The sequence below is a fragment of the Paenirhizobium naphthalenivorans genome (assembly GCF_007992095.1).
Classification (GTDB): domain Bacteria; phylum Pseudomonadota; class Alphaproteobacteria; order Rhizobiales; family Rhizobiaceae; genus Allorhizobium; species Allorhizobium naphthalenivorans.
Genome location: NZ_BJZP01000009.1, coordinates 1 through 56,203, shown reverse-complemented (window position 1 = coordinate 56,203; position 56,203 = coordinate 1). Strand labels below are relative to the sequence as shown.

Genomic DNA, 56,203 nt, shown 5'->3' with positions numbered 1-56,203 from the left:
CGGAGCCGCCGCCGGATATGAGCGCCACGACAAGATCGTCCTCGCTCAGGCCTTCTACCGCGTTCAACAAGGCCTCGGAGGCGTGTAATCCCGCCTCGTCCGGCACCGGATGGGCTGACTGCATGACCGTGATGTGCTCGCAATGTTCGACCGGTCCGTGGCGTGCGACCACCAGACCGTCCAGCGGGCCTTCCCATAGTGCCTCGAAGGCGGCAGCCATCTGGCTGGCCGCCTTGCCGGCACCAATGACGACGGTCCGGCCCTTCGGCTTCTCCGGCAGATTTGCCTTGATCGCCGCGTAGGGGTCGGCGGCGAGCACGGCCGCGTCGAAAAGCGATGCCAGGAAAGCGCGGGGGCAGGTCAGGGTCACGAATTCAGTCCGTTATCTCGATGTCATAAACCAGAATGCCGCCCAGACCGCCGATCGCATTGGCGACGATACTGGCACCGGCCTTCTGATGTCCACCTCACCAAGATAGGCGTCTCGCGCCGCAGGTCCATCGAAATCGACGACGAAGCGCTCGCCATAGCCTTCACCCGTACCGGCCTCCTGGCCGACATTGTCGCCGACACAGACGGCGGGAAAACCGCGATGCCGGAATGCGTACCTGTCGGCCACTGGCCCGCGCGCGGGAGCTTCCTCGCCCTGAACGGCGAGCGGTGACCGAGGCGCCTGTACCTGAACCGATCGGAACCGATTGTCGTATCCACAAGATGAGGCAAAAGTTGAGGAGGTTTGCAATGGACGAGAACGCCATGGGGGAGCGAAGGAGCGAAGCCCGGCCGCCGCGCATCTCCTGGATCACCGGCGCGAGCTCCGGGATCGGCCGAGCGCTCGCGCTTCGCCTGGCCCGCGACGGATGGACAGTGGCGGCCAGCGCCCGCGGCAACGATGAACTGGCAGCGCTCGAGGCAGCGTCTTGTGGACGTGTCATCTCTTTCCCTCTCGACGTGACCGACAAGTCTGCCATCGACGCAACGGTCGAGGCAATCGAACGGCGTCTCGGGGACATCGACCTCGCCGTCTTCGCCGCTGGCACCTATTTCCGCGACTATGCCGTGGATTTCGACAGTGAGCGTTTCCACACCATGGTCGAACTTAATCTGGTCGGCACCGCCCGGTGCCTGGAACGGGTCATGCCGGCCATGATAGCACGCAAGGGCGGCCAGATCGCCGTTGTCGCCTCCATCTCCGGCTATATCGGCCTGCCGGGTGCGGCAAGCTATGGGGCGACCAAAGCGGCGCTCAACGTGATGTGCGAAGCGCTCTATCCGGAACTGCTGAGCCACGGCATCAAGCTCTCGATCGTCAACCCCGGCTTCGTCGACACGCCACTGACGCGCAAGAACGATTTTCCGATGCCATTCCTGATCTCCGCCGAAGTGGCTGCCGACATAATCGCCCAAGGACTTGCGCGCGGACGTTTCGAGATCGTCTTTCCCTGGCAGATGGCGCTGGCGATGAAACTCTTGCATACGCTTCCGGCGGGCCTGCGGTTCAGGCTGACGCGCCGGATGCTGCGGGAGCCAGCCTGAAGACTCAGACCGGCTTGTCGAGGCGGAATTGGGCGACATTGATGCGACCGGTGCGGAAACCGACTGCGCAATAGTGCAGATAAAAACGCCAGAGCCGATAAAAATGCCGGTCAAATCCGAGCGCCTCGATGTCTGGCCAATTGGCGACGAAAGCTTGATCCCAGGCAATCAAGGTACGATCGTAGTCGCGCCCGAAGTCCAGCATGTGACTGACATCGAGGCCAGCCTTTCGGGCTCCATCGCTGAAGGCTTCGAGCGAAGGCAGCATACCGCCGGGGAAGATATAGGTCTGGATGAAGTCGGCATTGCGCCGATAACTTTCGAAGCGGTTCTCGTGGATGGTGATCGACTGTACCACAGCTCTGCCGCCCGGCTTGAGACGATCGCGCACCGTCTGGAAATAGACCGGCCAGTTCTCTTCGCCGACCGCCTCGAACATTTCAATGGAAACGATCTTGTCGAACTGGCCCTGGCAATGACGGTAGTCCTCGAGGCGGATATCGGCGTGATCGGCAAGGCCGGCGCGCTCCAGGCGCTCGCGGGCAAAGCGGGCCTGCTCAATGGAAAGCGTCAGGCCCGTGACCCGGCAGCCCGTCGTGCGGATTGCATGCTCTGCAAAACCGCCCCAGCCGCAGCCAATCTCGAGCACGTGGTCATTCGGGCCGATCCCGAGCTCGCGGATGATACGCGTGTATTTGGCCTCCTGCGCTTCAGTCAGGCTCTGCGTATGGTCATCGAACAGGGCGGATGAATAGGTCATCGTCCGATCGAGCCAGAGCTTGTAGAAGGTATTGCCAAGGTCATAGTGGAACGAGATATTTCGCCGGCTGCCTTTTACCGAATTGCGGCGCAGGCGATGGCGCAGGCGGGCGATACCGCCGATCAGGGCGGACGGCGCCATCAGCCGGGAAAAGGCCTTCTCGTTGGCCACCGCAAGCTCGAGAGCCACGCCGATGTCTGGGCTATCGATGTCGCCGTCGATATAGGCTCGGGCAAAGCCGAGCGTGCCGCCGGTGATGAGGCGCAGCAGCGCTCTCGGGCGGCGTACATTCAAAACAGCTGCCGGCCCGGACGCAGTGCCGACCGCCACATGCTCGCAGCCATCTTCAAAGCGCAGCGTAAGGCGACCTCTGATGATCCGGTCGGATGAGCGGCACAGCATCCTTTGCCATACCGGACGGGCACCGGCGAAGGTCGGATTTCCCTGTTCGGCGCGGCTCATGACTTGTCGATTCCCCCATTCAAAACAATCGTACTGGCTAACGGCGCTGCTGCGGGTGCGTGCCGATGGAACGGTATGCGCTTGAGCCATAAGCGCAGCGCCTCCCAATGAATTCCTGCCAGAACCTTCAGCGTCATCAATGGATAGGACAGCAGCATGGCCGACAGCGCACGGTCGCCAAGTGCCTGGCGTTCGCCGGTGAAGGATGCAAAGAGCAGAACACCCTCGCCGTCCGTCTCCCTGATGTTGACGGCGACCGTCGGGCCTGGCGGCTGAATGCGAAAATGATAGGTGCATTCCATCGGCATGAAGGGCGAGACATACATCTCCTTGGAGCAGGCATGCCTAACCGCACTCTCCTCGTTGTAGACCGGGATGACATAGGTGTGCCGCTCTTTGAAGGTGTTGCTCACTTCATAGAGAATGGCGGCGAGCCGGCCGTTAGGCTTGTGGCAGAAATAGACGGTCAGCGGATTGAAGACGAAACCGAAGATACACGGATAGCACAGCATGCGGATCTTCATCTCGGCCTCAAGAACACCTGCGCTTTCGAGATGAGCTTCACACCAGGCCCTGAGACCTCCGGCGCTGCCGTCTCCATGATCCTTATCGCGCAGGGAAAAGACCGCGCGGCGATTATGGCCGAACAGTCTGAGACTGCGGTTCAGTTCAGGCAATTCGTCGAGGTCAAGCAGCAAGGAAAACACACGGTAACGGAACCTATGCCTCATCGGTTTGTGCCGGATGTGCAGCACATGCCCGGTAAAGATGGCGGAAGAGAAACTCATTCGGCGGCCTCACGCTGACGCAAGTGATCGATGCGGCCAGATTCGTTTTCGATGTTCCAAGGGCGGTGCAGACCGCCGAGTGCTTCGGCCACCGCAAGCCCTGCCTGAAGCCCGTCCTCGTGAAAGCCATTGCCGAAATAGGCACCACAGAACCAGGTATGATGGCGGCCCTGAAGCTGCAAAAGACGCCGCTGCGCGGCATTGGCCTTCAAATCGAACAGCGGATGCCTGTAATCGAATGACCGGATCACATGCTTCGGGTCTATCTCGCGGCCGGGATTGAGAGTGACAAACAGCGGGGTTTCCGGATCGAGCGACTGCAGCCGGTTCATCCAGTAAGTGACGCACAAGGCCTTGCTGCCATCCTCGCCTTGATCGGCCATATAGTTCCAGCTTGACCAGACCTGTCGGCGCTTGGGCATCAGGCGCGGGTCGGAATGCAGCACGGCGACATTGGGCGTGTACTGGAAGGCGCCGAGCGTTTCGCGTTCGAGATCATCGGCATCGGCAAGCAGGCCCAGCGCATCGTCGGCATGCGTCGCGATGACAACGTCGTGGAACCGGTCGACATGGCCCCGCCCGTCCGTCAACTCGATACCCGAAGCGTCTCGCCGGATCCGCCGCACAGGTCGTCCCAGGCGCAGTTCGCCGGAGAAATCGTCAAGCAGCCGCTTCACGTATTCGCGGCTGCCGCCAGCCACCGTGCGCCAGCGTGGGCGGTTATCGAGCGACAAGAGGCCGTGATTGGCGAAAAACCGAATGAAGGCGTGAAGTGGATAAAGCCGCATCTCCCTCGCCGTCGTAGACCAGATTGCAGCCCCCATCGGCAGGAGGTGGTCCTCGATGAAGGAGGCGCTGTAGCGGCTCGACGCCAGGTATTCGCCGAGGCTGGCGTCCGCCAGCTCGGGACGGTCGAGAAGTCCGGGCGCCTCCTTGTAGAAACGCATGACATCCGAAACCATCGACCAGAAGCGCGGACGCAGCAGGTTCGACTTCTGGCCGAGCAACCCCTTGAGACCCGAACCGGAATATTCGAACGCCCCGCTGTCGAGCGAAGCGGAAAAGGACATGTTCGAGGCGAGCGTCGGAACCTTGAGATTATCGAATAACGCGACCAGATTGGGATAGTTGCGATCATTATAGACGATGAAGCCGGTATCGACCACAACCTCGCGGTCTCGAACGTTTGCAGTCACCGTATTGGCATGACCGCCCGGCCTTCTTTCGCCTTCGAAGAGCACGACATCGGCATTTCTCCCGAGTAGCCAGGCGGCAGAAAGGCCGGAAATCCCCGAGCCAACAACCGCGATCCTGCGCCTTTGCGAAACCGCCGCCTTGCTGAAACCGTTATCCATCGAATGGCCTTTCTTGCTGTCCTGTTACGTATCAATACGCAACAGGTCGGCGACCGGATCGATGGCGCGTGAAAAATCCCGGGATGGTGATCCGGCACGCAGGGGCGTCCGTAATCGAGATTATGACAGCAGCATTTTTCACATCGGCGGAAGCGTGCGGGAATGCTATGAGGGAGATGGGGCGGCAGACGAAAGCCGTGCCGCTCAATCATGGGAAACGATTGGCTTTGGCGCGCGAAACCGACGACGAGATCTCACAGCAAAGCCTTTCGCACATGCTGACAGCTGTCGGGCAGAAAAAGGATATCGTCGCTTTCGAGGCTCTGTTCCGCCACTATGGGCCGCGCGTTAGAGCCTACATGGCCAAGCTTGCCCGCGACGGTCAGGCCGCAGACGAACTGATGCAGGAAACCATGCTCGCCGTGTGGAACAAGGCGCATCAATTCGACCCGGCGCGCGGCAATGTCTCGAGCTGGATCTTCACCATCGCGCGGAACCTGCGGATCGACGCCTATCGCAAGGAGAAGCGGCCTGTCTTCGACCCAACCGACCCCGCCTTCGTACCCGACGACGTGCCACCGGCAGATATTGAGTATGAAGGACGCCAGCAGGCCGACCGGCTGCATCGCGCCCTGGAGACCCTTCCAAGCGAGCAGCTGGAATTGCTGAAGCTCGCCTTCTTCAACGAGGCTTCACACAGTACGATCGCTGCGGAACTCGGCCTACCCATGGGAACAGTCAAATCACGCATCCGGCTCGCCTTCGCCAAACTCCGCGCCGCGCTGGAGGACCGCCGATGACCATTCAGCACCACATCAGCGACGAACTGCTTCTGGCCTATGCGACCGGTACACTCGCCGAAGGCTGGAGCATTGCCATAGCCACGCATCTGGCGCTCTGCCCATCCTGCCGACGCCGCCTCGACTTCATGGAGCATGCCGGCGGCGAAATGCTGGAAATGGTCTGCAACGAGGAGGCCGACGACACCAGCTGGGAAGTGATGAAGGCGCGGCTTGGGCAGGCCAGGGCGCCGGTGGCGCCCTTGGCTTCGCCGGAGATCGCCGCCAAGCCGCTGGCAGCCGCCGGAGGCGTGACCATTCCGGAACCGCTGCGATCCTATCTCGGCGGGGACCTTGCCAGTCTGAAATGGAAAGCGCTGGGACGCGGTGCCTACCACATTCGCATACCGACTGACGATCGCGAAACCAGCGTGCGGCTCCTCAAGATCCCTGCCGGCAAGCCGGTGCCAGAGCACTCGCATGGCGGACGCGAACTGACGCTGGTGCTGAAGGGAAGCTTCCACGATGGGGAGGCTCTGTTCAGGCGCGGCGATCTGGAAGAGGCCGACGAGAGCCTGCAGCATCAGCCGGTAGCGACATCGGAGGAGGATTGCATCTGTCTGGCCGTCACCGATGCTCCATTGAAATTCCGTAGCCTTCTTTTGCGGCTCGTGCAGCCGGTGCTCGGCATCTGATCATTGGCAGGCACGCCAGCAACGACCCGGGATCGACCATGATGTATGTCATCGCTTATGCTGCCACCGCCCTCGTCTTTTTCGGGCTGGATTATCTCTGGCTGTCGCGGATCGCCATCGGCTTCTACCGGCGCCACATCGGCGAGCTTTTGCTGGCGGCGCCCAACTTCGCCGCAGCCGGATTGTTTTACCTCTTCTATGTCGCCGGCATCGTCTATTTCGCCGTCATACCGGCCGTCGCCGGCGGCAACTGGCTGACGGCAGTCGCCGGCGGTGCGCTGCTTGGCCTGATCGCCTATGGCACCTATGACATGACCAATCTCGCGACGCTCAGGGGCTGGTCTATCCCGGTTACCGTGATTGACATGGCATGGGGCAGCTTCCTGACCGGGATTGCCGCAACCGCCGGCTATCTCGCCGTCATGCGCCTTGCCACCTGACACCTCTGGCAAGCACCATGGTCCGAACTCACCGCAACGAGATGATGAAACCTGAAGCTCCGATCTGTTGATCACCATTGCGGTGGCCGTCGCCTAAGTCTGGCTCAAGGGTCACCTTGCCCACCAAGGTGGTTTGCGCCTCGCGACACGCACGGCAATAGCCTTATGGCCGTGCCGGTACCACTTTTCAGCCCCGTTGGGTGAGACAGCGTGACACACAATCGCGCCACCCGGCGATTGCTTCCTGACGCTCTTTATCGGCCATCTCTGGCTCAAAGCGCCGATCACGTTTCCAATGTTCGGCGAAGCCTTTTTGATCAGGCCATATGCCGGCGCGGGAGCCGGCGAGCCAGGCCGCCCCCAGGACCGTTGTCTCAAGGATCTGCGGACGATCGACCGGGCTGGCAAGAATGTCGGCAAGACGCTGCATCGTCCAGTTCGAGGCGACCATGCCGCCATCGACGCGCAGAACGGTTTTCTCACTCGCCCCGTCCCAGTCCTTCTTCATAGCCTCAAGCAAATCATAGGTCTGGTAGGCGACACTTTCGAGTACTGCGCGGGCAAACTCGGCCGGCCCGGTGTTGCGGGTCATGCCGAACATGGCGCCACGGGCCTCGGCATCCCAATAGGGGGCACCAAGCCCGGTGAAGGCTGGAACCAGATAGACACGCTGGTGCGGATCGGCCTTGGCAGCCAGTCCGTCTGTCTCGGCCGAACTGCCGATGAAACCAAGGCTATCGCGCAGCCACTGCACGGCGGCACCGGCGACGAAAATCGAGCCTTCCAGCGCATAGGTGGTTTCGCCGTTCAGGCGATAGGCGATCGTTGTCAGCAACCGGTTGGAGGAAGAGACGCGATCCGTGCCGGTGTTCAGCAACGCGAAACAGCCGGTGCCATAAGTGGACTTCATCATACCCGGCTCAAAGCAGGCGTTGCCGATGACGGCCGCCTGCTGGTCCCCGGCCACACCGAGGATCGGGATCTCGGCGCCGAAGGCCTCCTGGTCGGTCACACCAAAATCATCGGCACAGTCCTTGACCTCGGGCAGCATGGCGCGAGGGATGGACAGAATGTCGAGAAGCGCGTCGTCGAACCGGTTTTCGCCGATGTCGTAGATCAGCGTGCGCGACGCATTGGTGGCATCCGTGGCATGGACGCGGCCGGCAGTCATCTTGAAGATAAGCCAGCTATCAACCGTACCGAAGCACACTTCGCCCTTCTCGGCGCGGGCACGCAATCCTGGGACCGAATTGAGCATCCAGGCCAGCTTCGTGCCGGAAAAATAGGGATCAAGCAGCAGGCCGGTCTTTTCGGTGAAGAGCGGCTCCAGGCCCTTCGCCTTAAGCTCCTCGCAGAAGCGCGCAGTGCGGCGGTCCTGCCAGACGATGGCGCGATGGAGCGGCTCGCCGGTCTTGCGGTCCCAGACAACGGCGGTTTCGCGCTGATTGGTGATGCCGATTGCAGTGACGTCGCGCAGGGTAATTCCTGCCTTGGCAACGGCCATGCGTGTCGTCGAAAGCACGCTATGCCAGATCTCCTCGGCCTCATGCTCGACCCAGCCCGAATCGGGAAAGAACTGGGTGAATTCCTGCTGGGCGACCCCGACGATACGCATGTCCTGGTCGAAGACCATGGACCGGGTCGACGTGGTTCCCTGGTCAATTGCCAGAATATATCCGCTCATCGGGATGTGCCTCCTTGGATGAAGACCGGGGCGCATGGTTCGCGCCCCGGTCTTTTGTCATGCGAACGAGGCGAGACTACTTCTGCCAGCTCTTGACCAGTTCATCATAGTTGACGGTCATCGGCTTTTCTTTCTCGTTCTCGATCTTCAGCTGCGGCGCAAGGTTGCCCTTGGCGACGGCATCGGCATTCCAGTACGCCAGATCATGCTCTTCGGCGAGCTTCGGGCCGATGTCGCCCTGGATACCGGAGCGCTCAATGCGGGCCATGACCTTTTCCTGCTCCGCGCACAGCGAGTCCATCGCTTCCTGCGCGGTCTTGGCACCCGAGGATGCGTCGCCGATCGCCTGCCACCACAGCTGGGCGAGCTTCGGATAGTCCGGCACGTTGGTACCGGTCGGCGACCACTGAACACGCGCCGGCGAACGATAGAACTCGATCAGACCACCGAGCTTCGGAGCACGCTCGGTGAAGCTCTTGTCCTGGATCGTCGATTCGCGGGTGAGCGTAAGGCCGACATGGCTCTTCTTCACATCGACCGTCTTCGAGGTGACGAACTGAGCATAGAGCCATGCGGCCTTGGCGCGGTCGTCCGGGGTGGATTTCATCAGCGTCCAGGAACCCACGTCCTGGTAGCCTAGCTTCATGCCGTCCTTCCAGTAGACACCGTGCGGGCTCGGAGCGAAGCGCCACTTCGGTGTGCCGTCGGCATTGACCACCGGCAGACCATCCTTGACCATGTCGGCGGTGAACGCCGTGTACATGAACATCTGTTGGGCGATTTCACCCTGAGCCGGAACCGGACCGGATTCCGAGAAGGTCATGCCTTCCGCGGCAGCCGGCGCATAGGCCTTGATCCAGTCGAGATATTTCTGGATGGCGTAGACGGAAGCCGGACCATTGGTATCGCCGCCGCGGGCAACGCAGGAGCCGACCGGGCGCGAATTCTCATCGACCTTGATGCCCCATTCGTCGACCGGCAGACCGTTCGGCAGACCCTTGTCACCATTGCCGGCCATGGAAAGCCAGGCGTCGGTGAAGCGCCAGCCGAGCGACGGGTCCTTCTTGCCGTAGTCCATGTGTCCATAGACCTTTTTGCCGTCGATCTCGCGGCCTGTGAAGAACTCGGCGATGTCCTCGTAGGCCGACCAGTTGACCGGAACACCCAGATCGTAACCGTACTTGGCTTTGAAGTCGGCCTTGTTCTTTTCGTCGCTGAACCAATCGTAACGGAACCAGTAGAGGTTGGCGAACTGCTGGTCGGGCAGCTGGTAGAGGTCACCATCCGGCGCAGTAGTGAATTTCAGACCGATGAAGTCGTCGAGGTCAAGCATCGGATTGGTGACGTCCTTGCCCTCGTTCGCCATCCATTTGGTCAGGCTGCGGGCTTGCTGGTAGCGCCAATGGGTGCCGATCAGGTCCGAGTCGTTGACATAGGCGTCGTAGATGTTTTCGCCGGTCTGCATCTGCGTTTGCAGCTTTTCAACCACGTCACCTTCGCCGATCAGATCATGCGTCACCTTGATGCCTGTGATCGCCGTGAAGGCGGCAGCCAGCGTCTTGGATTCATATTCATGCGTGGTCAGGGTCTCGGATGCGACCTTGATATCCATGCCGGCGAAAGGCTTGGCGGCATCGATGAACCACTGCATTTCTTTTTCCTGATCTGCGCGCGAGAGCGTCGACATATCGCCGATCTCGGCATCCAGGAATTGCTTTGCCTCATCCATGCCGGCGAATGCCGAACCGGTATAGGCCAGCAGCATCGCTGCCGTCGTTGTGAGTAAGTGCTTTCGCATTAGTTTCCTCCCAAGGGTTTGCGATTGCAGTTTTCAGTCTTGGATGACGATCAAACCCCGCCATCCGTCTTGGCTTGCCTCTCAGACGAAACGGAATACGCCGATCGCGTAGACCACCGAAAGGGCGAGAGCCCACCACAGGCTGGGGCCTCCCAGCCCCAGCCATGCGAGATGAATGAATGCCGAACCGAGCAGCGACACGAACAGCCGATCGCCGCGTGTCGTCTCAAAGTGCAATATGCCGACACGCGGATTGCCGCCGGGTGAGAAATATTCCCAGACCGCCATGCCCGCGATCAGGGCGAAGATCGCGACAAAGAACAGAGCCGTCGGCAGGGTCCAGGCCATCCATGAGAAATCCATAACAAGCCTCCCCTTGTTCAAACGCGACCGAGCGCGAAGCCCTTGGCAATGTAGTTTCGGACGAAATAGATGACGATCGCGCCTGGAATGATGGTGAGAACGCCGGCCGCCGCCAGAACACCCCAGTCCATGCCCGATGCGGAGACCGTGCGGGTCATGATCGCGGCAATCGGCTTGGCATCGGTTGTCGTCAGCGTCCGCGCGATCAGCAGTTCCACCCAGGAGAACATGAAGCAGAAGAAGGCGGCGACGCCGATGCCGGATGCGATCAGCGGCACGAAAATTCTCACGAAAAATCTCGGGAATGAATAGCCGTCGATATAGGCCGTCTCATCAATCTCCTTCGGCACGCCCGACATAAAACCTTCCAGGATCCAGACCGCCAGCGGCACATTGAACAGGCAGTGCGCCAGGGCAACGGCGATATGGGTATCGATCAGTCCGAAGGCGGAATAGAGCTGGAAGAACGGCAAGGCGAACACCGCCGGCGGGGCCATGCGGTTGGTCAGGAGCCAGAAGAACAAATGCTTATCGCCGAGAAAACGGTAACGCGAGAAAGCGTAAGCCGCTGGCAGAGCGGCGGTGACCGAAATCACGGTGTTCATGACCACATAGATGATCGAGTTGATGTAGCCTTTGTACCAGGACGGATCGGTGAAGATCACCGCATAGTTCCGCAATGTCGGATTATGCGGGTAGAGCGAGAAGCTGCCGGTGATCTCCGTATTGGTCTTGAAGCTCATGTTGAGCAGCCAGTAGATCGGCAGCAACAGGAAGAGGATGTAGATGGTCGGGACGAGCCAGGAAAGGCTGTGTCCTTCGGCCTGTTTTGCTTGTGTGTTTGTGTTCATGGCTCACCCTCCCTCTTAAACCTGCACGTCGCTGCTGGTCATGATCGTGTAGAAGATCCACGACAGCAGAAGCACGATGAGGAAGTAGACAAGCGACATGGCAGCCGCCGGCCCGAGATCAAACTGCCCGATCGCCATCTTGACAAGATCGATCGACAGGAAGGTCGTCGAGTTGCCCGGCCCGCCGCCGGTCACCACGAAGGGCTCGGTGTAGATCATGAAGCTGTCCATGAAACGCAGCAGCACGGCGATCAGCAGCACGCGCTTCATCTTCGGCAACTGGATGTAACGGAACACCGACCAGCGCGAAGCGCCATCGATCTTGGCCGCCTGGAAATAGGCATCCGGAATGGAGACGAGACCAGCATAACACAGCAACACGACAAGGCTGGTCCAGTGCCAGATATCCATGACGATCAGAGTGATCCAGGCATCCGAAACATTGCCGACATAGTTGTAGTCGATACCGAGCGAATAGAGGACATTGCCGAGCAGGCCGATATCGACGCGGCCAAAGACCTGCCAGATGGTCCCGACCACGTTCCATGGGATCAGCAGCGGTAGCGCCATCAACACCAGGCAGACTGGAACTCCGAGCCCCTTTTTCGGCATGTTGAGAGCAATCACAATGCCGAGCGGTATCTCGACCACCAGAATGATCACCGAGAAGATGAGATTGCGCCCGAGAGCCTCCCAGAAGCGGTCGGAATGCAGAAGCTGGACGAACCAATCGGTGCCGGCCCAGAAGAACTGATTGTTGCCGAAGGTGTCCTGTACTGAATAGTTGACCACCGTCATCAACGGAATGACTGCCGAGAAGGCCACCAGCAACAGCACCGGCAGTACCATGAACCAGGCCTTGTTGTTCCAGGTCTTCTCCATAATCAGCCCCCCATCCCTACACGCCAGCTATCGGCATAGATCCCCATAGCATCCGTATCGAACGTCACCCGCGCCTCTGCCGGGATTTCGCTGTCTTCCGGGACAACGATCGCCAGTGGCTCGCCGCAAAACACGGCGCGTACGATCTTCTGCCGACCGATATCCTCGACCTTGCTGATCGAAACCGGCATCCCTTCCCGTCCGAGACGGATGAATTCCGGACGGATGCCCAGTTCGGTCTTGACTGCACCGGCAACCTTCGGGGGCCCGGAAAGCGCAATTGTCTGGTCGCCGACAACGGCGCTCGTCCCGTCAATCCGGACCGGCATCAGGTTCATGCCGGGCGAGCCGATGAAATAGCCGACAAACGTATGGCTGGGTCGCTCGAACAGTTCCGCCGGAGTGCCGATCTGCACAATCTCTCCGTCATACATGACAACGACTTTGTCGGCGAAGGTTAGCGCTTCGGTTTGGTCGTGCGTGACATAGACCATAGTGAAGCCGGAATGCCGATGCAGCCGCTTCAGCTGCGAGCGCAGCACCCATTTCATGTGCGGATCAATGACCGTCAGCGGCTCGTCGAACAGAATGGCGTTGACGTCGGCGCGCACCAACCCGCGACCGAGCGAGATTTTCTGCTTCTGGTCTGCAGTCAGCCCCTGTGCCTTCTGCCTCGCCATATCGGCAAGGTCGATCATCGCCAGGATTTCGTTGACCCGAGCGGTAACCTCCGCTTCCGGCACACGCCGGTTGCGGAGCGGAAACGCCAGATTATCGAATACAGACATCGTGTCGTAGACGACCGGAAACTGGAACACCTGGGCAATGTTGCGCTGCTGGGTCGATAGCCGGGTCACATCGACGCCGTCGAATTCGATCCGCCCGTCGGACGGCTGCAACAGCCCTGAAATGATGTTGAGCAGTGTGGTCTTGCCGCAGCCGGACGGGCCGAGCAGCGCATAGGCGCCACCATCTTCCCATTCATGATGCACTTCCTTCAGCGCATAATCGCCGGCTGCCTTGGCCTTGGCGCTATAGGCGTGGCGGATATGGTCGAGATTGATGCGTGCCATGGTCCCGTCTCCCTCAATCCGCTGCGTGGCCGGCACCGGCCAGCGAACGCCCGGTCTGCTGGTCGAAAGCCATCAGATGCCGAGTATCGAGATAAACCTCGATGGTCTGGTCCGGGTCGATATCGTGAATGCCGTGCGCCAGCATCACCCAGCGGGCACCGGCATAATCCAGATGAATAAAGCTCTCCGAGCCAGCGATTTCCGACACCAGGGTTCGCGCGCTGAGCGCCGCCGATGCCCCCCCCAGTGCTGACAGGAAAAGGTGATGCGGTTGGAAGGCGATCGTCATCGGCCCCTCGGGAATGCCCGAGAGATGCACCGGCAGGGGAATAACTGCCTGGCCGTTCAGCGTCAGGGCATCTCCGGACCTGACCAACTCGATGGTATTGAGCGGTGGATCAGCAAAGGTTTTTGCGGTCAGCAGATCGACCGGATTGCGGTAGCTCTTGATGGTCTCGCCGAACTGGGTCACTCGGCCCTGGCTGAGCGTCGCAGTATTGCCGCCCAGCAGCAGCGCCTCGGAGGGTTCGGTCGTCGCATAGACGAAAATCGCACCGGATTCGGCAAAGATCTTTGGCAGTTCCTCGCGGAGTTCCTCGCGCAGCTTGTAATCGAGGTTGGCCAGCGGTTCGTCGAGCAGCACCAGATTGGCATTCTTGACAATGGCGCGGGCGAGCGCCGTACGCTGCTGCTGACCACCCGACAGATTAAGCGGGGTGCGATCAAGATAGGGAGTCAGGCGCAGGAGTTCGGCGGCCTTGCGGACTTCCCTGTCAATCGTCCCCTTGTCCTTGCCGGCAATGCGCATCGGCGAGGCGATATTCTCGTAAACGGTCAGCGCCGGATAATTGATGAACTGCTGATAGACCATCGCGACGTTGCGCTTCTGCACCGGCACGCCGGTCACATCCTCGCCGTCGAAATGGATGCTGCCTTCCGTCGGCTTGTCGAGCCCGGCCATCAGTCGCATCAGGGAGGTCTTGCCGGACAGCGTCGGCCCGAGCAATACGTTCAGCGTCCCCCGCTTGAACGCGAGATCGGTCGGGTGGATATGATAACCCCCGCCTGACATCTTCGACACATTGCGCAATTCAAGCATGTATTCCTTAGGCCTCCTCCGAACCTTCAGCGATCTTCCGGCAGTCGCTCATCCTCAATGAACGATGGCAACCGCCATGTATTTCTCAAGTTCCGCGGCCTCCCCAGCCGTCAGGAACAACCCCTGTTTCGTGCGGCGCCACAGCACGTCTTCTGCGCTACGAGCCCATTCCCGGTCGACCAGCCAGCGGACTTCGCATTCGTAAAGCGAACCGCCGAAATGTCGCCCCATGTCCTCGGCCCGCGATGCGCCGGCAAGGATTTCCTTTGCATTCGTGCCATAGCAGCGGACCAGTCGCTCGGCGTGGCTGCGCTCGAGGAAGAGATAGGCTTTCAACAGCTTGTCGACTTCCGCCAGATAGGCGGTCACTTCGAAATCGCCGCCGGGCAGCCTGCTCTTCGCCGTCCACGGGCTCCCCCGGACGCCGATCACCTCGCCGATCTTCTCAAGCGCATGTTCGGCCAAGCGGCGATAGGTCGTGAGCTTTCCGCCGAACACATTGAGAAGCGGGGCTTCTTCCGGCGCACGGTCAAGCTTCAGCACATAGTCACGGGTTGCTTCCTGGGCCTTTGATGCTCCATCATCATAGAGCGGGCGCACGGCCGAGTAGCTCCAGACGATGTCGTCCTTCTTCACCGACTCTGCGAAATATTCGCTGGCCGCGTTGCAGAGATACGCGATTTCCGCTTCGCTTATTTTCACATTTTTCGGATCGTCAGTATAATCACGGTCCGTCGTGCCTATCAAAGTGAAGTCATTTTCATACGGGATTGCGAAAATGATGCGATTGTCCGGATTCTGAAAGAAATAGGCACGCGGATCGGTAAATTTCTTCTTGACGATGATATGGCTGCCCTGAACGAGGCGGACGTTATGGACATTGTTGCGGCCGAAGGCGCCGGCAAGCACCTGGTCGACCCAGGGGCCGGCGGCATTGACCAGCATGCGCGCGCGGAAGCTCTGCGTCCGGCCCGTCGCCTGATCCCGCACCGTGACGGCCCACAACCCGTTCTCGCGGCGGGCCGAGGTGACCTTGGTGCGGCTCAGGATCGTCGCACCGCGATCAGCCGCATCGCGGGCATTGAGGACCACCATGCGAGCATCGTCGACCCAACCGTCGGAATACTCGAAGGCCTTGGAAAATATCGGTTTTAGCGGCTTTCCTGCCGGATCACGGCGAAGGTCGAGTGTCCTTGTCGCCGGCAGCAGCTTACGGCCACCGAGGTGGTCATAAAGAAAGAGGCCGAGGCGGATCAGCCAGGCCGGGCGGATACCGCCCCTCTGGAAAGGCAGGACGAACCGCAGCGGCCAGATCACGTGGGGCGCCATGGCCCACAGCACTTCGCGCTCCATCAGCGCCTCGCGCACCAGGCGGAATTCGTAGTACTCGAGATAGCGCAGACCACCATGAATGAGCTTGGTGGCGCCGGAGGAAGTGCCCGAGGCAAAATCGTTCATCTCGGCGAGCGCGACCGAGTAACCACGACCGACAGCGTCACGAGCGATGCCGCAGCCGTTGATTCCGCCACCGATGACAAAAATGTCGAAAACTGTCTCGACCTGCATTCGCCCCCCCTTTTCGCATTGCACAACAGCAGGCAATTACGAAAGATGGGGCATCTAAATCGAAAGAAAAACGAATGTCAAACGAAGATCAAAGAAAAGTTCTCAACTTCCTGTCACCCGAAGCGAGACGCCCTCGGTCTCGATAAGTTGCACATCACTCTCGGCGCAGATCCGGCGGATTGATTCGACGGGACAATGGTCGGTAATGAAGGTATGAACCTGGGAAATGTGGCCTATGCGAACCGGGGCGGTGCGCTCGAACTTGGAAGCATCCGACACCAGAATGACATGGCGGGCATTGGCAATGATCGCCTGGGCGACCTTGACCTCGCGATAGTCGAAATCAAGAAGGGCGCCGTCCTCGTCAATAGCGGATACCCCGATCACAGCGAAATCGACCTTGAACTGCCGGATGAAATCCACTGCAGCCTCGCCGACGATGCCGCCATCTGAGCCACGCACCACGCCGCCAGCAATGACCACCTCGATCGAGGGAAAGACGCGCAAGCGATTGGCGACATTGATATTGTTGGTGATGACCATCAGTTCGCGGTGGTCGACCAATGCCTCTCCGACTGCTTCTGTCGTCGTGCCGATATTGATGAAGAGCGAGGAGTTGTCAGGAATGAGCGCAGCCGCGGCGCGACCGATCGCCTGCTTCTCAGGCGCAGCCATCGAACGGCGCGCCTCGTACTTGACGTTTTCGTTGCCGCTTGGAAAGAGCGCCCCGCCATGAATGCGGGTGAGTGCCTTTCCGTCGCACAGATCGTTGAGATCCTTGCGGATGGTCTGCGGCGTCACGGCAAAGCGTGCGGCCAGCTCATCCACCGTGACCCGCCCCTCGGCCTTCGCAAGAGTCATGATTTCCGCCTGGCGGCTGGTGAACAGCATCGACACTCCCCTTTTCGTTTTGATTGATCCTAAGGGAAAATGAAAATCGGGCAATACCACTCACCCGCGCTCAGGTGACAAACATCATTTGATCTCCATCCCGCGCGGACACGGCGCCAGCACAACTGACGCTGTATCCGTGGGCCAAGCCTTGCTTAAGCGGATCAGCGACAACCCTGGTAAACCTCCCAGCGCTCGATGTCGCTCACCTGACGCTGCTCACTCGGCGTCAGCTTGCCATAGGGCGGGAAGCAACCACGGCCAAAAACATTGCGGGCGCGCTGTGTCTTGAAACAGTATCCCTTGGCCGCATAAATCGCGTTGCGCTGGTACCAGAGCTGTTCGCAGGTCATGCCACTCTGCGCCATCGCCGGCGCAACGGCCGCCATGCCGAAAATCATCGGAACAACGGCAATTGCGGTTGCTACCAGTGTCTTGATGTATCTCATGAGGTATCCCCCTCTCCTGTGTGGAATGGGGATAAGCTATCACAAGCACGCGAAGCACAATTGACCCATGTCAAGACTATTCTGGAGGCACGCGATCGGTGCGACCTTCATGAGAGCTGGATTTCATCCTGCGGCACGAGCGCACCGGGACGGCAAATGACCTGCGCCGCAACCCGATGGCCCTGAACCGCAGCCGTCTCCGGCGCGTGACCATTGAGACGCGCCGCGAGATAACCGCCGTTGAAGGAATCGCCCGCTCCGGTGCTGTCGACCGGCTTCACGCTGGCAAAGCTCAAGGTCAAGATAGAACCGTCTGCCGTTGAGATCGCGACTGGACCACCGCCATTTTTCACCACGACTTCGCCGGCACCCGAGCGCAGCCATCGGGCCGCGCATTGCTCAATGCTGGCATCGCCGAAGACACTTGCCTCATCATCGAAGCTCGGCAGCGCGATCGATGCCACCTTCGCCGCGCGCGACAGGCCATCGCGCATCACGTCGGCATCTTCCCAGAGTCTGGGCCGGATATTCGGGTCGAAGACCGTCGTCTTGCCGGCAGCCCTGGCTTCGCCCACCAACCGGAGGAGCGCACCGCGGCGGGACGGCTCGAGAATCGCGAGCGTGATGCCTGAGAAATAGACGACGTCTGCCTGTGATATCGCAGCCGCGAGCGCTTCCTCGTCGTCGGCCAGGCGACGTGCCGCGGACTGGCCACGCCAGTAAGAAAAGCTGCGCTCGCCATCATGCAGTTCGATCGAGTAAAGGCCGACCGTGCGCTCCGGATCACGCGTGATGAAGCGCGTGGCAATCTCGTTGGCCTTCAAGAACTCCAGCATGCTTTCGGAAAACGGATCAGCACCAAGCCGCGTGAAATAGGCGACTTCCCATTCCGGCGGGAGGCAAGCCCGGACATACCAGGCCGTGTTCAACGTGTCTCCGGCATACCCCATGCGCCACAAGCCGGCATCGGCCTGCGACAGCTCCACCATTGCCTCACCGATCGAAAGAAACAGCTTGTCATTCATTCATTCGCCTCCTCCAGCACTGCGCTTGCATGTCAATTCCGAACATGCTCCCGAGAGCCTGACCGACTTCGCCTCGCCATTGGGACGATGTGAAAGCGATGCCGGAAATGACACGGGGAGCGCATGGGCGCCTCCGAAATCACTTCGGCCTCGCGTGCTCGCGCGGCAGCTATTTCAGGCGCGTGCGGATCGCGCAAGGCGTAACCGTCGCCGTGACCGGGCTACATGGGAGTATTGCAGTCGGACGCTTCGTCGGTGCGCCAGGCGAAACATTCTTCAAACCTATGCTTGTTATTTAGTCTATCTATTTGATTAATGAATACTCCCGAGAGATCCTACCCGTCTGTGGTCGCCGTCTCGCTGACACTGGCGGTCGCCGAAAACCAAAAAAGGGGAACGTTCGTGTTAAAAGCTATTTTGTCCTATGCCCTGGCTGCCGGCCTTTCGATCGCCGCGGTCGCGCTACCGTCCATGGCCGCCGCCGACGACCTGGAGAGCATCAAGACCGCCGGCGAGTTCAAGTTTGCCAATAGCGGCGCCTATCCGCCCTTCAGTTTCGTCAACGACCAGAACGAAGTGATCGGCTTCGACGTTGACATCGGCAACGAGATCGCCAAGCGTCTCGGCGTCAAGGGCTTGAACATCTCCACCGCGTGGGACGGCATCATTGCCGGTCTGCTCTCCAACAAGTACGACTCTGTCATCGGCAGCATGACTATCACCCCTGAACGGGAAAAGGCCGTCGACTTCGTCGGTCCTTACTATCGCTCGGGTCGAGGCATCTTCGTCGCCGAGGGTTCTGCCGTGCAATCCCTCGACGACCTGAAAGGCAAGACCATCGGCGTCACCCTCGGAGAAACCCACGAGAAGTGGGCGCGCGAGCGCGGCGGCTGGGAAATCCGTACCTACAAGGGTCTGCCGGAACTCTTCCTGGAACTGCAGGCCGGGCGTGTCGACGCTATCGCCGTCGATAGCATTCCAGTCATGGTCGCCATCAAGGACAACGGTGCGAAGGTCCGCAAACTTGAGACTTCCGAGATCGATGGTGGCGCCGTCAACATCGGTATCGCCATTCGCAAGAACAATCCCGAGCTCAAGGCAGCTATGCAGAAGGCGCTCGACGATATGATGGCGGACGGCACCTATGAGGCCATCTCGATGAAGTGGATCGGTGCGGATATCCGCTGATCGCCATCGACTGGGGCGGGACCATAGGGCCCCGCCCGCCAACCTGCTTTGTCGCCCCATGGCCGCCGCGTTCGCTCCGGTTGGAGATAGCGTGTGGCTGGGCTTGACGCTCGCTCGACACAGGGTTTCGGGATGGACTTCGCTCTTATTCTCCGCATCTTTCCGGTCTTCATCGAGGCCGCTTTGACCACGGTCGAGATCTCGGTGATCTCGATTACGATCGGTCTTGGCGTTGCTTCGATCATCACCGCGGCGCGCTTATCACATATCGCCGTAGTCCGCTTTCTTGGCGCGGCTTATGTCAGCATCTTTCGCGGTACGCCGGCTTTGATCCAGATATTCCTGCTCTATTTCGGCGGGCCGCAGGTCGGCATCCAGCTTGAGCCGTTCGCGGCCGGCGCGATCGCGCTTGGTCTCAATATAGGCGCCTATATGGCCGAATCGATCCGAGGCGGCATTCTCGCCGTCGACCGCGGCCAGATGGAGGCCGCTCGCTCGCTCGGTTTCGGCTCCGGCCAGGCTATGCGCTGGATCGTGCTGCCGCAGGCAGCCAAGCTGATGATCCGCCCGCTTGGAGTCAATGCTGTGGCGCTGGTCAAGGGGACGGCGCTTGTTGCAACCATTTCGGTGGTCGAACTCACCTACACAGCGCAGCGGTTCATCGGCTCGACCTACAAACCGTTCGAGATTTTCTCGGTCACTGCGGTTCTCTACATGATTCTGGTCTACGGGCTGACGCTGCTGACTGGCGCGCTCGATCGACGCTATGCGGAAGAGGCTTGAACAATGCAAGGTCTCGATTTCAGCGTTGTTCCGCCCTACTGGACGCTCATCCTCGAAGGACTGTGGTGGACAGTCGTGCTCTCCACGGTCTCGGCGGCGCTCAGCATCATTGCCGGGGTTGTCTTCGCGCTGCTGGTGCTCTACGGCGCGGCAATCGTGCGCTATCCGCTACGACTGTTCATGTGGATGTTCATGGGAACGCCGCTGCTGCTGCAGCTTTTCCTCATCTATTTCGGCCTCGTTCAGATCGGCATCGACATTCCGGCCATCTGGTCCGGCATTATCGGACTTTCCCTGCATTTCGCAGTCTACAATGCCGATATTTTCCGTTCCGGCATCGTCGCGCTCGACAAGGGCCAGACAGAAGCCGCCCGCTCACTCGGTTTCAGTCGCTGGCAGACGCTCTTCTACATCGTTGTGCCGCAGGCGGTACGCAGCACCTTGCCGGCTATCGGCAACATGATGATCGCACTTCTCAAGGAGTCGTCGATCGTCTCGATGATCGGCATCGCCGAACTCGTGCACACCGCACAGCTCGCCATCAGCGAAACCTACCGGCCATTCGAATTCTACCTCACGGCCGCCGCCTGTTACTACAGTCTCAACCTGATCCTCGAGGCCGTCCTGCGCCGGATCGAACGGAAAGTGGAGCTTTCGCGATGAACGATATGCGTCCGATGATCGAGGTGCGTGGCGCCCGCAAATCCTACGGTCCCCTGGAGGTCCTCAAAGGCATTGATCTCAGCGTGGCGCGTGGCCAGATCATCGCGGTGATCGGCCCCAGCGGCTCGGGCAAGAGCACACTTCTCCGCTCCATCAACCACCTCGAAACGCTCGATGGCGGCGAGGTCTGGCTCGACGGCGTGCAGGCCAACCAGAAGCTCGAACGTCGCGCCTTCGAGCGCCACATCAACCAGGTGCGCCAGCAAATGGGCATGGTGTTCCAGCACTTCAACCTTTTTCCGCACCTGAGCGTCGCCGACAACATCACCATCGCCCCTGTCAAGCTCAAGGGCATGGCCAGGGACAAGGCGCGGGAACTGGCGCTGAAAATGCTCGACAAGGTCGGCCTTGCTGACAAGATCGACGCCTATCCCGCACGTCTCTCCGGCGGCCAGAAGCAGCGTGTCGCGATCGCCCGGGCGCTCGCCATGCAGCCAAAGGTCATGCTGTTCGACGAAGCCACTTCCGCGCTCGATCCGGAACTGGTCGATGAGGTCAACCTGGTGATGAAACAACTCGCCAGCGAACACATGACGATGGTTATCGTCACCCACGAGATGCGCTTTGCCGCCGAAGTCGCCGACAAGGTGCTGTTCATGGCCGATGGTGCGGTGGTTGAGGAGGGGACGCCTGACGAGTTGTTCAGCAATCCGAAACAAGAGCGGACCCGAACATTCCTCCGCAAGTTCCTCAACGCCTGATTACAGGAGGGTAGAACAAGCATGGCAAAAGCTGAGTTTCCCGATTTCGGCCTGACCGAAGCCCAGCGCCGCGAAGCGGTGCTCGGACACTACTACGAACATCCCGGCATGGACGGAGAGCGCGGCGAAATCTGGTGCTATTCCGACCGTTTCTCCTATGTGCCCGGCGACGAGGTGACGCTGTTCATCAGCTCGACGGCCGCATCCTGTGACATCGACGTCCTTCGCGATGGCGCAACCGAGCAGCACATGCTGACCATTTCCGCCATTGCGACTGCCTGGCAGGAGACCCCGGACCAATGTTCGGTCGAGGGCTGCGGCTGGCGGCAGAGCCATTCCTTCCGCATTCCGACGGACTGGACGTCCGGTGCCTATCGGCTGACGCTGACAGCCGAAGGCCGCGACGGAAAGCCTATCCAAGCTCATCACCTTTTCATTCTTTGCCCGGCCGCTGGCGCCAAGCCGGGGCGCATCCTGCAAGTCGCCGCCACCGGCACGTGGACCTCCTACAACACCTGGGGCGGCTCCAACCACTACCAGGGGATCACCGGGCCGAACCGCGACCAGTATGCGACGCGAGTCAGCACCCAGCGACCGTGGTGCCGCGGCTTCGTCGTGCTGCCTCAGGGAGCGCCGCGCGTGCCGCTCGAGGTCGAGACGCCGCCGGCGGTCGCACCACGCTATCCGCATATGGAATGGGCCTATTCGACCGGCCATTCCAAGAAATACGCCTCTTCAGGCTGGGCAAGCTATGACAGCCATTTCTTCCGCTGGGCCGAGCGAGCCGGCTATGCGATCGATCTTGCCAGCCAGCACGAGCTGCATTTCCGCCCGGAAATTCTCGACGATTACGACTGTGCCGTCTTCGTCGGCCATGACGAATACTGGACCTGGGAAATGCGCGATGCGGTCGACCGTTTTGTCGAGCGCGGCGGCTTCGCCGCTCGCTTTGCCGGCAACTTCATGTGGCAGACGCGGCTCGAAGACGAGGGGCGCACCCAGGTCTGCTACAAGTATCGGGCGCGCGCCGAGGATCCGGCCTATGCAGGCGGTGACATCACGCGCGCCACGAATTCCTGGGAGGCTCCCGAAATCGGGCGCCCCGGCGCACTGAGCTTCGGCCTCAATGCCACCCGCGGTCTCTACGCCGGCTGGGGCGGTTGCGCTCCGCGCGGCGCCCGCGGTTTCCCGGTCTACCGTCCCGGCCATTGGGCCTTTGCCGGGACCGGCATCTATTACGGCGATCTCCTCGGCGCGGAGAGCCATGTCTTCGGCTATGAAGTCGACGGGCTCGACTATGTAATCCGCAACGGCCTGCCCGAACCAGGTGGCGAGGACATCGTGCCGGAGGGCCTAGAGATCCTTGCGCTCGGCATGACTTCGCTGGTCGAGGAGAGCGCCGACATCGCCGTCGAGGACCAGTTCCTGACCGACGAGGACGGCCGTTTCGTCGCCGAGACCCTCTACGGTTCGCGCAGCGACGAGAACCTTGAGAAGGTCAAGCGCGGCTGCGGCATGATCGTCAATTTCCCCAAGGGCGAAGGCCAAGTCTTCCATATCGGTTCCACCGAATGGATCGCCGGGCTCCTGCGCCAGGACGCGATGGTCGAGCGCGTCACCCGCAATGTGCTCGACCGCGCCCTTGATCCCTCCAGCCGATAATCAGGTCATCATGAAATCGAAAAAAGTCATCATCACCTGCGCCGTCACCGGTTCGGTTCACACGCCCTCCATGTCGCCGCACCTGCCTTACCGGCCGGAGGACATTGCGACGCAATCGATCGAAGCCGCCGAGGCCGGCGCCTCTATTCTGCATCTGCATGCGCGCGATCCGGAAGACGGGCGCCCGACGGCCGATCCGGCCGTCTTCATGCGCTTCCTGCCCGTGATCAAGCAGGCCTGTGATGCTGTCATCAACATTTCCACCGGAGGATCATCGGTGATGTCGGTCGACGAACGGCTGGCGGCAGCCGTTTCGGCCGAGCCGGAGATGTGCTCGCTCAACATGGGCTCGATGAATTTCGGCCTCTATCCGGCACTTGACCGGCCCCGCGAATGGCAGCACGCTTGGGAGCCGGCACTGCTCGAAGCGACACGCGGCACGATGTTCAAGAATACATTCGCCGACATCGAAGCGATCCTGAAGCGACTGGGCGAAGGCTGTGGCACCCGCTTCGAGTTCGAATGCTATGACGTCGGCCATCTCTATACGCTGGCCCACTTCCGTGATCGCGGGCTCGTTTCCGGGCCGCTTTTCATTCAGTTCGTCTTCGGCGTCCTGGGCGGAATCGGCGCCGATCCGGAAAATCTCGTCCACATGAAACGGACCGCCGACAAGCTGTTCGGTGAGGATTACCGGTTTTCCGTGCTGGCGGCAGGCCGCCACCAGATGCCGATGATCACCATGGCGGCGACCATGGGCGGCAGCGTCCGCGTCGGACTGGAGGACAGCCTCTACGACGGCCGTGAACTGGCAACATCCAATGCCGCCCAGGTCAGGCGAATTCGCGCCATCCTCGCAGGCCTGTCGCTGGACGTGGCGACACCGGAGGAGGCCCGGACGATGCTGGGCCTCAAGGGCGGCGACCGGGTTGCCTTCTAGGGCGGCAACAGGCGGCGCGACACATCGGGCGACAAACCCACTGGAGCAGAGATGAAGACCTTTTACGCAGCAGAACAGAAACGCCACGACCCGAAATTCTTCCTGTCGAGCGGTGGTCGTTTTCCCAATCCAGAACAGCCGGAACGCGTCGAGCGCCTGCTGGAGGGCGCCAGAGCCGCAGGGCTCGACGTCGCCCGCCCGGCCGACCATGGCCTGGGACCAATCTCGGCTATCCACACGCCCGAATATCTCGACTTCCTCAAGCGCATCTACCAGCGCTGGCAGCATATCGAAGGCGCCTCTGAAGAAGTCATCCCGAACATTCATCCGATCGCCCGCGCGGGTTCCTATCCGGCCTCGGCCGTTGGCCAAGCCGGCTATCATATGGCCGACACCTCCTGCCCGATCTCGGCAGAAACCTGGGAGAGCGCCTGCTGGAGCGCCTGGAGCGCTGTATCGGCGGCCGATGCGGTGATGGCAGGCGACGCCTGGGCCTATGCGCTCTGCCGTCCGCCGGGGCATCATGCCTTCCGCGACGTGGCCGGTGGTTTCTGCTTCTTCAACAATTCGGCGATTGCCGCGCAACGCCTGCGCCGCTCAGCTGAACGGGTGGCGATCATCGATGTCGACCTGCACCATGGCAATGGCACCCAGGGCGTCTTCTACGAACGGAACGACGTTCTGACCGTATCGATCCACGCCGATCCGGTCCGCTTCTATCCGTTCTTCTGGGGCCATGCCGACGAACGCGGTGAAGGACTAGGCCTCGGCTACAATTACAATCTGCCGCTACCACGCAGATCAGATGATGCGGCCTATCTCGAAGCCTTGTCCGCCGCCCTGCGTCGGGTCGAAGCCTTCAGCCCCGACGCGATCGTCATTGCACTCGGACTCGACGCTTTCGAGAAAGACCCGTTCGGCGGGCTTTCGGTCACGACACCGGGCTTCGCGCTAATCGGCAAGGCGATTGCCAAGCTTGGACGCCCGGCGGTCATCGTCCAGGAGGGCGGCTATCTTTGCGACGAACTCGGCGACAACCTCACGTCCTTTCTCACCGGCTACGGTGCGAAAGCCGTCTGAGGCGCTAAACCGAACCGCTCGCCGGGCCGGGATAGGTGCGCTCGGCGAGCGGCTGCGAGCCGATCGCTTGGCGCAGTTCGGCGAGAAGAATGCTCTCCGCCCGTCCCCGGCGGGCGGTCGGATCGTAGACGAGATGCACGTCGATGACCGGGGCGTTCTGATAGGGCGGCAATCGCCAGAGCCGTCCGGCGCGGACATCGTCCTCGACCACATGGATCGGCAACGGACCGAAGCCGAAGCCGGCGATGATCAAGCGCTTGACCTCCTCCAGATGGGAAGAGGTGCCGAGGACAACACCCGCGAATTCTTCTTGCTGTCGCAGGAGCGCGACAGGCCAGAGAGCTCCAGTCATCTGATCAGTCTTGAACGAGACATAGGGCTCATCGCGCAGCGCCGAAAGCGGAATGTCGGGCCTACCGAACAGCGGATGGCGCGGGCCGCAGAAGTATCCGAAAGCTTCGCGGTAGAGCACTTCATATTCGAGCTTCTGGTGGCGCTCCTCCATCAGGCAGAGACCAAAACCGGCGTCCCGGTTCGCCACGGCGGTGGCTACATCACGACTTGGCGCCACCATCATCGCTAAAGTCACCTGCGGAAAGGCGCGGTGGAAGGAGGCAAGAACCTCGTCGAAGAAAGGACAGACGACATGGCTGGCAAGCGCAATATCGATATGCCCCGTCAGATCGCCTGGCAGTTCCTCCATCTGCTGCGGCAAGCCGGAGACAATGTCGAACAGCGCGACGCACTCGCTAAACAGCCGCTGGCCTGCCGGCGTGACGGAAAAATGCGAGGCATTGCGCTCGATAAGCCGGCAATCCATGTGGATCTCGAGCCGCCGCAGGGCATTGCTGATGGTCGGCTGCTTCAGCGAGAGTTTGTCTCCGGCCGCCGTCAGTCCCTTCTCCTGGACGATCACCATGAAGGTGCGCAGAAGATTCCAGTCCAATTCCCAAACGAAACGCCGTCTCGGACCAACCATCGCCGCATCATTCCCTACAAAAATGCTTGTGGCTACAACTATTGCATAAATTGATTTATCATCCAAGCCGGGCCCGGCACAGCTACCAGACAGAGGGAGAAAAGGCGATGACAATCCTGACCTACCAAGGGGTCGTCTACCCCGCGCAATGCGACGCGATGGGGCACATGAACGTGCAATTTTACATCGCCGCCTTCGACCAGTCGCTGTGGCATCTTATGGCAGCGGCCGGTTATTCGGCAGCCTGGATCAGCGAACGCCGACAGGGCTGGGCCGATCGCCGCTACGAGATCGATTTCCGCCAAGAGCTGCCGGTCGGCAGCCTGTTCGAGATCAGCAGCTCGATCGTCAAGGTCGGACGCACTTCACTCTCGACCCACCATCGCCTGACCAACAAGGCAGGTGGCGCGCTGTGCGCCGAACTGCTCGCCGTCTCGGTCTATTTCGACCTCGCGGCGCGCCAGTCCCTATCGCTTCCCCGGGAGATCATCGACGGCGCGACCAAGCTGGCGGAGTGACGCCGATGCCTGCGACATTTCATGATCGCATTAGGAGGTCCAGCCGCGCGCAGCTGGGTGATGCTATTCGATCCCGCCGCCGGTCGGCTCTTCACCGCCGCCCTTAGCTTCAGGCGTCACGTCGAGAACCGCCGCATGCATCTTGATCGTGGCCTTTCCGGGCGCGCAATCGGTCATGCAAGGCTCCGACTTGTCGACATAATAGGGCTCCTGAAGCCGATCGTCATCGATGAAGTTCGGCTCGTTCGGCAGTCTGATCGAGGCGAAGTTCTCCTTCGACAGCTCAAAATTCTCGTCCGAGATTTCATCATTCAGGTAGAGCAGATAGGCAGTGAGCGCATAGACGTCGTCGTTGGACAACGAGCGGGCATCGCCGAACGGCATGGCGCGACGAACATAGTCGTAGACAGTCGAAAGATAGGGCCAAAAGGAGCCGATGGTTTTTTCCGGCCGATCGGCCTGCAGCGTCCCCTGGCCGCCGGCCAGAACCGGGCGACGTCCGACGGCTTCGCCGAAGTCACCGTGGCAAACGGCGCACTTCTCATCATAGATCGCCATTCCTTGAGCCACCGTGCCATGGCCCTCCGGCAAGCCGAGACCATCGGGACGAACATCAATGTCCCAGGCAGCGATCTCCTCCGGCGTCGCCTCGCGGCCGAGCATGAAATGCGTCCCAGTGCTTTCGGTCGGTTGTTTTTCGCCCGTTTGAGACTGTCCGCCCGCAGGCTGAGCCTGCGTTATCTCGGCTGATTTGGCTCCCGCCGGTGCCGCGCCCTCTTCGTCTTTCGAGGCCTTTTGAGCCGGCTCGGCGACGGTGGAGAAGCTCTCCAGATAGGCGATCACATTGTCGACGTCGTCCCTCTTCTTCAGACCTGCGAAGGTCATCTTGGTGCCCTTGACGACATCCCTGGGCTTGGCCAGGTAAGCGTGCAGGGTGGTGTCATCCCATACGAGCCCGCCCTCGCCGGCCTTCGCCATCGCCGGAGAGTAGTTGTACCCCTCGGCCGTACCGGCCTTGCGACCGATGACATCGTTCAGCACCGGCCCGACCTTGTGCTTGGCATTCTGACCTACCGCATGACAGGCGGCACATTTGGCAAAGACCTTCTTGCCCGCGTCGACATCGCCCGCGTCGGCGAGATGGGCCGAGGCAAGCAGCAGTCCGGCGGTCAGAAGCAGCGGATCACGAAATTTCGACATTCTCGATGCCTCCGTCCTTGTTGACGTACCACGTCTGGATGCCATTGTTGTGGTAGATGGAGTTGGAGCCGCGCACGCTGCGCAACTGATCCTTGGTCGGTTGAATAAAGCCCTGCTCATCGATCGCCCGCGACTGCAGGAAGAGTTCGGAACCGTCCCAGTCGAATTCGTAGTAGAAGCGATGCAGCGCCTTGGGCAGGCTCGGGCCGTCAAGGCGGGCCGTGTGCCAGTTCCTCCCGCCGTCGAGCGTTACGTCGACCCGCTTGATGGTGCCTTGGCCGGACCAGGCAAGGCCGCTCAGGACCAGCGGTCCCTTGCCATGTTTGATCGGCGCCTGGGGGCTTGGATTGGTGATCACAGACTTCACGTCCATCGCCCAGGTGAACCGGCGCGATTTTCCATCCGGCAGAAGGTCGGTGTATTTCGAGGTTTCCTCGCGCTGCTGCCAGGGCTTATCGCCGACCTCGAGCCTTCGTAGCCATTTGACCCACATATTGCCCTCCCATCCGGGGACGACGAGACGCAGTGGATAGCCTTGCTCAGCACGCAAAGCCTCGCCATTCATGCCGAAGGCCACCAGGCAGTCATCAAGCGCCTTTTCCATCGGGATCGAACGCGTCATCGCGGAGGCGTCGGCACCCTCTGCCAGCAGCCATCTGCCCTCGGTCTTGACGCCCGCTTCCGCAAGGATGGTCCTCAGCGGCACGCCGGTGTACATCACGCAATGCAACATACCGTGGGTGAACTGGCAGCCATTGAGCTGGGCGCCACGCCATTCCATGCCGGAGTTGGCGGCGCATTCCAGGAAGTAAACCTTGTTTTCGCGCGGGAAGCGCTTGAGGTCATCCATGGTGAACACGAGCGGCTTGTCGACCAGGCCGTTGATCATCAGGCGATGAGCCGTCGGCTCGATCACCGCGACACCACCGTGATGACGCTCGAAACACAGCCCGTTCGGTGTGATGATACCGTCGAGTGCGTGCAGCGGCGTGAAGTTGATCGACGAAATGGCATCCGAGGTCAGCCATGGCACGTTCTTGCGCACCACGTGCGCCTCGAACTGAGATGGCGTGCCATAAGGGTTCGCATCGACACCATCGCCTAAGTAGCGGTTCCAGTCCTGGACTTCGGTGATCAGCGGATCGCCGGCTGCCATCGCTTTCCCGGCGGTCGCGGCACCGGCGAGCGCGACGCCCCCCATAAGCCCGCCCTTGAGGAAGCTGCGGCGCCCGACCTGTTTCGGGTTTTCAGGATTTTCCATCGGCTCCTCCTTTATCTTCTTCACATTCAAACATCACATTATTTCTATATTTTATGTCGCAGTCTTGCGCGGCTCCACGGCCCCTATTCCCGACCGTCAAACGACCTTTACGGAACGGTTTTCCTGCAGGTTCACCACCGGGTTGTTTTTGAGATAATCCTCGACGACATCCCAGATCGGCGGACCTTCGGTCGCCTCGTTGATCGACGCCCATCCGGCAACCACATAGTCTTTCGACGGATCGACCGCCTCGCCGGTCTTCAGCATCGTCATCTGCGAGATGCGGCTGCCCATGTCACCGTTTGGATTGATCGTGTAGCCCATGCCGCCGACGCGAACCATGTCCCCGCCTTGTTGATAATACGGATCCTTGTTGAACAGGTTGTCGGCAACATCCTCTAGGATGTCCTTCAGCATCTTACCGCTCATGTTTGAGCGGTAAGCGCTCGGATAGGTCATCGAGCAGGCATTGTGCACATCCTCGACCGTGATTTTCTGACCCGGCAGGACCGAGGTGCCCCAGCGGAAGCCGGGCGACAACGCGATGTCGGCTTCGCGGACCTCAAGCAGGGCGTCGCAGATGAGATCGTCGAACGTGCCGTTGAAATTGCCGCGTCGATAGAGGAGGCTCTCCGCCGTCGCCAGTTCACGGCTGAGCTCTGCCATATGCGGCGCGCGAATACCCTCGATGAGTTTCGTCATGTCGGCATCCGGCGTGATAACGTCGGAGAAGACGGGGATCAGGCGGTGACGATAGGATTTCAATTTGCCATCCTGCACGTCGAGATCGAGCCGCGTGAGAAATTTCCCGTGCGAGCCGGAGGCGATCACCAGTGTCTGGCCGACAATCACCGGCTCGGGCAACGCGTCGTGCGTATGACCGGCGAGGACGATGTCGATGCCCGGAACACGCGCGGCCAGGGCGCGATCGACGTCGAAGCCGTTGTGCGACAGCAGCACGACGATATCGGCTCCCTCGGCCCGTGCCGCCGCGACATTCTTCGCCACTTCCTCCTCGCGGATGCCGAACGACCATTCGGGGAACATCCAGCGCGGATTGGCGATTGGCGTATAGGGAAAGGCCTGCCCAAGAACAGCGATCTTCGCGCCACCCTTCTCGAACATCTTGTAGGCCTCGAAAGCTGGCTCGTTCCATTCGGAATCGAAGATATTTCCGCCGAGAAAGGCGAAGGGCAGTCCCTCGATGATCTCCTGAACGCGCTCAGTCCCGTAGGTAAACTCCCAGTGCCCCGTCATGGCGTCCGGCTGGAGCATGTTCATGGCGTCGACCATGTCCTGCCCCTTTGTCTGCAGGGAGGTATAGCTGCCCTGCCAAGTGTCCCCTCCATCGAGCAGCAAAACACTGTCACCGCGCTCGGCACGGACGCGTTTGACGATCGTCGCGATGCGGTCGAGCCCTCCCATTTTACCGTAACTCTTGGCGAGCGCGACATAATCCTCGGAGGTCATCGCATAGGCTTCCGGCGTGCCCGGTTCGATGTTGTAGAGCTTGAGGAAATCGGCACCGCTCACATGCGGCGGAAGGCCGGCGACGGCACCGACACCGAGATTGATCGAGGGTTCGCGGAAATAGACCGGCACCAGCTGGGCGTGCAGGTCTGTGACATGCAGGATGGTGACATTGCCGGTCGACTGAAAGTCCAGAAGGCCATCCTCGGTCAAGGCTTGCTGCGCGGCCGCCTGCGACCAGCGGCCGGCAAGCCCGGAACCTGCGATCGCAGACAGCGCGGCACCTGCCATGAGCAATTCACGTCTCGAGAACATTCACTTCTCCCTTTAACACGAGTGCCGCCGCCGGCAGATCTCGCGCTATCTTCATCAATGGTTTGTGCAAAGGCGGCGCGTTCGCCGCCAGGTTTCTTACTGGCGGACGGCCGGTGTTTCGACCGACAGGCCAAGACCGCGCCAAGTGACATAGACTTCGAGAGCCATCAGTTCGTCCGAAAACGCCTTTGGCATTTCCGCGCGCGTGTCACGAATGCAGCCGCGGAAGCGATTGTGCAGCGAGACCATGCCGCCGGTGTTGAACCGATAGGTCGGGAAACCGTTGACCTGCCCTTGGCTCAGGTGATCGGCGCGGATGAACTTGCCCATGCTGTTCTCATGACAGTTTGCACATGACAGATTCAGCTGACCGGTGCGGGTGTAGTAGAGCGTCTTGCCCTTCTCCCACCAACTCTGCATCTCGCCCGCCCCAAGGTCGATCGCGACAGGGGTTCCGAGCGACTGATGCTTGATATAGGTCGTCAGCGATTTCTGCTCCTCGGCATCGAACTTGTAGGCTTCCGCGCCCATTTTCTCGGTCCGGCACTTGTCGATTTGCAGTTCGACGTTGATCGGCTTCTTGGCCGTCGCATCCCACTTGGGATAGTTGGCGCCGATGTCCTTCATCGAAACCGACGCGTCTCCGTGGCAGGAGGCGCAGGACTTGCCCGCCGTTCCATCGATTGTGTTCCAGATTTCCTCACCGCGCTCGACCGTCAGCATGCCGGGGTTGGCGAAGGAATCCGCCTCGGTCGCCCGCGTTTCCGCCTCGCGGAACAGCCAGCCCGAATAGACTTCGTCGAACGGATGACCTTCCGGTGCCTTGGTCCGCGTTATCATTTCCTTGCCATCAATGACCAGCTTGTCATCCACGGGATCCGCGAATGCGGCGCCCACGGAACCGCTCAGCCCCAAAAGGCCAGCTGCAAGCGCTAACGAAAGTCTTTTCATTGTTACCCCTCCCAAGATAACGGCGAACGCTCCTCATCGTCCGCGACGGATCGACTGCGTGTCTTCGCGCATGACGCGAAGACAGATGGCTGGCCGCGCCCCAAAAAGGACGCTGACTGATGGCGAAAGCGCCGTCAGTTCACGGTTATCGGCTGCTCGTCTGTGTAGATGGATCCATCATCATCGGTCCAAGTGAACTTGAAGGTGCCCGTCTCGCCTACGATCGCGCTGAACTCGAAATACGGGTTGGCGGAGACCGCAGGATCAATGTCACAGGAAAACACAGGCTTGCCGTTGAACTCGCAGACGAACTTGTTGATGATCTTGCGCGGGATCGGCTTGCCGTCCTTGTCCTTGCGCTGACCGGATTCCATTTCGTGGCTGATCAACGTCTTGATCAGCACGACTTCCCCTGCCTTAGCGGTCTTGGGAACCTTGATCCGCGGTTTGGGTGCTGCTGCCATTTCTCAATCTCCCTGGTAAAAGCCGATCAACCGCCGCAGCCGCCAATGGTGACTTTCACTTCCTTCTTATCCATGTAGACCGAACCGTCCGCCATTTTGGCGACAGCAATAACATTTTGCGTCTTGGCCAGACGAATGCGCGTAGTCGCCGACGCCGAGCCGCTGAGCGCGGTAAAATGGAACGTCACCACCTCCGGATTGGGATTTCCCTCCGCCACGATCATGACCGCTTCGACCATATCACCGTCCTTCATGGCGCTATCGACATCGATCGAGATCGGCACGGTGTTACCGTTCTCGGCAATCTCCGGTGCGGTGAGCGTGATCTTGCCGGCCTCCGGCGTCTTACCGCCAGCGAAGTCGGCGATCCGCTTGTCCGTCGCAGCAACATCCGCAAAGGCCAAGCGCCCGCCGGTCGTGGAGGCGGCCGCCGCACCCGCCGTCAGGGCCAGGACCTGTCGCCTTGTCAAATTCATGTTTCTCTCCTCCATCACCAAACCTATTTGGCGTCCTTCAGAGTGACCAGATAGGCCACCACATCTTCAACCTGCTGGGCGGTCAGGATCGTCTTGCCGACGAGGTCTTTCCGCACATTGATCCCGACTTCGAGGGTGTAGAAACCAGGCATAACCGAATCCGGGTTCAGCGAATGCTTGGCGTTGACCACGATGCCGCGAAGCTGCTCGGCAGACCATCGATCAGCAACGCCGTCGAGGGACGGCGCCACGTCGCCATGGAACTGCTCCTTGGCCAATGGTGTCACCACATGGCAGGCAAGACAGTTTCCGAGGCTGCGGTTGGCAAGTACCTTTGCACCCTCCTCCGGATTGCCCGGGGTGCCCGTCAGCGAGGTGGTGATGGTAGCGCCGTCGTATTTCACGTCTGCCGGCGCGATCTCGGCGGCAACAGCCATCGGAAAAGGCGCAAGAGCCGTGGCAGCGGCAAGGCAAGCTGCGACTAACTTCATTCTTCGAGTCCTCCCAAACTCCCGAACCGGCTAGCGATCCGCTCCTCAAATCAAACGATAGTCCTGTCTTTGATCTACATCAATAGAAAAATCTATATTATTGCATGTGTATCTATCACACTGTTTTTAAACGTTATTCCTGAAGTTTTCCGGCAGCTCGGAGCGCGTTGACGATCCTTGCGTGATAAACTTGGAAGTGTTCATCGCCCTCATAGCCCTTGTCCCGCACCCAGCGAAACATGTTGAGAAACGTCAGTTTTCCAAAGGCGCCGGGCATCGTCGCCACCGCCGCCTTGCCTACCGGGATCGCCTTGTCGAGCCGTTCCGGAAGGAAGACGATCGTCGGGGTGAAGATATAGCCCCATTTACGCGCCGCGGATTTCTCGGTCAGCGCCTCGCCATCGGTGTCGGTGACCTCCTCGTCGCCAAACATGTTGTACTGAACCACCATGTAGTTGGCCTTGATGTAATCGCGGACTTCGGGATCGGAGAGGATTTTCTCATGCATCTCCCGACAATAGATGCAGCCGCGCTGCTCGAAGATGATCGCCAGACGCTTGCCCTCAGCAGTGGCGGCAGCGACGTCTTCCGCGACATCGCGGAATGTCACAGAAAACCAATCCTCCTTGTGCAAACCGTCGTCACCAATCTCGGCAGCACGAGCCGAAACCAGCAAAAGCGCAAACAGGATGCATGATAAACCCAACGACTTCAGCATGATTTCCTCCTAACCAATCGCCTGGAACACCGGGAAAGTCTCGATCAGCCAGAAGGATATTCGCGACATCTGGCCAGTGATGAACAGCAGCCCCGTGGCAATCAGAAACAGACCGAGCGCGATCTCGACCTTGCGCAGGTGGCGGCGGAAGCGCATCGCCCAATCCAGGAAACGGCTCGCGAACACCGCGGCAAGGATAAAGGGGATGCCGATCCCGAGCGAATAAACCGCAAGCAGCAGCGCGCCCTGGCCCGCCGTTCCCTCACTGCCGGCAATGAACAGGATCGCCGCGAGGATCGGTCCGACGCAGGGCGTCCAGCCGAACGCGAAGGCCAGCCCGAGCACATAGGCACCAGCCAGCCCCGCAGGCTTCTTGTCCACCTGCACTCGGGCCTCGCGATAGAGGAAGGCGATCCGGAATACACCGAGAAAATGCAGTCCCATGGCGATGATGACGACGCCGGCGATGACCGAGAGAATATCGAAATATTCGGCGATCGTCTTGCCGATCAGGCTCGCCGTGGCGCCAAGGGCGACAAAGACGGTGGAGAATCCGAGCACGAAAAAAAAAGCCGACAAGACGATCTGCCGGCGCTCGGCAGGACCAGGCGATGCCTCCTTCAGCCGCTCGAAACTCACACCGGCAAGCCAAGCCAGATAGGGCGGCACGATCGGCAATACGCACGGGGAAATGAAGGAGAGCAATCCCGCAATGAAGGCGCCCCCCAGACCGACATCAAGCATCCGACCCCTCCCAAGATCAACGCACGCATCAATTATAGCTTCACATGTATGCAAATTTATCTATATATTGCAAACGGCAAATTGAGGGTTGTCATTTGCGCATCGTTTTTCACTTGCTCTTCTTCCTCGGACTCGCATCGCCCTTGCTCGCGGCTCCGGCGACGGAGATGATCGTCCTGGAACAGCCGGGATGTCCCTGGTGCAAACAGTTCAACGAAGAGATCGCGCCCGCCTGGCCAAATACGCCGGAGGGACATGTCGCACCGCTTCGGCGCGTCGATATCACCGAGCCATGGCCGGAAGATCTTGCCGCCGTACAACGAGAACGGTTCACGCCGAGCTTTATTCTGATGCATGGCGGCAAGGAAATCGGTAGATTGCGAGGCTATGTTGGCGACCAGTTCTTCTGGTTCAGGATTGCGGAACTGATCGCCGAGCTGCCGCAACAACCGATAGCGGCAAGTGAAGAGCATGACGAAAGAGGAATTCCGGAATGAACCTCCCCAAGGTTAGCGCATTACGATCAGCGGAAACACGGGACGGGCTTTTCGCCCAGGCGCGCAAGGCCAGTGAGTTGCTCAAGGCCCTGTCGCATGAAGATCGCCTGCTGATCCTTTGCCTGCTCACGGAGGGCGAGAAGTCCGTTTCGGAACTTGAGGAAATCATGGACATGCCGCAAGCCGCCGTGTCGCAGCAGCTGGCTCGCCTGCGTTTCGACCGGCTGGTCCATACGCGGCGCGAAGGCCGAACGGTCTTTTATTCGATTGCCGGTCAGGAAGTCTCGTCCGTGATCGAGAACCTGTACGACCTCTTCTGCGCCGAGGTACGGCGCGACGAATAGCGCAGCCGTCGCCGGCGGGGGAGCGCCAGGCGACGCAACACGCGGGCCATATGGCCACGGGAGGAGAGAAATGGATTTCGCCGCATCGCCGTGGCTCTTGCCGCTCGCCGGTCTGCTGGCCGGCATTGTGATGGGTTACGTCGCCCGGAGCCAGCGATTCTGTACGATGTCATCGCTCGAACGGCTCTGGTACGCGGGTGACGGGACAGGTGTCAGGACGTGGATGCTGGCCGCGGCAACCGCCCTCATCTTCACCCAGACCTTGCATGCCTTCGGCTGGGCCACTCCCAACGAGAGCTTCTATGTCCGCTCCGGCTTCGCCTGGAGCGGGGCTATTCTCGGCGGCGTGATGTTCGGCTTCGGCATGGCGCTCGTCGGAACCTGCGGCTTCGGCGCTCTGGTGCGACTCGGCGGCGGGAGCCTGCGCTCGCTGATCGTACTCATGGTGTTGGCGCTGAGTGCGCTGTCTGCGCAGAAGGGACTGATTGCCCAAGCGCGCGTACCCTTCGTCGACGCGGTGGCGATCGACATGAGCTTTGCCGGCGGCCAATCGCTCGGTCTCATCCTGTCTTATCTCGCAGGCGTCGACTTGCAGTTCTTCGTGGCCGCGCTCGTCGCCGGCGGACTGCTTTGGTGGATCTTCGCCGACGCCCGCTACCGCGGGCAATACCGGGCCATCGCCGCAGGAACCGTCATCGGCGGCGTCATCGCCTTCGGCTGGTTCATCACCGCCTGGGCAGCGGAAACCTCTTTTGAGGTCGTTCAGATCGAAGCGGGTTCATTCGTCGTGCCGGTCGCCGACACCCTGCTGCATCTCGTCACCTTCACCGGTTCCGTGCCCGACTACGGTGTCGGGCTGGTCATCGGCGTGGTGATCGGCTCCAGCCTCAATGCCCTGTTCCGGCGCCAGGTGCGATGGGAAGCCTGCGACGATGCCCGCGAATTGAGCCGACACCTGCTCGGCGGCTTCTTGATGGGCGTCGGTGGCGTGCTCTCCATGGGCTGCACGATCGGCCAAGGGGTGACGGCGGTCTCGGCCATGGCGATTTCCGCTCCGCTCGTGCTCGCCTCGATCTTCATTGGTGCCCGAATGGGGCTTTCCTATCTGATCGAGGGCTCCCCGCTGGCCGTCTTTTCGGTCCCGCGTTCCTGATACGCCAGACCATCACGAGGCAAGTTCGCGCCGACCACGCAGAACGGAGCGCGGTTAGGCCGGGATAAAAGCGTAGGCACTCCCCCTGCGCTCGGCATGACCAATACCCGTATGATTGAAATGGTAGCCGATGATCGTGACCTTGTCGCCGGCCAGCCTGTCAAGGAGCGCGGCCCGCGTCTTCGCGCCCATCTCCTGGTCATGATCGCTTCCCGTTCGCCATTCCGGGTGGGCAAAGGATATCGCCGTGTTGCTCAGCGCGTCGCCGATGATCAATGTCGGTTCGCTGCCGCCATGCACGAGGAAGGAAAGATGACCGGGTGTGTGACCGGCCGTATCGACCGCCTCGACCCCGGAGAGCACCTCCTGCCCGGGCTTGATGAAGTTCACTTTGTCCTCAATGAACTTGAACCGACTCTGTGCTCCAACGACAAAGCTCTGGCGCTCCGGCGGAACCTTTGTCAGCGTCTCCGCAGAGGACCAGAAATCCCATTCCGTCTGGCTGATGTGATAGGCGGCGGACGGAAAAACCAGTTCATCGAAATCGTCCGTCACACCCCAGAGGTGGTCTGGATGCGCATGGGTGAACACCACATCCGTGACCGAAGCCGGATCGATCCCGGCCTCCGCCAGATTCTCACCCAACCGGCCCGCAGTCTTCATGAAGTTCGACCCCGAACCCACATCGAACAAGACGACCCGGTCCCCCCGCTTGAACGCGGTGACATTGCAATCCGGTGTGAGCACATTGGCCGGCAGGCCGTTCGCGACCAAGAAGGGTTCAAGCTCCTCCTTCGGTACATCCGGATAGAGGAAAGCCATCGGCAGACTGAGATGTCCGTCGCTGATGGTCATGATCTCGCCATCCCCTGCGGCAATGCGGCCCAGTGACAAGGCAGAGCGAGGCAATGCGGTGACGGCAAGCAGACCCAGCCCGCCGCACAAGAGGCTGCGGCGGCCAGTGCGGTCCAACGCGTTGTTTGCTTTATCTTGATGGTGCGTCATGTTGTTCCTCCCGTAACGCAAAATATATATCTTTTTTTGCATATTTCTACAACTCGCGATAAGCTGTAGCGTCGCTTTTGATTTTTGGGAGGAAATCGCATGCGCTTGCTGAGAATTGGAATTCTTGCCACATCGGCCGTGTTGCTTTCAATGCCGCTGAGCGCAGCCGAAGTCGGCGTCACGAGCTTCCAGACCGATGCCCCCTTTGCCGAGGTCGTTGCCGATCTGGAGGATGCGGTGGTTAATCGAGGTTATGTCATCGATTACCACGGTCATATCGGTGACATGCTGGCCCGCACAGCCGCAGATGTCCCGGGTTCCAAGCCGCTCTACAAGGCGGCCGAGATCCTGCAATTCTGCTCTGCCACGATGTCGAGACAGGCGATGGAGGCCGACATCGGAAACATCGCCTATTGTCCCTATGTTCTGTTTGTCTATGAGCCGGCCAAGGAACCGGGCAAGGTTACGCTCGGCTTTCGCCGCTTGCCCGCTGGTGACGGGCGAGATGAGATCAACACACTTCTGGAGAAAATCACCCGCGAAGCCGCCGGACTTTAGCGAGAGGCTACGCTTTGCCCCGCCAAGCAGAGCTTGAAGGCCGTCGATAGCGAGCACCGCGTTTCCGGCAGCTCAGTAAGCTCAACATTTCTTCAATCAAACAATGTTAAAAGAGCGGCTCCGCAACTTTACTTTGAGGCTGAGAATGCTCGCCAAGACTCTTGTATTGACGTTCCACGGATTGAACAAGCCGATAGTTTCCATCGAGGAAGGGGCTGAGCATTACTTTGTATCCGAGGAGATCTTCCGGCGCACGATTTCCAGCCTGGATGCGCTGGAGGCCCGCTCGGGCTGCCGCATTTTGGTGACCTTCGACGACGGCAACCTGTCCGACTATGAAATCGGCATGCCCGTTCTTCTTGATGCCGGCCGGAAAGGTCATTTCTTCGTGCTGGCTGGGCGTATCGGACAACAGGGTTATCTGAGCGGCGCGCAGATGCGCGAGATGGTTGCCGCCGGAATGGCAATCGGCAGCCACGGCTGGGATCATGTGGACTGGCGCAAGCTGGATGCCGAGGGCCGCCAACGGGAGTATTTCGATGCGCGCCGTCGCATCGAGGACGAGACTGGTGTTGCCGTGCGAGAGGCTGCGATCCCGTTCGGAGCCTTTGATCACCAAGTGCTGCATGACCTAAAAGGGGCAGACTATGAACACGTCAACACCAGCACATCCGGCCTTTGCCATGACAGCAGTTGGTTCCGTCCGCGCTGGTCGGCCACCCGGCACTTCGTTCCGGAGCAGGATTTGCCTCCACGCCTTGACTGGCGGTGCATTCTGAAAGGCACCGCTTACGCACAGCTTCGCCGACTGCGTTATCGGATTTAGTCCGGCCGGGAATACAGCTGGGCGAGCGGGAGATTGAACACAGCCCGTAGCTTTCCAAGGTTCAGCGCGAACTTCTGCTGCATACGGAAGGACCGCCCACGGTCAAGCGGACGATAGATCGTTGCAAGCACTGCCGCGATGACGCACTTGGCCGCGGCATTCGCGCCAAACAGAAGAGACCAAAGCGGACCGGATTTCTTGGCCTTGCGGGAAATGCCGTAGGATTGGCCGGAACGGAGGGCGCGCTGAAGAATATATCGCGGGTTTAGACGTGTGTCCGGTACGACTTCATGAACGATGGCATCGTCAGTCGCCACGATGACCGCCCCAAGGTGCGCCGCCTCGGCAAAAAACGCGGTATCCTCGCCACCGGACTGACCAAGAGCAGGGTCGAACCTCAGGCCGTGCTTACGGAAAAACGGCATATGGACCAGAGTGTTTCCGCCCCGACCGGTCTGGAGACGCTTCCCCCTATGCCCCCAGTCGGCATAAAGCGCGTTGGCTCTCACCAGCCAGTCAGGTGTGTGGCTAGGATAAGCTGGGAACACCGGCCCGATGACCACATCGGCCTGATATTCCCTCTGGCAGTCGAAAAGGCGCTCAAGCCAGTCAGGTTCAACCCATTCGTCATCATCGATGAAAACAAGCCAGTCGCTCTTAACTCCATCCAAAAGTGCGTTGCGGGCAGCCGAGATATTTCCCGCAGCCACGGGGATACAGACGACCTCAAGACCTGGCAACTCCAGGCCTGCGACCAGCTGGGTGGCAGCACCATCACGAGAATCATCGGCGACTAATACCGACAGGCACCGCCCCTCCCCAGGAACAACGGCAGCGAGAGAGCGAACAGTCTCGGCCAAGCTCGGGCGACCAAGGCTTGCGATTGCAACTACCACGCTTTCCAAACCGTCTGTCTCCTTACCGCTTCCGCCCCGTGCGGGGACATGTACAGCCACCGTAGCGCTGCGCAGTTGAACAAGCATTAATGGAAAAACGCTAGTGTTCCTCTCGGTAAAACCGCAGGGCAATGACGCCTTGCGTTGCGTACAAGGCCTAGCCCCAAGATCATGACCAGCACTCAATTGCCCCAACACGACCGACCACACGATACCAGCCCGCTAGAGGAGCCCCTCGCCCGACCGGTCATGTTCGATGGCTTGGCAGGCATGTACCATGCCGCACCGGGTTCCACAGCGGTCCTGCTCATCTCGCCTTGGGGATACGAAGAATTATGCGCCCGCCAGAGCTATCGACTGATAGGAGAGCATCTGGCATCGCTAGGCTATCCCTGCCTCAGGTTTGATCTTCCCGGCACCTGCCATTCTGCTGGCTCGAGTGGCGAAATCCAGGATGAATGGGCCTGGCGCAAAGCCACCGAAACGGCACTCGACTATCTCACTTCACTTTGCGCACCCCGCGAAGTCATCGTCATCGGGCAGGGGCTCGGCGGCCTGATCGCGGCAGACCTGACCCAAAGGCGTTCCGTCAGCGGACTTGTCCTGTTTGGTTCCGCCACGCAGGGGCGCATATATCTGCGCGAAGTCACGGCCTGGACGGCTATGACCCAACCGACTTTCCTAGTGCGCTCGTCGGATGGCCCGCAAGGCGGATTGATGGCAGGCGGCTTTATGCTGGCCGCCGCGACCGTCAACGAGATAAAAGGCCTCAAACTCTTGGACGGACCGTTGCCCAAGGCTCACCGAGTGCTGCTGGTGGAACGTCCCGAAAACCCGGGAGATGTGAAGCTGGCCGAGCATCTGGCCAGTTCGGGCGCGGCGCTCGACAGAATCCCCTTCCAAGGCTATGTGGACTATATTTCCAGCCCGACCCTGTCCCAGCCTCCGCTCGATACGATCGATGAGTTGGCCGCGTGGCTCACGGAGCATTTCCCTCCAAACCCGTCCACGATGCCATCTGCCAAGCCAGCCCCGGCGCCGGCCATTCTTGAGACTGCGAACTGGCGGGAAGAATTGTTCCGGTTTGGCCCTGGAAACATGTTCTTCGGCGGCTGTACGAGCCCGGTGGGCAGGACCTCAAAGACTGCGCTTCTCGTCCTGAATGCCGGCAACGATCATTCCAGCGGATGGGGCCGCTGTACGGTTGACCTGGCACGGGAAGTAGCGCCGAAAGGTCTGTCGGTTCTCCGCATGGATCTTGCGGGCATCGGCGAAACGCCTTTGTGGCCAGGACAGCAAGAGCCCGTACTTTATTCGACCCGCGCGCTTAACGATGTCCGCTGTGCCATCGACTGGCTGAAATCGGAGATGAAAATCGAGCACATCATCGTTATGGGGCGCTGCAGCGGCGCGTATCTGGCTTTCTCGTTCGCCGCCTTGGACGAGCGTGTCGACGGGACTGTTCTCATCAATCCACGCAAGCTGGTCTGGGATCCGCGAGAAGATGTCGACCAGGCCATACGCGAGCCGATCCAGTCGCTCGAAACCTATGGCAGCAAACTGACCGATCCAAACCAGTTCAAGCGGCTGCTCTCCGGCGATCTGCCGATTTCGCGTGTCCTTGGCAGGCTAACAAAGGCGTTGGCCTCCACTGCGGACAGGAAGCTGGCTCGGGTCCCGGTTCTGCGAAATCTATCGAATCACTACCGTCTGAGCCGTATTGTGCGATCGAGGCTGGAGACGCTGTCCAGACGACATGCGCCAATTGCCTTCATCTATAGCGAAGGTGATCGTGGTCTGTCCGACTTCCATAGCTTCGTCGGAGATGCCGCCGCGCGTTCATCCTATCCCAATGCCAGCTTCTCGCTGCTGAAGGACGCGGATCACAATCTGAGTCCGCTCCCCGCCCGGGCTGAAGTAACCAGAAAACTGCTGGAGTTCGCCGCCAGGATCGACAGCACGATCGCGTGAGATCCACAAGAGACGAAGAGGGCGCGAGCCCAAAGCCAATCAGTCGTGTGGGGTCGACAAGGTGGAGAGAGAGACAGCGCCGCCGTCGGTCGAAGCCACGATGATGTGATCCGAAACCGCAAGCAGAGCTGCACTATAGAGATCGCGCATCAAGGGGCCGTTGATGATGGTCAGATCGTGATCTCGGATGATCTCTTTGAGTTCCAGGCTTGCCTGTTCACTCAAGTGAAACTGCCCGTCGCGATTTTGGCCGGCACTGAGCGTCACAAAAGAAATTCCGAGTCCCAGATCGTTACGCACGCGCTTCGCTATGGAAAGCTGACGGATGAAGGGCCTCGGATCCAAACCGCGCGTGAGATCCCTGTTCAGCGCTTCCGCATCCACCAGCAGCACTTTCATGCCGCGGCAGGCTCCCGCGAGGGCAAGGGTCAACGCGGTCATCGATTGCTCCAACCCCGCGTCGGGTGAGGTAATCAGCACAGAACGGAGACCGTCATGCTTCAACATTTTGTCGAGGCTCAGATGGATATTCTCGGCCGCCTGACCGAACGTAGCAGTAGCTCCAGACGCCTTGTGGTCATAGAAAAGCTGCAACGCGTGATGGATGGCATGGGCATCCTCGCTCAAATGGGCAGAATCACCTTGAACGGACTCGATCAAGGGAAATTGCGGCAAATAGCCGAGGACCGGCTCCGATGAGAACTTATCTTGGACAGTCGTTCGGACAGGAGACTCATAAGGTCCCGATGACATTGAACCGACCGGAACGGGACGGGACACCTGTTCGTATGCAGGGGCAAGTTCCGGCAGAGGTTCCGCCAGCATCGCGCTTTCGCGCAAGAGCCGCGCCTTGAGCAGCCGGAATGCCGTACCTCCCACAGCCAGGCAGGAGCCGATCAATAGCCCGAGAATGCCGGCCAAAACGACGATGAGCTTCTTGTTGGGCCAGGTCGGGCTCTCCGGCACAACAGCCGGGGAGATAATACGCGCGTTCGGCACGACAACCTGTTCAAGCTCGAGGATTTCCTTGGCTCGACCCAGTGCATTCTCGTAAAGTGCACGAGTGGCCTGAGCCTCTGTTTGCAGTTCCCTCAGGCGGATGCGCGCAGCATCATCCGCGTTGTTCAGCGTGCGTGTGCTGTTCAGCTGCTTTTCCAGATTGGCCACCCGCCCGCGAGCGACCTCAAGGTCCAGCTCCGTCGACTGGGCGATGCGGGTAACTTCATCGCGGATCATCTGCCTGACCTGAGCAACCTGCGACTGAGCTCGCTGCAGAGAGGGATGGGAGGGGAGGAGATCTGCGCGAAGATCCGCTTCCAAGCGCGACGCTTCGGTATATTGCTCGTAGAGATGCTGAATGTTCGGCGAATCGATGGTGGCTACGATTGCATCAGCATTCGCACCTTGCGCCAAGAGACGCTGGATTTCCGAGTTCTTGGCCTCGGAAGCGGCCAGAGCAGCCCGGGCCTCAATGAGGCTGCTGTTTACGCCCGACAGCTCCTGCTCCGTTACCAGCCCCGCCTCGCCGACGACCTGCAGATTGTTCTGCGCGCGAAATTCCTGGACCTTGTCTTCGGCAAGTCGCAGCCGCTCCCTCAGGCCGATAAGCCGATCATCAATCTCGTTCGCGACCTGCCTCGAGGCTTTCTCAAGCTGCTGTTTCTGGTCATTCAGATAGCTATCGGCAACCGCCCGGGAAAGCTGCGCCGCCTTGGCCGGATCACGCGATTGGACCGCTATGGTCAGCACGAAGGTTTGGCCGTCCCGCTTTGCGGTCGTGGCTTTGGCCAGCGCGATAACGGACTTGCTCTCGGCCAGCTCGGCCGCCGCAGCACCTTTGTCAGCGCCTGGGCGTAACATCTGCATGAGGCTATGTAGAAAGCCGGAGGCTTCTACCGTGCCGAATTCTCGATCTTTCACCAGATTCTGCGATACGACGACCGGCCGAAGCACGGAATCGGACGTCAACAAGGTAACCTGGCTGTCAATGAACTGACTGTTATCCTGCGAAGACCCGCGGCTCTGGTTTTTCGTGTCGAACGGCTGCTGGACAGTTGGATCGATCAGGATCGCGCTCGTGGCCTTATAAACCGGCTTTAGGAAGAGCGCGACCAAAACACTGAGCAGGACAACGGCAACGGCGGTCAGGACAATGAACTTGGCCCGCGCGCGAAGCACGGCGAGAATCTCCAGTAGATCCAGGAGATTTTGATTGCCCGTGCGACCTGTGGCGGCGGGATAGTCCACGGTATTGACCTCATGAGCGCCGTTTCTTACGGCCCTATGTAAACCCGCCATGGTTAGCAAAACATTAATTGCCAGCTCCAGACGTGTTGCCCACCCGTTGACCGGACCGAACGCTGCGGCTCGACGGCAGCTGCGGCAATAGCGCGGCGCAGATAAACAGCATCCAGACTTGGGAAAAACTGCGATACCAGCTACTTTCGAGGAGATTATGGCAAACGGCGAACAAGACCAGCATCAGGCATATCCGGGCCATGGCCCGATCAGTCTGAACGAGACGCGCTGCTGCGTGGAGGGCAGCCAAGATCAGTATCATCAACAGGGCAAAACCGATCACTCCTGTTTCAATGAGAACGTCGAGATAGCCGTTGTGCGACTGCAGCAAGGTCGAAACGAAACTTGGTGCTTCCCTGAACACGATCGAATCTGCTCCGATGCCCCAGAAGGACGAATAGCCCTGCCCGATCAACCAGGACCGGCCGATAACGTCCAGAACGAAGTTCCAGATCACCGTCCGGTTGGTGAACGTCGTGTCGTGAAACAGAACCATGGAGAGGTCATCCAAGCCAAACCCGGTCACAGCGGAGAGAAAGGCAATGAGTATGAGGCCCGTCGACGCCAGCAGGAGCAGAAGCGCGAAGGCATTGATCCGCAGATGATAGGCGAGCGAGACAAAAGCAAAGACCAGAACGGGCACCATCACCGCAAGCCCGAGCGACGTTTTCGACTGGCTTAGCACCAGAACAACAAAGGCGGCACAGGCCGTTCCCAGAAGGACCAGTCGGGATAAGCCTCTTTTCATCGGAATGCTTCCGAGCAGGATCAGTAAGGCGAAGGCCATGACACCACCCAGGCCGTTCTTCTGGGTGTAAATGCCTTCATATCCAATTTCGCTCGGCGGGATCAGGACCACGGCTACGCAATTCACCGCGACAGTCACGATAACCAACGCGATAAGCCGGTTGAGCGTCGCCTCCCTGCTATCGCCCAGTCCGATAGACAGAATGAAGCACAGGATCAGGATGACCTGCAGCACAAGTCTTCGCAGTGCCACGCCCGGAGCGGGTGACCAGAATATGCTCAGCGTAGCCAGCGCCAGATAGGCGAATATGACCACCACCACCGGATCAGCAAGGATACCTGGTAAGCGATCAAGGCGCTTGAGCGACGCAAGAAACGTTATGCCAAAAGTTGCCAACCAAAAGATCTGGTTGAAGGTATTGGGCTGCGAGGCGGCGATATTGATATCAGTTTCCATGCCGCCAGACGCCCGCATCCAGAAAGGCGCGATGAGCATGGCATAGGCGAATATGACGGTCGGGATCCAGCTGAGCACGAGACCTGCAAAATCGCGCCTCTTGAGGATAGAGGTTTCCTCGAATGCCGCCCGGTGTGTCATAGGGCACCCGCTCCTTCAGGCGAATCTGCGCTTTCTGTCGTCATCCACGCGCAGCCTTATCACAAGTCAGCGCGTGGATGTACAGTTCAAGGCAGCACCGTCACTGGTCGGGCACGGGGATGTCCAGCCCCAAGGCCTTGGCAACATCCATATCGAATGCACCATTGCCGTCGCCGGTCATCAGTCCAAAATTGACGTGGTCATCCCAGACTGCCCAACCAAAGCCGTCTTTCTCCGTAGTCAGGCGCACATCCCGGTACCAGGCTACCCGGCTGCCATCATCCGGAATGTAAGCAGGACGGCGCACGGCTCCGAATTCGCCAATCACGATCCGGTCGGCGGAAATGTCATGCTCTTTCGCCCAATCCGCTATCTCCGCGAACCGTTTCTCGATCATGGTGAGGTCCGGCTTCGTGCTCCTGTAGTAGGAACTGATGTAGTCGCGTGCCATGGCGAGAGCCTCCTCGGGCGGGGGTGTGCTTGTCTTCGCCTGCTGACGCAAATGTTCCTCGGTGAGGCGTTCGGCCAGTTCCACAGAGCCATTGGTCCAAGGATAGCTGAGACCCGCGAGATACCGTGTGGGTGGGGACGTCCAGGGCTGCGACTGGTGGGTAAAGAAATGGGGCTCGTAGAAATGAACGTCGAACAGTGTGCGGCTATCGTAACCATCGGCATCCAGGGTCGCCAATCCGTTGATGGATGACCAGCAGCCACCAGTCAAAACGATCGGCAGGTCGGGCGCGATGGTTCGGACGGCCGAATAGAGACGCTTTTGTGAAATGGTCCAATCCTCACCGTTTTCGCGAACGCATTTCGGCTGGGGCTCGTTCATCAGCTCCAGCGCAACCTGCGTCGTAGGGAGATCCTTGATGCGCCGGGCGACATCGAACAGCAGGCTCTGGTAGGCCGCGAAGGCCGGCCCGGAGGGATCCCTGAGAATATCCTCCGGCCGCCAGACGGATGCGTAGGTGGCCGGGTGGATATCAACCATTACGGTCAGGTCGCCTTTCAGCAGGCGAAGAACCAGCGCACGCAGATCGTCCAGCAACAACCGGCGATCGGGCTCCGACGCCGCAAGAAAAGGCCCTGCGTCGACCGGCAGACGAACAAAGTCGAAACCAAGCGCCCGAAGGCGGCGGATTTCACTGTCGGACATTCGTGCCATCCCTCCTTGAAAGGGCGGCCAAAGATAGGCACCGGGTTTGGCCGGGTCGCGGGATGCAAAGCTCTGCAGGCGCGCCAGGTTGATGCCACGCTTGAAGTGCGGGATCGGAAGCGGGGTTGCCGCATGAGCGGACATCACGTCGTCATGCCAAAGCGCGGGGCGAAGAAGGAGCAGAGCGAGGACGAGAATTGCCACGCCTGAGATTACAAAAGCGATCCATCGAACACTTTGCTTCATTTCGCCGCCCTCTGCAGTTTCACGTCGGGAAAGAAACGCTCGATATCCTTGCGATAACCGGCGACAATCGCTTCCGGGTCGAATTGGGCGTGCAGCGCTTCACCGGATTGGGCGATCGCTTGCCTGAAAGATGCATTATTGGTGAGGAGCTCGGAAAGCGCCGCCGAGATTTCGGCAACGTCTTTGGCCCGGACACCAACGCCAGCCTGGATGCCGTCGAGATAGCCGTCGATGCCCGTTCCTCGGGTGTAGAGAATGGGGATACCTGCGAACAGAGCTTCCAGATACACCATGCCGAAAGTCTCCTGGTGACTGGGCAATGCCAGCGCCAGATAATGCGGAAGATGGGCGAACAACGTCTTGCCATCCATGGCGCCGAGGAGCCGCACAGACTGAGAAAGCCCCAATTCGTCGATCTGCCTGGATACCGCCGCCATGTGCCCCGCGTCACCTGGTCCGATAATATCAAGCCCGACATCCGGGTTCGATTTGTGGAAATCCGCGAACCCTTCGAGCAGGTCAGAAAGGCCCTTGCGCTTGCGCAGGTCCAGATGCAGCACCGTAACGAAACGCCGTTCAGCGGCGGCGGACGGAAGGGTCGCCACGGTATTGCCGACGATATTGGGCAACAACCGTTCCTTCTCCGGCTGATCTGGCAGATATTGGTGATACTGGGCGCGAAACCAAGCGGACACATGATAGATCATGTCAGCCCGCTCCGCGATACGGCGCATGAGGGAGCGATAACTCGGTTTGTACAGAAGGACGTTACGTTCAGACTCCCCGCGCACCGACACAAAGAACCGGATCTTCGGACCAAAATGCTCGACCAGCCATAGGCCAGCTATTCCTTCGAAGGCGAACTTATGCGCGTGCACCAGATCGGGCCGCCAGCCTCTAGCCTCCAAGGTTCGGGCGATCTTGCGTGCGACACCCCGCATGGTGAATGCAAGCCCAATACCCATGGGAAGGCCGAGGTAGCGACAGGCATAAAGATGGACGCCATCCACCTCGCCGCAATCACGGAAATAGGTTTTCCAGGGTAAAACCGTGCGGTTCAGCGACATCACCACCTGCTCACCAACGCCGGCACCTTTTACGAGACGTTCGATTGCTGTCGTTGTCCGCCCGCGATGAGGATTGGGGTAGTCGGCGCTGATGTGCAAAATGCGCGGCACCGCGCGATTAGGTTTCTCGGCAAGCAATCTCATTGGATCCTCTAAGCAGAAGTCGCCACAATACTCCCATCAAGGCACGGGTCTAGTAACATCCTCTGATTAAGAAATCGCTTTGGCACACCAGCAAGTATGGAAACCCTTGAGCAAGCGGCCTTTCAGGTCTGCCCAGACACCGTGAGACCTTGGTCATGTTACGCGTGACGATGTGATCGCGGCTGAGACCTGCCTCTCCTCGATGATCGGACCATCATCGCTTATCCCATGCGCTCCGATGCGTAGGAGCCGGGGCTTGCGGGGAATACCACGGTCCGATTGCCATTGAGGAAGACCCGGCGGTGCAGATGAGCGTGGATGGCGCGGGCCAGCACTTGGCTTTCAACGTCGCGGCCAATCGAAACATAGTCATCGGCGCTCTGCGCGTGGGTAACGCGAGCAATATCCTGCTCGATGATCGGACCTTCATCGAGATCAGCCGTGACATAGTGAGCGGTCGCACCGATCAGTTTCACGCCGCGCTGATAGGCCTGCTTGTAAGGATTGGCGCCCTTGAACGACGGCAGGAAGGAGTGATGGATGTTGATGATCCTGCCCGACATCTTGCTGCACATCGCGTCGGAGAGCACCTGCATATAACGGGCCAGAACAATGAGTTCCGTGCCCGTCTGTTCCACGACTTCCATGATGCGCGCCTCGGCCTTAGCCTTGTTCTCCTTGGTCACCGAAATATGGTGGAAAGGAATGTCGTGATTGACGACCACCTTCTGGTAGTCGAAGTGGTTGGAAACCACGCCGACGATGTCGATCGGCAAGGCACCGATCTTCCAGCGATAGAGCAGGTCATTCAGACAGTGGCCGAAGCGCGAGACCATGAACAGCACCTTCATGCGCTCGCTGCCGTCGTGGATTTCGGTTCTCATCTCGAACTTTTCGGCAATCGGCTTCAGCCCCTCTTCCAGCGCAGCAAGGCCGGCACCTTCTTCGGACATGAAGCTGATGCGCATGAAGAACATGCCGGTGTCGAGGTCGTCGAACTGGGAACTATCGACGATGTTACAACCTTGTTCGGCCAGATAGCCGGAAAGTGCGGCGACGATGCCGCGCGTCGATTTACAGCTGACTGTGAGGACGAAATTATTCACGACAGACCCTCCTTGATTGTCGAGACATACGGTCAAAACCCGACACCGGTCATGATGATCGATTTAGAACGACTTTGAATTCTGACAGGGAGCAAAACAGCGCGTCTGCTTTCGAGCCGTTGGGGGTGTTCGAGCGCGTGTGACCGCATGGCGGCAGGAGGCTTGCATACCTTGTCGCTTCATCGATCTCTCAAACATGTATCGGACGCTCAGATGTCGAGGGTCGTCTGGTGCTCCCAGGACGTGAACTGCGCGCAGTAACTATGCCATTCGCTATGCTTGAGCTTCAGGTAGGCAGCCGAAAAATCGGAACCGAGAGCCTCCTGCAGGCCTGTATCCGCCTCATAGGCACGCAGAGCGTCGAGCAGGTTGAGCGGCAGCTTCGGCGCATCCTTGACCAGATGGCCATCGCGATACATGTCGATGTCGTAGTGGGGGCCCGGATTAGCATTGGTCTTCAGGCCGCTTAGGCCCGCCGCAATGATGATCGCCTGCAACAGATAAGGGTTGACCGCGCCATCGGGCAAACGGAGCTCGAAACGGCCCGCCCCTGGCACGCGCACCATGTGGGTCCGGTTGTTGCCGGTCCAGGTTACCGTGTTCGGTGCCCAGGTCGCCCCGGAAATCGTGCGCGGCGCGTTGATGCGCTTGTAGGAATTGACTGTCGGATTGGTGACAGCGGCCAGCGCCGAGGCATGCTTCATGATGCCCCCGAGGAAAGTCTTACCCTGGGCCGAGAGGCCGAACGGCATGGCCTTGTCGGCAAAGGCATTGGTCTTGCCGTCGGTGTCCCAGACGGAGATATGCGCATGACAGCCATTGCCGGTCAGGCCCTTGAAGGGCTTCGGCATGAAGGTGGCGCGAAGACCGTGCTTCTCGGCGACCGATTTCACCATGAACTTGAAAAAGGAATGCTTGTCGGCGGTTCTAAGCGCGTCGTCATATTCCCAGTTCATCTCGAACTGGCCATTCGCGTCCTCATGGTCGTTCTGATAGGGCTTCCAGCCAAGTTCGAGCATGTAGTCGCAGATCTCGGCGATCACATCATAGCGGCGCATCAGTGCCTGCTGGTCGTAACAGGGCTTTTCGGCGTTATCGAACTCGTCCGAGATCTTCTCACCATCAGCGGAGATCAAGAAGAACTCCGGCTCGACGCCGGTCTTGACCCGCAATCCCATCTCGGCCGCTTCGGCGACGAGCTTCTTCAGCACCACGCGCGGCGCCTGCTCTACCGGCTTGTCCTCCATGACGCAGTCCGCCGCGACCCAGGCGACGTCCTTCTTCCACGGAAGCTGGATCACAGACGACGGATCCGGCACGGCGAACAGGTCTGGATGAGCCGGCGTCAGGTCAAGCCAGGTAGCGAAACCGGCAAAGCCCGCGCCATCCTTCTGCATGTCGGCGATCGCTTCAGCCGGCACCAGCTTGGCGCGCTGAGCACCGAACAGGTCGGTGTAACTGATCATGAAATACTTGATGCCGCGCTCGGCAGCGAATTTTGAAAGGTTCTGTGTCACGTCGTTCCCCTGTTTTTTATGGATTGAGACACATGTTGATGGAAAAGGACCGCCTGCCTGGGAGAAGCAGACGGCCCGGCAGTTTCAGAAACCTCCCTTGCCCGGATACCAGCTGGTGCCGGCAAGCGGCACCTGGGCCATTGCGGCTGCCTCCATGGTGAGAGCGCATAGGTCTTCCGGTTCGAGATTATGCAATTTGTTCTTGCCGCAGGCGCGCGCAATCGTCTGCGCCTCGAGCGTCATGACCTTGAGGTAGTTGGCCAGACGGCGACCGGCGAGCACCGGATCGAGCCGCTTGGCAAGCTCCGGATCCTGCGTCGTGATGCCGGCTGGGTCGCGACCTTCGTGCCAGTCGTCGTAAGCGCCGGCGGTGGAGCCGAGCTTCTGGTATTCCTCTTCCCAATGCGGGTCGTTGTCCCCGATGGCGACCAGCGCCGCCGTGCCGATCGAGACGACGTCGGCACCGAGCGCCAGCGCCTTGGCGACGTCCGCGCCGGAGCGGATGCCGCCGGAGACGATGAGCTGCACCTTACGGTGCATGCCGAGATCCTGAAGCGCCTGGACGGCCGGGCGAATGCAGGCGAGCGTCGGCATGCCGACATTCTCGATGAAGACGTCCTGGGTTGCCGCCGTTCCGCCCTGCATGCCGTCGAGCACGACGACGTCGGCGCCGGCCTTCACGGCCAGCGCCGTGTCGTAATAGGGGCGCGCCCCGCCGACCTTCACATAGATCGGCTTCTCCCAGTCGGTAATCTCGCGCAGTTCGAGGATCTTGATTTCCAGGTCGTCCGGCCCGGTCCAGTCGGGATGGCGGCAGGCCGAACGCTGGTCGATGCCCTTCGGCAGGTTGCGCATCTGCGCCACGCGGTCGGAGATCTTTTGCCCGAGGAGCATGCCGCCGCCGCCGGGCTTGGCGCCCTGGCCGACCACGACTTCGATGGCATCTGCCCGCCGCAGGTCCTTGGGGTTCATGCCATAGCGCGACGGCAGATACTGGTAGACCAGTATCTGCGAATGGCCTCGCTCCTCATTGGTCATGCCGCCGTCGCCAGTAGTGGTGGACGTACCGGCAAGCGTCGCGCCGCGGCCGAGTGCTTCCTTCGCATTGCCCGAAAGCGCGCCGAAACTCATGCCGGCGATGGTGATCGGAATCTTCAGCTCTATAGGCTTTTTGGCAAAACGCGTACCGAGCACAACGGAGGTGTCGCACTTCTCGCGATAGCCTTCGAGCGGATAGCGCGAGATCGAGGCGCCAAGGAAAAGCAGGTCGTCAAAATGCGGAACCTTGCGCTTGGTGCCGCCACCACGGATGTCATAGATGCCGGTAGCGGCAGCCCGGCGGATCTCGGCGAGTGTATAGTCATCGAAGGTGGCGGACTTGCGAGGCGGGGTGAACGGATTGTGATAGCTCATGGCTTTTCCTCGCCTCAGTACGCGTCAGCGTTGTCGATATTGAAATTGTAGAGTTTTCTGGCCGACCCATAGCGCTTGAACTCCTCCGGCTTGACATCTTTGACGCCGGCCTTTTCCAGAAGCTCGGCGAGCTTTTCGAGGTGCTTGGGTTTCATCGCCTTCTCGATGCAGTCGGCGCCCAGGCTCTTGACCGTGCCGCGCACGAAGAGCTTGGCCTCATAGAGGCTGTCTCCGAGAGCCTCGCCGGCATCGCCCAACACGACGAGATGACCCGACTGGCCCATGAAGGCGGACATGTGACCGATCGAACCATGCACGACAATGTCGATGCCCTTCATCGAAATGCCGCAGCGCGACGCCGCATTGCCCTTGATGACGAGCAAACCACCGCACCCGGTGGCGCCGGCATACTGGCTGGCATCGCCCTCGATGACGACGGTTCCGGACATCATGTTTTCCGCGACGCCCGGACCGGCCGAGCCATGGACAGTCACGGTGCCACCGTCATTCATGCCGGCGCAGTAATAGCCAACGGAGCCGCGCACCTCGACGGTGATTGGGCTGTCGATGCCGACGGCGACGGCGTGGCTGCCGCGCGGATTGACGACCTCGAAGGCGGTGTCGTTGGCACCGGAACCGAGATTGTGGAGGGCGCTGTTGAGTTCGCGCAAAGGCGTTTGGGAGAGATCGAAAACAGGCATGATCGGACTTTCTCGATAAGCATCAGACAGTGGATCAGGCAGCTTTCCCATGATCCCAGAAGTAAACAGTGGCCGGTTCCGGCTCCCAGACCCGAGCATTCTCGATGCCCGGCAGGTTGACCAGCGCGCGATATTCCGAGCCAAAGGCGACATACTGGTCAGTCTCAGCCATCACCGCCGGCTTACAGGCGATCGGATCGCGCACCACGCCAAAACCCGACTTGGTGCCGACAACGAAGGTGAAGAAGCCGTCGAGATCATCCAGCGCTCCGGTCAGAGCCTCGCCCAAATTCTTGCCCTTGGCCATTTCAGCGGTGAGATAGGCGGCGGCGACTTCGCTGTCGTTCTGTGTCTCGAAGGTCATGCCTTCGCGGATCAGTTCGCGGCGAAGATTGTTGTGGTTGGACAGCGAGCCGTTGTGCACCAGGCACTGATCGGCGCCGGTGGAGAAGGGATGCGCGCCAAGCGTCGTCACCGCGCTTTCGGTCGCCATGCGGGTATGGCCGATGCCGTGCGTGCCGCCCATAGCGCGCACGCCGAAGCGCGCGACAACGTCCTTCGGTGGGCCGATTTCCTTGAAGATCTCGACGCTTTCCCCGGATCCCATCACCCGCACATTCGGACGGATCTCGGCCAGCACGGTGCGGATTTCGGAAAGCTGCGCCGCATCGATCTCGATCACCGCATGGGTGCTCTTGACCATTACGGAGGCCGAAATGCCGGCCTTGTGAAGCGCGGTCTCGAGACCGTCGAAATCGCTCTGCGGGTCCGCCGATTGAACGGTCACCTTCGCCTTGCCGGCGGCCAGGTCACCATAAATGGCTACGCCGGCCGAATCCGGACCCCGGTCGGTCATGGTGATCAACATGTCCGAAAGCAGCGCCCCGAGCCGGGGCTCCAGAGCCTTGTCCTTCAGGAACAAACCAACAATGCCACACATGGCTGCCATCTCCATTTCTCGATGGAGCCATGGGTAGCAGCACCCTCAGGAAAAATCAATCAAGAAGAAATAATTTTTCTTATAAGGCAATCATCGCTGCTGAGGATAGGAGATGATCGACAGGTAGCGGGCAGGCAATTTCACCAGCTCTTCCGGGCCGTGCGGCGCATCGGCGTCGAAGAACAGGCTGTCTCCGGGCTCCATCCTGTAGAGACTGTCGCCGTGGCGATAAACAACCTCGCCTTCGAGCATGTAGAGGAATTCCATGCCCTGGTGCTGGAAGGTCGGGAAGATGTCCGATTCCGCGTTGAGCGTTATCAGATAAGGCTCCACCGCAACGCCCGAGGTGTTGTTCTCGATATGACCGAGCAAGCTGTAATGGTGGCCGGCCCGCGTCCCGCGCCGCTCGATATTGACGCCTTCGCCCGCTTTGACAAAGCTCGCGCTCTTCGGCTCCTCGAACCCGCGAAAGAAGGCGGTGATCGGAACGCCGAGGGCCTTTGACAGCGCCTGCAGCGTTGTCAGCGACGGCGAGATATTGCCGTTTTCGATCTTTGACAGCATGCCGACGGACATTCCGGTGGCCACCGCGAGATCGGCCACGGTGATGCCGAGCTTCTTGCGATAACCACGCACTTCGTGACCGATCGCCATCTCGAGATTGTTTGCACGAGGCTCGCGGACAGCGTGCGGATCCTGGGCCAGAACCACCTTGGCCACCATAGCCGCCTTTGCCGTCTTCTTTGCATTCACTGCCATAATCGCCTCTCCCCCGGCTCAGGTCGTAACCCCGACCGCTTCATTCCACTAGGATCTAGCGGATTTCTGCGGAATGCCAAACTGCTGTTTGCAACCTTGCGAGGGGTGCGAAACGGCGGAGAGGACCTTCGTAAGGAACCGATGGAGGAATGGATATAAGAGAGCCGGCGCATTTCTGCGGCCAACACCCTTGTCAGACTCGCGATGTTCGCCGGTGTCGACAACCAACTTTCCAGTCGACGGGCCGTTGACGCGATTGAGATCGCCGATGCGAACTCTCCTAGCCTCCGGCCGGCCGTCTCGATTCGCGCCAACCTCTAACCGGCTCATCATGCCTCTCAAACGACTTGCGCTTCTTGATCTCGCGACAGGGGTTGCCAATGTAGACGGTCCATGGGGCCAGATCTTTCACTGTCACGGCATGCGTGCCTAGAACCGCCCCCTCTCCGACCGTAACGCCAGGCCCGACAAACGCATCGGCGGCGATCCAGGCGTAATCACCGATATGAATTGGAGCGGTCGTGAGCTGGAAACGCGTATCGTTGATGTCGTGGGTGCCGGTGCAGATATGCGCTCTCTTGGAGATCACCGCATGCCTGCCGATCACGATCTCTCCCATGCTGTAGATATCGGCATGGTCGGCGATGGCACAAAAATCCTTGAGTGTCAGTGTGCCTGGATACCAGATCCGGGCTGACGGCGCGACATAGACGCCCCGGCCTACTTTCGCGCCAAAAACCCTGAGGAGGAACCGACGCCAGCCATGGAATGGTTGCGTCCAGGACGCGAGAAGCATCCACGTAATACCCCAAGCCATGCGTGTAAGCCTGTGTCGCAGGCCGAATATGGGGGCGTCATCAGCGTTCATGAAAACCTCGGTATCGACTGACTGGACTCGTCCGTCTTCCCCCGCTTTGGGAGATCGGGCCGACTGTCCTGTTGCTTCGTTTTCCAACGGGTTACGCGTGCCGGCGATACACTCCTCCACGCGCGTCAGAGCATGTTGATGGAATTTTGCTAACAAAACGATGCTGCGGCCCGGCGATTTTCGTCCAATGGCACCGTTGAGCAACCATTGACTCAGAGCTCGTGGAAAAAAGC

The 56,203-nt window shown here is 60.0% G+C and carries 56 protein-coding genes (1 of these 56 cut by a window edge); 18 read left to right on the top strand and 38 right to left on the bottom strand.

The window, feature by feature from the left end; all coding sequences use genetic code 11:
- Positions 1-370, bottom strand: the start of a protein-coding gene (locus tag RNA01_RS11120; protein WP_147180276.1) for a glycerate kinase type-2 family protein. 908 nt of this gene lie to the left of the window's left edge; only the first 370 of its 1,278 coding nucleotides appear in the window; it begins with the start codon at positions 368-370; the stop codon falls past the left edge of the window.
- A 371-nt stretch (positions 371-741) separates the two neighbouring features.
- Here RNA01_RS11120 and RNA01_RS11115 point away from each other — a divergent pair, with 371 nt between their 5' ends.
- Entirely contained in the window at positions 742-1,536 is a 795-nt protein-coding gene (locus RNA01_RS11115) for an SDR family NAD(P)-dependent oxidoreductase (protein WP_235916582.1), read from the top strand.
- 4 nt (positions 1,537-1,540) lie between these two features.
- On the opposite strand, the gene RNA01_RS11110 is transcribed toward RNA01_RS11115, so the two are convergent.
- From RNA01_RS11110 to RNA01_RS11100, 3 genes are read right to left on the bottom strand one after another with little or no spacing between them, the layout of a single operon-like run.
- Positions 1,541-2,758 carry an SAM-dependent methyltransferase gene (locus RNA01_RS11110; RefSeq protein ID WP_147180275.1) on the bottom strand — a complete coding sequence of 406 codons (1,218 nt, stop codon included), beginning with the start codon at positions 2,756-2,758 and terminating at the stop codon, positions 1,541-1,543.
- Positions 2,755-3,546, bottom strand: a complete 792-nt coding sequence (locus RNA01_RS11105; RefSeq protein WP_147180274.1) for a DUF1365 domain-containing protein — start codon at positions 3,544-3,546, stop codon at positions 2,755-2,757. The genes RNA01_RS11110 and RNA01_RS11105 overlap by 4 nt, the downstream gene beginning before the upstream one ends.
- Complete coding sequence (locus RNA01_RS11100) at positions 3,543-4,901, bottom strand: NAD(P)/FAD-dependent oxidoreductase (protein WP_147180273.1); 1,359 nt, start codon at positions 4,899-4,901, stop codon at positions 3,543-3,545. The genes RNA01_RS11105 and RNA01_RS11100 overlap by 4 nt, the downstream gene beginning before the upstream one ends.
- Positions 4,902-5,176: 275 nt before the next feature.
- Between RNA01_RS11100 and RNA01_RS11095 the strand changes: the two genes are divergently transcribed.
- From RNA01_RS11095 to RNA01_RS11085, 3 genes are read left to right on the top strand one after another with little or no spacing between them, the layout of a single operon-like run.
- Entirely contained in the window at positions 5,177-5,701 is a 525-nt protein-coding gene (locus RNA01_RS11095) for a sigma-70 family RNA polymerase sigma factor (protein ID WP_371864062.1), read from the top strand.
- Positions 5,698-6,375 (top strand): ChrR family anti-sigma-E factor, encoded by a 678-nt coding sequence (locus tag RNA01_RS11090; protein WP_147180272.1) that lies wholly within the window; start codon positions 5,698-5,700, stop codon positions 6,373-6,375. The genes RNA01_RS11095 and RNA01_RS11090 overlap by 4 nt, the downstream gene beginning before the upstream one ends.
- A gap of 38 nt (positions 6,376-6,413) precedes the next feature.
- Entirely contained in the window at positions 6,414-6,815 is a 402-nt protein-coding gene (locus tag RNA01_RS11085) for a DUF2177 family protein (protein WP_147180271.1), read from the top strand.
- 187 nt (positions 6,816-7,002) lie between these two features.
- On the opposite strand, the gene glpK is transcribed toward RNA01_RS11085, so the two are convergent.
- The 11 genes from glpK to RNA01_RS11030 all read right to left on the bottom strand — a co-directional run bounded on the left by glpK (position 7,003) and on the right by RNA01_RS11030 (position 18,496).
- Positions 7,003-8,499 carry a glycerol kinase GlpK gene (gene glpK / locus RNA01_RS11080; protein ID WP_147180270.1) on the bottom strand — a complete coding sequence of 499 codons (1,497 nt, stop codon included), beginning with the start codon at positions 8,497-8,499 and terminating at the stop codon, positions 7,003-7,005.
- Between the two features lie 76 nt (positions 8,500-8,575).
- The gene (locus RNA01_RS11075) at positions 8,576-10,297 is read right to left on the bottom strand and encodes an ABC transporter substrate-binding protein (protein WP_147180269.1); all 1,722 of its coding nucleotides are present in this window, start codon (positions 10,295-10,297) and stop codon (positions 8,576-8,578) included.
- A gap of 81 nt (positions 10,298-10,378) precedes the next feature.
- Positions 10,379-10,660: a DUF2160 domain-containing protein gene (locus tag RNA01_RS11070; RefSeq protein WP_147180268.1), complete on the bottom strand. Its 282-nt coding sequence runs from the start codon at positions 10,658-10,660 to the stop codon at positions 10,379-10,381.
- Between the two features lie 17 nt (positions 10,661-10,677).
- Positions 10,678-11,511, bottom strand: coding sequence for a carbohydrate ABC transporter permease (locus RNA01_RS11065; protein ID WP_147180267.1), 834 nt, complete (start codon positions 11,509-11,511; stop codon positions 10,678-10,680).
- A 15-nt stretch (positions 11,512-11,526) separates the two neighbouring features.
- A complete protein-coding gene (locus RNA01_RS11060; RefSeq protein WP_147180266.1) occupies positions 11,527-12,393 on the bottom strand; it encodes a carbohydrate ABC transporter permease in 867 nt (288 codons plus the stop codon).
- A gap of 2 nt (positions 12,394-12,395) precedes the next feature.
- Positions 12,396-13,466: an ABC transporter ATP-binding protein gene (locus RNA01_RS11055; protein ID WP_147180265.1), complete on the bottom strand. Its 1,071-nt coding sequence runs from the start codon at positions 13,464-13,466 to the stop codon at positions 12,396-12,398.
- A gap of 13 nt (positions 13,467-13,479) precedes the next feature.
- Positions 13,480-14,565 (bottom strand): ABC transporter ATP-binding protein, encoded by a 1,086-nt coding sequence (locus RNA01_RS11050; RefSeq protein WP_147180264.1) that lies wholly within the window; start codon positions 14,563-14,565, stop codon positions 13,480-13,482.
- 54 nt (positions 14,566-14,619) lie between these two features.
- Positions 14,620-16,131, bottom strand: coding sequence for a glycerol-3-phosphate dehydrogenase (glpD, locus tag RNA01_RS11045; RefSeq protein ID WP_147180263.1), 1,512 nt, complete (start codon positions 16,129-16,131; stop codon positions 14,620-14,622).
- A gap of 102 nt (positions 16,132-16,233) precedes the next feature.
- Positions 16,234-17,022, bottom strand: a complete 789-nt coding sequence (locus tag RNA01_RS11040; RefSeq protein ID WP_147180262.1) for a DeoR/GlpR family DNA-binding transcription regulator — start codon at positions 17,020-17,022, stop codon at positions 16,234-16,236.
- Positions 17,023-17,186: 164 nt separating this feature from the next.
- Positions 17,187-17,471, bottom strand: a complete 285-nt coding sequence (locus tag RNA01_RS11035) for a YARHG domain-containing protein (protein WP_147180261.1) — start codon at positions 17,469-17,471, stop codon at positions 17,187-17,189.
- Between the two features lie 107 nt (positions 17,472-17,578).
- Positions 17,579-18,496 (bottom strand): sugar kinase, encoded by a 918-nt coding sequence (locus RNA01_RS11030; RefSeq protein WP_147180260.1) that lies wholly within the window; start codon positions 18,494-18,496, stop codon positions 17,579-17,581.
- 414 nt (positions 18,497-18,910) lie between these two features.
- Between RNA01_RS11030 and RNA01_RS11025 the strand changes: the two genes are divergently transcribed.
- From RNA01_RS11025 to RNA01_RS10995, 7 genes are all read left to right on the top strand, one after another.
- Positions 18,911-19,684 (top strand): ABC transporter substrate-binding protein, encoded by a 774-nt coding sequence (locus RNA01_RS11025; RefSeq protein ID WP_235916586.1) that lies wholly within the window; start codon positions 18,911-18,913, stop codon positions 19,682-19,684.
- A gap of 132 nt (positions 19,685-19,816) precedes the next feature.
- On the top strand, positions 19,817-20,467 hold the full coding sequence (locus tag RNA01_RS11020) for an amino acid ABC transporter permease (protein WP_147180370.1): 651 nt from the start codon (positions 19,817-19,819) through the stop codon (positions 20,465-20,467).
- A 3-nt stretch (positions 20,468-20,470) separates the two neighbouring features.
- Positions 20,471-21,130, top strand: a complete 660-nt coding sequence (locus tag RNA01_RS11015) for an amino acid ABC transporter permease (protein WP_147180259.1) — start codon at positions 20,471-20,473, stop codon at positions 21,128-21,130.
- Positions 21,131-21,144: 14 nt separating this feature from the next.
- Complete coding sequence (locus RNA01_RS11010) at positions 21,145-21,891, top strand: amino acid ABC transporter ATP-binding protein (RefSeq protein WP_170253431.1); 747 nt, start codon at positions 21,145-21,147, stop codon at positions 21,889-21,891.
- Positions 21,892-21,912: 21 nt separating this feature from the next.
- Positions 21,913-23,553 carry a N,N-dimethylformamidase beta subunit family domain-containing protein gene (locus RNA01_RS11005; protein WP_147180257.1) on the top strand — a complete coding sequence of 547 codons (1,641 nt, stop codon included), beginning with the start codon at positions 21,913-21,915 and terminating at the stop codon, positions 23,551-23,553.
- A gap of 10 nt (positions 23,554-23,563) precedes the next feature.
- Complete coding sequence (gene kce, locus RNA01_RS11000; protein WP_147180256.1) at positions 23,564-24,493, top strand: 3,5-dioxohexanoate:acetyl-CoA acetone transferase; 930 nt, start codon at positions 23,564-23,566, stop codon at positions 24,491-24,493.
- Positions 24,494-24,544: 51 nt separating this feature from the next.
- Positions 24,545-25,573 carry a histone deacetylase family protein gene (locus RNA01_RS10995; protein ID WP_147180255.1) on the top strand — a complete coding sequence of 343 codons (1,029 nt, stop codon included), beginning with the start codon at positions 24,545-24,547 and terminating at the stop codon, positions 25,571-25,573.
- 4 nt (positions 25,574-25,577) lie between these two features.
- On the opposite strand, the gene RNA01_RS10990 is transcribed toward RNA01_RS10995, so the two are convergent.
- Complete coding sequence (locus RNA01_RS10990; protein ID WP_147180254.1) at positions 25,578-26,552, bottom strand: LysR family transcriptional regulator; 975 nt, start codon at positions 26,550-26,552, stop codon at positions 25,578-25,580.
- Between the two features lie 107 nt (positions 26,553-26,659).
- Between RNA01_RS10990 and RNA01_RS10985 the strand changes: the two genes are divergently transcribed.
- A complete protein-coding gene (locus RNA01_RS10985; RefSeq protein WP_147180253.1) occupies positions 26,660-27,070 on the top strand; it encodes an acyl-CoA thioesterase in 411 nt (136 codons plus the stop codon).
- Between the two features lie 63 nt (positions 27,071-27,133).
- On the opposite strand, the gene RNA01_RS10980 is transcribed toward RNA01_RS10985, so the two are convergent.
- The 9 genes from RNA01_RS10980 to RNA01_RS10940 form a co-directional block, all read right to left on the bottom strand.
- The gene (locus tag RNA01_RS10980) at positions 27,134-28,270 is read right to left on the bottom strand and encodes a c-type cytochrome (protein ID WP_147180252.1); all 1,137 of its coding nucleotides are present in this window, start codon (positions 28,268-28,270) and stop codon (positions 27,134-27,136) included.
- Positions 28,254-29,531, bottom strand: a complete 1,278-nt coding sequence (soxC, locus tag RNA01_RS10975; RefSeq protein WP_147180251.1) for a sulfite dehydrogenase — start codon at positions 29,529-29,531, stop codon at positions 28,254-28,256. The genes RNA01_RS10980 and soxC overlap by 17 nt, the downstream gene beginning before the upstream one ends.
- A 96-nt stretch (positions 29,532-29,627) precedes the next feature.
- Positions 29,628-31,316: a thiosulfohydrolase SoxB gene (gene soxB / locus RNA01_RS10970; protein ID WP_147180250.1), complete on the bottom strand. Its 1,689-nt coding sequence runs from the start codon at positions 31,314-31,316 to the stop codon at positions 29,628-29,630.
- 96 nt (positions 31,317-31,412) lie between these two features.
- Positions 31,413-32,267: a sulfur oxidation c-type cytochrome SoxA gene (gene soxA / locus RNA01_RS10965; protein ID WP_147180249.1), complete on the bottom strand. Its 855-nt coding sequence runs from the start codon at positions 32,265-32,267 to the stop codon at positions 31,413-31,415.
- 134 nt (positions 32,268-32,401) lie between these two features.
- Complete coding sequence (soxZ, locus tag RNA01_RS10960) at positions 32,402-32,731, bottom strand: thiosulfate oxidation carrier complex protein SoxZ (RefSeq protein ID WP_147180248.1); 330 nt, start codon at positions 32,729-32,731, stop codon at positions 32,402-32,404.
- Positions 32,732-32,757: 26 nt separating this feature from the next.
- On the bottom strand, positions 32,758-33,207 hold the full coding sequence (gene soxY / locus RNA01_RS10955; protein WP_147180247.1) for a thiosulfate oxidation carrier protein SoxY: 450 nt from the start codon (positions 33,205-33,207) through the stop codon (positions 32,758-32,760).
- A gap of 23 nt (positions 33,208-33,230) precedes the next feature.
- Positions 33,231-33,698 carry a sulfur oxidation c-type cytochrome SoxX gene (soxX, locus tag RNA01_RS10950; RefSeq protein ID WP_147180246.1) on the bottom strand — a complete coding sequence of 156 codons (468 nt, stop codon included), beginning with the start codon at positions 33,696-33,698 and terminating at the stop codon, positions 33,231-33,233.
- Between the two features lie 133 nt (positions 33,699-33,831).
- A complete protein-coding gene (locus RNA01_RS10945) occupies positions 33,832-34,416 on the bottom strand; it encodes a thioredoxin family protein (RefSeq protein ID WP_147180245.1) in 585 nt (194 codons plus the stop codon).
- A gap of 9 nt (positions 34,417-34,425) precedes the next feature.
- A complete protein-coding gene (locus tag RNA01_RS10940; protein WP_147180244.1) occupies positions 34,426-35,160 on the bottom strand; it encodes a cytochrome c biogenesis CcdA family protein in 735 nt (244 codons plus the stop codon).
- A 167-nt stretch (positions 35,161-35,327) separates the two neighbouring features.
- Between RNA01_RS10940 and RNA01_RS10935 the strand changes: the two genes are divergently transcribed.
- The 3 genes from RNA01_RS10935 to RNA01_RS10925 all read left to right on the top strand — a co-directional run bounded on the left by RNA01_RS10935 (position 35,328) and on the right by RNA01_RS10925 (position 37,154).
- Complete coding sequence (locus tag RNA01_RS10935; protein ID WP_147180243.1) at positions 35,328-35,657, top strand: thioredoxin fold domain-containing protein; 330 nt, start codon at positions 35,328-35,330, stop codon at positions 35,655-35,657.
- A complete protein-coding gene (locus RNA01_RS10930) occupies positions 35,654-36,001 on the top strand; it encodes an ArsR/SmtB family transcription factor (protein ID WP_147180242.1) in 348 nt (115 codons plus the stop codon). Before RNA01_RS10935 ends, RNA01_RS10930 begins: the two co-directional genes overlap by 4 nt.
- A 70-nt stretch (positions 36,002-36,071) precedes the next feature.
- Positions 36,072-37,154 (top strand): YeeE/YedE family protein, encoded by a 1,083-nt coding sequence (locus tag RNA01_RS10925; protein ID WP_147180241.1) that lies wholly within the window; start codon positions 36,072-36,074, stop codon positions 37,152-37,154.
- A 54-nt stretch (positions 37,155-37,208) separates the two neighbouring features.
- Here RNA01_RS10925 and RNA01_RS10920 read toward each other — a convergent pair whose 3' ends face one another.
- Positions 37,209-38,159, bottom strand: a complete 951-nt coding sequence (locus RNA01_RS10920; protein ID WP_147180240.1) for an MBL fold metallo-hydrolase — start codon at positions 38,157-38,159, stop codon at positions 37,209-37,211.
- A 99-nt stretch (positions 38,160-38,258) separates the two neighbouring features.
- On the opposite strand from RNA01_RS10920, the gene RNA01_RS10915 reads away from it, so the two are divergent.
- Together RNA01_RS10915 and RNA01_RS10910 are read left to right on the top strand one after the other, a co-directional pair.
- Positions 38,259-38,717 carry a DUF302 domain-containing protein gene (locus RNA01_RS10915; protein WP_147180239.1) on the top strand — a complete coding sequence of 153 codons (459 nt, stop codon included), beginning with the start codon at positions 38,259-38,261 and terminating at the stop codon, positions 38,715-38,717.
- A 145-nt stretch (positions 38,718-38,862) separates the two neighbouring features.
- Positions 38,863-39,543 carry a polysaccharide deacetylase family protein gene (locus RNA01_RS10910; RefSeq protein WP_170253423.1) on the top strand — a complete coding sequence of 227 codons (681 nt, stop codon included), beginning with the start codon at positions 38,863-38,865 and terminating at the stop codon, positions 39,541-39,543.
- Here the strand turns inward: RNA01_RS10910 and RNA01_RS10905 are convergent.
- The gene (locus RNA01_RS10905) at positions 39,540-40,526 is read right to left on the bottom strand and encodes a glycosyltransferase family 2 protein (RefSeq protein WP_147180237.1); all 987 of its coding nucleotides are present in this window, start codon (positions 40,524-40,526) and stop codon (positions 39,540-39,542) included. The genes RNA01_RS10910 and RNA01_RS10905 overlap by 4 nt on opposite strands.
- A 162-nt stretch (positions 40,527-40,688) precedes the next feature.
- On the opposite strand from RNA01_RS10905, the gene RNA01_RS10900 reads away from it, so the two are divergent.
- Complete coding sequence (locus RNA01_RS10900) at positions 40,689-42,410, top strand: alpha/beta fold hydrolase (protein ID WP_170253421.1); 1,722 nt, start codon at positions 40,689-40,691, stop codon at positions 42,408-42,410.
- Positions 42,411-42,449: 39 nt separating this feature from the next.
- Here RNA01_RS10900 and RNA01_RS10895 read toward each other — a convergent pair whose 3' ends face one another.
- From RNA01_RS10895 to RNA01_RS10845, 11 genes are all read right to left on the bottom strand, one after another.
- Positions 42,450-44,657 (bottom strand): GumC family protein, encoded by a 2,208-nt coding sequence (locus RNA01_RS10895; protein ID WP_170253420.1) that lies wholly within the window; start codon positions 44,655-44,657, stop codon positions 42,450-42,452.
- 64 nt (positions 44,658-44,721) lie between these two features.
- Positions 44,722-45,951: an O-antigen ligase family protein gene (locus RNA01_RS10890; protein ID WP_170253419.1), complete on the bottom strand. Its 1,230-nt coding sequence runs from the start codon at positions 45,949-45,951 to the stop codon at positions 44,722-44,724.
- A 202-nt stretch (positions 45,952-46,153) separates the two neighbouring features.
- A complete protein-coding gene (locus tag RNA01_RS10885; protein ID WP_170253418.1) occupies positions 46,154-47,209 on the bottom strand; it encodes a glycoside hydrolase family 5 protein in 1,056 nt (351 codons plus the stop codon).
- A gap of 242 nt (positions 47,210-47,451) precedes the next feature.
- On the bottom strand, positions 47,452-48,666 hold the full coding sequence (locus tag RNA01_RS10880) for a glycosyltransferase family 4 protein (protein WP_147180232.1): 1,215 nt from the start codon (positions 48,664-48,666) through the stop codon (positions 47,452-47,454).
- A 221-nt stretch (positions 48,667-48,887) separates the two neighbouring features.
- Complete coding sequence (purU, locus tag RNA01_RS10875; RefSeq protein ID WP_147180231.1) at positions 48,888-49,772, bottom strand: formyltetrahydrofolate deformylase; 885 nt, start codon at positions 49,770-49,772, stop codon at positions 48,888-48,890.
- A gap of 209 nt (positions 49,773-49,981) precedes the next feature.
- Entirely contained in the window at positions 49,982-51,289 is a 1,308-nt protein-coding gene (glnT, locus tag RNA01_RS10870; RefSeq protein ID WP_147180230.1) for a type III glutamate--ammonia ligase, read from the bottom strand.
- A gap of 84 nt (positions 51,290-51,373) precedes the next feature.
- Positions 51,374-52,702, bottom strand: coding sequence for an FMN-binding glutamate synthase family protein (locus tag RNA01_RS10865; RefSeq protein ID WP_147180229.1), 1,329 nt, complete (start codon positions 52,700-52,702; stop codon positions 51,374-51,376).
- A gap of 14 nt (positions 52,703-52,716) precedes the next feature.
- Positions 52,717-53,403, bottom strand: a complete 687-nt coding sequence (locus RNA01_RS10860) for a GltB/FmdC/FwdC-like GXGXG domain-containing protein (protein WP_147180228.1) — start codon at positions 53,401-53,403, stop codon at positions 52,717-52,719.
- A 34-nt stretch (positions 53,404-53,437) separates the two neighbouring features.
- Positions 53,438-54,343, bottom strand: a complete 906-nt coding sequence (locus RNA01_RS10855) for a class II glutamine amidotransferase (RefSeq protein WP_147180227.1) — start codon at positions 54,341-54,343, stop codon at positions 53,438-53,440.
- A gap of 90 nt (positions 54,344-54,433) precedes the next feature.
- On the bottom strand, positions 54,434-55,102 hold the full coding sequence (locus RNA01_RS10850; RefSeq protein WP_235916579.1) for a helix-turn-helix domain-containing protein: 669 nt from the start codon (positions 55,100-55,102) through the stop codon (positions 54,434-54,436).
- A gap of 280 nt (positions 55,103-55,382) precedes the next feature.
- Positions 55,383-56,203: LbetaH domain-containing protein (locus RNA01_RS10845; protein WP_235916577.1), on the bottom strand; the 821-nt coding region annotated here is incomplete at its 5' end.

What these genes read in the sequence shown, in the direction of transcription:
- RNA01_RS11115 (WP_235916582.1), top strand. Translation starts at nt 742, where the DNA reads ATGGACGAGAACGCCATGGGGGAGCGAAGGAGCGAAGCCCGGCCGCCG.
- RNA01_RS11110 (WP_147180275.1), bottom strand. Translation starts at nt 2,758, where the DNA reads ATGAGCCGCGCCGAACAGGGAAATCCGACCTTCGCCGGTGCCCGTCCG.
- RNA01_RS11105 (WP_147180274.1), bottom strand. Translation starts at nt 3,546, where the DNA reads ATGAGTTTCTCTTCCGCCATCTTTACCGGGCATGTGCTGCACATCCGG.
- RNA01_RS11100 (WP_147180273.1), bottom strand. Translation starts at nt 4,901, where the DNA reads ATGGATAACGGTTTCAGCAAGGCGGCGGTTTCGCAAAGGCGCAGGATC.
- RNA01_RS11095 (WP_371864062.1), top strand. Translation starts at nt 5,177, where the DNA reads ATGCTGACAGCTGTCGGGCAGAAAAAGGATATCGTCGCTTTCGAGGCT.
- RNA01_RS11090 (WP_147180272.1), top strand. Translation starts at nt 5,698, where the DNA reads ATGACCATTCAGCACCACATCAGCGACGAACTGCTTCTGGCCTATGCG.
- RNA01_RS11085 (WP_147180271.1), top strand. Translation starts at nt 6,414, where the DNA reads ATGATGTATGTCATCGCTTATGCTGCCACCGCCCTCGTCTTTTTCGGG.
- glpK (WP_147180270.1), bottom strand. Translation starts at nt 8,499, where the DNA reads ATGAGCGGATATATTCTGGCAATTGACCAGGGAACCACGTCGACCCGG.
- RNA01_RS11075 (WP_147180269.1), bottom strand. Translation starts at nt 10,297, where the DNA reads ATGCGAAAGCACTTACTCACAACGACGGCAGCGATGCTGCTGGCCTAT.
- RNA01_RS11070 (WP_147180268.1), bottom strand. Translation starts at nt 10,660, where the DNA reads ATGGATTTCTCATGGATGGCCTGGACCCTGCCGACGGCTCTGTTCTTT.
- RNA01_RS11065 (WP_147180267.1), bottom strand. Translation starts at nt 11,511, where the DNA reads ATGAACACAAACACACAAGCAAAACAGGCCGAAGGACACAGCCTTTCC.
- RNA01_RS11060 (WP_147180266.1), bottom strand. Translation starts at nt 12,393, where the DNA reads ATGGAGAAGACCTGGAACAACAAGGCCTGGTTCATGGTACTGCCGGTG.
- RNA01_RS11055 (WP_147180265.1), bottom strand. Translation starts at nt 13,466, where the DNA reads ATGGCACGCATCAATCTCGACCATATCCGCCACGCCTATAGCGCCAAG.
- RNA01_RS11050 (WP_147180264.1), bottom strand. Translation starts at nt 14,565, where the DNA reads ATGCTTGAATTGCGCAATGTGTCGAAGATGTCAGGCGGGGGTTATCAT.
- glpD (WP_147180263.1), bottom strand. Translation starts at nt 16,131, where the DNA reads ATGCAGGTCGAGACAGTTTTCGACATTTTTGTCATCGGTGGCGGAATC.
- RNA01_RS11040 (WP_147180262.1), bottom strand. Translation starts at nt 17,022, where the DNA reads ATGCTGTTCACCAGCCGCCAGGCGGAAATCATGACTCTTGCGAAGGCC.
- RNA01_RS11035 (WP_147180261.1), bottom strand. Translation starts at nt 17,471, where the DNA reads ATGAGATACATCAAGACACTGGTAGCAACCGCAATTGCCGTTGTTCCG.
- RNA01_RS11030 (WP_147180260.1), bottom strand. Translation starts at nt 18,496, where the DNA reads ATGAATGACAAGCTGTTTCTTTCGATCGGTGAGGCAATGGTGGAGCTG.
- RNA01_RS11020 (WP_147180370.1), top strand. Translation starts at nt 19,817, where the DNA reads ATGGACTTCGCTCTTATTCTCCGCATCTTTCCGGTCTTCATCGAGGCC.
- RNA01_RS11015 (WP_147180259.1), top strand. Translation starts at nt 20,471, where the DNA reads ATGCAAGGTCTCGATTTCAGCGTTGTTCCGCCCTACTGGACGCTCATC.
- RNA01_RS11010 (WP_170253431.1), top strand. Translation starts at nt 21,145, where the DNA reads ATGATCGAGGTGCGTGGCGCCCGCAAATCCTACGGTCCCCTGGAGGTC.
- RNA01_RS11005 (WP_147180257.1), top strand. Translation starts at nt 21,913, where the DNA reads ATGGCAAAAGCTGAGTTTCCCGATTTCGGCCTGACCGAAGCCCAGCGC.
- kce (WP_147180256.1), top strand. Translation starts at nt 23,564, where the DNA reads ATGAAATCGAAAAAAGTCATCATCACCTGCGCCGTCACCGGTTCGGTT.
- RNA01_RS10995 (WP_147180255.1), top strand. Translation starts at nt 24,545, where the DNA reads ATGAAGACCTTTTACGCAGCAGAACAGAAACGCCACGACCCGAAATTC.
- RNA01_RS10990 (WP_147180254.1), bottom strand. Translation starts at nt 26,552, where the DNA reads ATGGTTGGTCCGAGACGGCGTTTCGTTTGGGAATTGGACTGGAATCTT.
- RNA01_RS10985 (WP_147180253.1), top strand. Translation starts at nt 26,660, where the DNA reads ATGACAATCCTGACCTACCAAGGGGTCGTCTACCCCGCGCAATGCGAC.
- RNA01_RS10980 (WP_147180252.1), bottom strand. Translation starts at nt 28,270, where the DNA reads ATGTCGAAATTTCGTGATCCGCTGCTTCTGACCGCCGGACTGCTGCTT.
- soxC (WP_147180251.1), bottom strand. Translation starts at nt 29,531, where the DNA reads ATGGAAAATCCTGAAAACCCGAAACAGGTCGGGCGCCGCAGCTTCCTC.
- soxB (WP_147180250.1), bottom strand. Translation starts at nt 31,316, where the DNA reads ATGTTCTCGAGACGTGAATTGCTCATGGCAGGTGCCGCGCTGTCTGCG.
- soxA (WP_147180249.1), bottom strand. Translation starts at nt 32,267, where the DNA reads ATGAAAAGACTTTCGTTAGCGCTTGCAGCTGGCCTTTTGGGGCTGAGC.
- soxZ (WP_147180248.1), bottom strand. Translation starts at nt 32,731, where the DNA reads ATGGCAGCAGCACCCAAACCGCGGATCAAGGTTCCCAAGACCGCTAAG.
- soxY (WP_147180247.1), bottom strand. Translation starts at nt 33,207, where the DNA reads ATGAATTTGACAAGGCGACAGGTCCTGGCCCTGACGGCGGGTGCGGCG.
- soxX (WP_147180246.1), bottom strand. Translation starts at nt 33,698, where the DNA reads ATGAAGTTAGTCGCAGCTTGCCTTGCCGCTGCCACGGCTCTTGCGCCT.
- RNA01_RS10945 (WP_147180245.1), bottom strand. Translation starts at nt 34,416, where the DNA reads ATGCTGAAGTCGTTGGGTTTATCATGCATCCTGTTTGCGCTTTTGCTG.
- RNA01_RS10940 (WP_147180244.1), bottom strand. Translation starts at nt 35,160, where the DNA reads ATGCTTGATGTCGGTCTGGGGGGCGCCTTCATTGCGGGATTGCTCTCC.
- RNA01_RS10935 (WP_147180243.1), top strand. Translation starts at nt 35,328, where the DNA reads ATGATCGTCCTGGAACAGCCGGGATGTCCCTGGTGCAAACAGTTCAAC.
- RNA01_RS10930 (WP_147180242.1), top strand. Translation starts at nt 35,654, where the DNA reads ATGAACCTCCCCAAGGTTAGCGCATTACGATCAGCGGAAACACGGGAC.
- RNA01_RS10925 (WP_147180241.1), top strand. Translation starts at nt 36,072, where the DNA reads ATGGATTTCGCCGCATCGCCGTGGCTCTTGCCGCTCGCCGGTCTGCTG.
- RNA01_RS10920 (WP_147180240.1), bottom strand. Translation starts at nt 38,159, where the DNA reads ATGACGCACCATCAAGATAAAGCAAACAACGCGTTGGACCGCACTGGC.
- RNA01_RS10915 (WP_147180239.1), top strand. Translation starts at nt 38,259, where the DNA reads ATGCGCTTGCTGAGAATTGGAATTCTTGCCACATCGGCCGTGTTGCTT.
- RNA01_RS10910 (WP_170253423.1), top strand. Translation starts at nt 38,863, where the DNA reads ATGCTCGCCAAGACTCTTGTATTGACGTTCCACGGATTGAACAAGCCG.
- RNA01_RS10905 (WP_147180237.1), bottom strand. Translation starts at nt 40,526, where the DNA reads ATGCTTGTTCAACTGCGCAGCGCTACGGTGGCTGTACATGTCCCCGCA.
- RNA01_RS10900 (WP_170253421.1), top strand. Translation starts at nt 40,689, where the DNA reads ATGTTCGATGGCTTGGCAGGCATGTACCATGCCGCACCGGGTTCCACA.
- RNA01_RS10890 (WP_170253419.1), bottom strand. Translation starts at nt 45,951, where the DNA reads ATGCTCATCGCGCCTTTCTGGATGCGGGCGTCTGGCGGCATGGAAACT.
- RNA01_RS10885 (WP_170253418.1), bottom strand. Translation starts at nt 47,209, where the DNA reads ATGTCCGACAGTGAAATCCGCCGCCTTCGGGCGCTTGGTTTCGACTTT.
- RNA01_RS10880 (WP_147180232.1), bottom strand. Translation starts at nt 48,666, where the DNA reads ATGAGATTGCTTGCCGAGAAACCTAATCGCGCGGTGCCGCGCATTTTG.
- RNA01_RS10865 (WP_147180229.1), bottom strand. Translation starts at nt 52,702, where the DNA reads ATGAGCTATCACAATCCGTTCACCCCGCCTCGCAAGTCCGCCACCTTC.
- RNA01_RS10860 (WP_147180228.1), bottom strand. Translation starts at nt 53,403, where the DNA reads ATGCCTGTTTTCGATCTCTCCCAAACGCCTTTGCGCGAACTCAACAGC.
- RNA01_RS10855 (WP_147180227.1), bottom strand. Translation starts at nt 54,343, where the DNA reads ATGTGTGGCATTGTTGGTTTGTTCCTGAAGGACAAGGCTCTGGAGCCC.
- RNA01_RS10850 (WP_235916579.1), bottom strand. Translation starts at nt 55,102, where the DNA reads ATGGCAGTGAATGCAAAGAAGACGGCAAAGGCGGCTATGGTGGCCAAG.